Source organism: Neobacillus sp. KR4-4 (genome assembly GCF_042136325.1).
Classification (GTDB): Bacteria; Bacillota; Bacilli; order Bacillales; family Cytobacillaceae; genus Neobacillus.
Genome location: NZ_JBHHJU010000006.1, coordinates 1 through 56,344 on the forward strand (window position 1 = coordinate 1; position 56,344 = coordinate 56,344).

General features: G+C 40.4%; 67 protein-coding genes and 2 riboswitches. Of the genes, 15 read left to right on the forward strand and 52 right to left on the reverse strand.

Features of this window, described 5'->3' with window-relative positions:
* Positions 1-196: 196 nt before the first annotated feature.
* Complete coding sequence (locus tag ACE198_RS08060) at positions 197-406, reverse strand: hypothetical protein (protein WP_098572776.1); 210 nt, start codon at positions 404-406, stop codon at positions 197-199.
* A gap of 93 nt (positions 407-499) precedes the next feature.
* On the reverse strand, positions 500-1,243 hold the full coding sequence (locus tag ACE198_RS08065) for a peptidylprolyl isomerase (protein WP_098572775.1): 744 nt from the start codon (positions 1,241-1,243) through the stop codon (positions 500-502).
* A gap of 113 nt (positions 1,244-1,356) precedes the next feature.
* Between ACE198_RS08065 and kapB the strand changes: the two genes are divergently transcribed.
* Together kapB and ACE198_RS08075 are read left to right on the forward strand one after the other, a co-directional pair.
* Positions 1,357-1,737, forward strand: a complete 381-nt coding sequence (gene kapB / locus ACE198_RS08070) for a kinase-associated lipoprotein KapB (protein WP_098572774.1) — start codon at positions 1,357-1,359, stop codon at positions 1,735-1,737.
* Between the two features lie 3 nt (positions 1,738-1,740).
* Positions 1,741-1,911: a hypothetical protein gene (locus ACE198_RS08075; RefSeq protein WP_375375179.1), complete on the forward strand. Its 171-nt coding sequence runs from the start codon at positions 1,741-1,743 to the stop codon at positions 1,909-1,911.
* Between the two features lie 51 nt (positions 1,912-1,962).
* Here the strand turns inward: ACE198_RS08075 and kapD are convergent, their stop codons facing one another.
* The 9 genes from kapD to ACE198_RS08120 all read right to left on the reverse strand — a co-directional run bounded on the left by kapD (position 1,963) and on the right by ACE198_RS08120 (position 8,681).
* Positions 1,963-2,586: a 3'-5' exonuclease KapD gene (gene kapD, locus ACE198_RS08080; protein WP_098572773.1), complete on the reverse strand. Its 624-nt coding sequence runs from the start codon at positions 2,584-2,586 to the stop codon at positions 1,963-1,965.
* 177 nt (positions 2,587-2,763) lie between these two features.
* The gene (locus ACE198_RS08085; RefSeq protein ID WP_251457933.1) at positions 2,764-3,147 is read right to left on the reverse strand and encodes a hotdog fold thioesterase; all 384 of its coding nucleotides are present in this window, start codon (positions 3,145-3,147) and stop codon (positions 2,764-2,766) included.
* Positions 3,148-3,255: 108 nt separating this feature from the next.
* Complete coding sequence (locus ACE198_RS08090; protein ID WP_098572771.1) at positions 3,256-3,483, reverse strand: hypothetical protein; 228 nt, start codon at positions 3,481-3,483, stop codon at positions 3,256-3,258.
* A gap of 170 nt (positions 3,484-3,653) precedes the next feature.
* A complete protein-coding gene (locus ACE198_RS08095; protein WP_375375180.1) occupies positions 3,654-5,162 on the reverse strand; it encodes a leucyl aminopeptidase in 1,509 nt (502 codons plus the stop codon).
* A gap of 166 nt (positions 5,163-5,328) precedes the next feature.
* Positions 5,329-5,937, reverse strand: coding sequence for a 3D domain-containing protein (locus ACE198_RS08100; RefSeq protein ID WP_098572769.1), 609 nt, complete (start codon positions 5,935-5,937; stop codon positions 5,329-5,331).
* A gap of 149 nt (positions 5,938-6,086) precedes the next feature.
* Positions 6,087-6,410, reverse strand: a complete 324-nt coding sequence (locus ACE198_RS08105; RefSeq protein WP_098572768.1) for a YuiB family protein — start codon at positions 6,408-6,410, stop codon at positions 6,087-6,089.
* A gap of 140 nt (positions 6,411-6,550) precedes the next feature.
* Positions 6,551-6,676, reverse strand: coding sequence for a YuiA family protein (locus ACE198_RS08110; protein WP_180230041.1), 126 nt, complete (start codon positions 6,674-6,676; stop codon positions 6,551-6,553).
* 157 nt (positions 6,677-6,833) lie between these two features.
* Positions 6,834-7,271 (reverse strand): NUDIX domain-containing protein, encoded by a 438-nt coding sequence (locus ACE198_RS08115; RefSeq protein WP_375375297.1) that lies wholly within the window; start codon positions 7,269-7,271, stop codon positions 6,834-6,836.
* A 192-nt stretch (positions 7,272-7,463) separates the two neighbouring features.
* Complete coding sequence (locus ACE198_RS08120) at positions 7,464-8,681, reverse strand: NAD(P)/FAD-dependent oxidoreductase (protein ID WP_375375181.1); 1,218 nt, start codon at positions 8,679-8,681, stop codon at positions 7,464-7,466.
* 452 nt (positions 8,682-9,133) lie between these two features.
* Here ACE198_RS08120 and ACE198_RS08125 point away from each other — a divergent pair, with 452 nt between their 5' ends.
* On the forward strand, positions 9,134-10,132 hold the full coding sequence (locus tag ACE198_RS08125) for an NAD(P)/FAD-dependent oxidoreductase (RefSeq protein ID WP_375375182.1): 999 nt from the start codon (positions 9,134-9,136) through the stop codon (positions 10,130-10,132).
* Between the two features lie 41 nt (positions 10,133-10,173).
* On the opposite strand, the gene erpA is transcribed toward ACE198_RS08125, so the two are convergent.
* Positions 10,174-10,539, reverse strand: a complete 366-nt coding sequence (gene erpA / locus ACE198_RS08130; protein WP_375375183.1) for an iron-sulfur cluster insertion protein ErpA — start codon at positions 10,537-10,539, stop codon at positions 10,174-10,176.
* 128 nt (positions 10,540-10,667) lie between these two features.
* Entirely contained in the window at positions 10,668-10,907 is a 240-nt protein-coding gene (locus ACE198_RS08135; protein ID WP_098572395.1) for a YuzB family protein, read from the reverse strand.
* A gap of 225 nt (positions 10,908-11,132) precedes the next feature.
* On the opposite strand from ACE198_RS08135, the gene ACE198_RS08140 reads away from it, so the two are divergent.
* Positions 11,133-12,200, forward strand: coding sequence for an NAD(P)/FAD-dependent oxidoreductase (locus ACE198_RS08140; RefSeq protein ID WP_375375184.1), 1,068 nt, complete (start codon positions 11,133-11,135; stop codon positions 12,198-12,200).
* Positions 12,201-12,287: 87 nt separating this feature from the next.
* Here the strand turns inward: ACE198_RS08140 and ACE198_RS08145 are convergent, their stop codons facing one another.
* Complete coding sequence (locus ACE198_RS08145) at positions 12,288-12,614, reverse strand: YuzD family protein (RefSeq protein WP_098572393.1); 327 nt, start codon at positions 12,612-12,614, stop codon at positions 12,288-12,290.
* A 123-nt stretch (positions 12,615-12,737) separates the two neighbouring features.
* Between ACE198_RS08145 and ACE198_RS08150 the strand changes: the two genes are divergently transcribed.
* Positions 12,738-13,001 (forward strand): NifU family protein, encoded by a 264-nt coding sequence (locus ACE198_RS08150; protein ID WP_231507843.1) that lies wholly within the window; start codon positions 12,738-12,740, stop codon positions 12,999-13,001.
* A gap of 56 nt (positions 13,002-13,057) precedes the next feature.
* On the opposite strand, the gene yutH is transcribed toward ACE198_RS08150, so the two are convergent.
* On the reverse strand, positions 13,058-14,068 hold the full coding sequence (yutH, locus tag ACE198_RS08155; RefSeq protein ID WP_098572392.1) for a spore coat putative kinase YutH: 1,011 nt from the start codon (positions 14,066-14,068) through the stop codon (positions 13,058-13,060).
* A gap of 197 nt (positions 14,069-14,265) precedes the next feature.
* Between yutH and ACE198_RS08160 the strand changes: the two genes are divergently transcribed.
* A complete protein-coding gene (locus ACE198_RS08160; RefSeq protein ID WP_098572391.1) occupies positions 14,266-14,778 on the forward strand; it encodes a phosphatidylglycerophosphatase A family protein in 513 nt (170 codons plus the stop codon).
* 30 nt (positions 14,779-14,808) lie between these two features.
* Here the strand turns inward: ACE198_RS08160 and ACE198_RS08165 are convergent, their stop codons facing one another.
* Positions 14,809-15,573: a TIGR01457 family HAD-type hydrolase gene (locus tag ACE198_RS08165; RefSeq protein ID WP_375375185.1), complete on the reverse strand. Its 765-nt coding sequence runs from the start codon at positions 15,571-15,573 to the stop codon at positions 14,809-14,811.
* 67 nt (positions 15,574-15,640) lie between these two features.
* Positions 15,641-16,078 (reverse strand): DUF86 domain-containing protein, encoded by a 438-nt coding sequence (locus ACE198_RS08170; RefSeq protein ID WP_375375186.1) that lies wholly within the window; start codon positions 16,076-16,078, stop codon positions 15,641-15,643.
* A 230-nt stretch (positions 16,079-16,308) separates the two neighbouring features.
* Between ACE198_RS08170 and ACE198_RS08175 the strand changes: the two genes are divergently transcribed.
* Both ACE198_RS08175 and ACE198_RS08180 read left to right on the forward strand, forming a co-directional pair.
* Complete coding sequence (locus tag ACE198_RS08175) at positions 16,309-16,575, forward strand: DUF3055 domain-containing protein (RefSeq protein WP_375375187.1); 267 nt, start codon at positions 16,309-16,311, stop codon at positions 16,573-16,575.
* Between the two features lie 56 nt (positions 16,576-16,631).
* Positions 16,632-16,922 carry a cytosolic protein gene (locus ACE198_RS08180; protein ID WP_375375188.1) on the forward strand — a complete coding sequence of 97 codons (291 nt, stop codon included), beginning with the start codon at positions 16,632-16,634 and terminating at the stop codon, positions 16,920-16,922.
* 83 nt (positions 16,923-17,005) lie between these two features.
* On the opposite strand, the gene ACE198_RS08185 is transcribed toward ACE198_RS08180, so the two are convergent.
* Positions 17,006-17,272: a YutD family protein gene (locus ACE198_RS08185; RefSeq protein WP_373561672.1), complete on the reverse strand. Its 267-nt coding sequence runs from the start codon at positions 17,270-17,272 to the stop codon at positions 17,006-17,008.
* A gap of 124 nt (positions 17,273-17,396) precedes the next feature.
* Here ACE198_RS08185 and ACE198_RS08190 point away from each other — a divergent pair, with 124 nt between their 5' ends.
* Positions 17,397-18,017, forward strand: a complete 621-nt coding sequence (locus ACE198_RS08190; RefSeq protein ID WP_098572385.1) for a YhcN/YlaJ family sporulation lipoprotein — start codon at positions 17,397-17,399, stop codon at positions 18,015-18,017.
* A 109-nt stretch (positions 18,018-18,126) separates the two neighbouring features.
* Here the strand turns inward: ACE198_RS08190 and lipA are convergent, their stop codons facing one another.
* Entirely contained in the window at positions 18,127-19,044 is a 918-nt protein-coding gene (gene lipA / locus ACE198_RS08195; protein ID WP_251457958.1) for a lipoyl synthase, read from the reverse strand.
* 202 nt (positions 19,045-19,246) lie between these two features.
* On the opposite strand from lipA, the gene ACE198_RS08200 reads away from it, so the two are divergent.
* Positions 19,247-20,245: a M23 family metallopeptidase gene (locus tag ACE198_RS08200; protein ID WP_375375189.1), complete on the forward strand. Its 999-nt coding sequence runs from the start codon at positions 19,247-19,249 to the stop codon at positions 20,243-20,245.
* A gap of 21 nt (positions 20,246-20,266) precedes the next feature.
* On the opposite strand, the gene yunB is transcribed toward ACE198_RS08200, so the two are convergent.
* From yunB to ACE198_RS08315, 23 genes are all read right to left on the reverse strand, one after another.
* Complete coding sequence (yunB, locus tag ACE198_RS08205; RefSeq protein WP_375375190.1) at positions 20,267-21,067, reverse strand: sporulation protein YunB; 801 nt, start codon at positions 21,065-21,067, stop codon at positions 20,267-20,269.
* A 130-nt stretch (positions 21,068-21,197) separates the two neighbouring features.
* Entirely contained in the window at positions 21,198-21,500 is a 303-nt protein-coding gene (locus ACE198_RS08210; RefSeq protein ID WP_098572382.1) for a YunC family protein, read from the reverse strand.
* Between the two features lie 64 nt (positions 21,501-21,564).
* The gene (locus tag ACE198_RS08215; protein ID WP_375375191.1) at positions 21,565-22,917 is read right to left on the reverse strand and encodes a bifunctional metallophosphatase/5'-nucleotidase; all 1,353 of its coding nucleotides are present in this window, start codon (positions 22,915-22,917) and stop codon (positions 21,565-21,567) included.
* 7 nt (positions 22,918-22,924) lie between these two features.
* Complete coding sequence (locus ACE198_RS08220) at positions 22,925-23,746, reverse strand: sulfite exporter TauE/SafE family protein (protein WP_375375192.1); 822 nt, start codon at positions 23,744-23,746, stop codon at positions 22,925-22,927.
* Between the two features lie 21 nt (positions 23,747-23,767).
* Positions 23,768-24,613, reverse strand: a complete 846-nt coding sequence (locus ACE198_RS08225; RefSeq protein ID WP_375375193.1) for a DUF72 domain-containing protein — start codon at positions 24,611-24,613, stop codon at positions 23,768-23,770.
* Positions 24,614-24,924: 311 nt separating this feature from the next.
* Entirely contained in the window at positions 24,925-26,322 is a 1,398-nt protein-coding gene (gene sufB, locus ACE198_RS08230; RefSeq protein ID WP_098572378.1) for a Fe-S cluster assembly protein SufB, read from the reverse strand.
* A gap of 55 nt (positions 26,323-26,377) precedes the next feature.
* Entirely contained in the window at positions 26,378-26,815 is a 438-nt protein-coding gene (sufU, locus tag ACE198_RS08235; RefSeq protein WP_098572377.1) for a Fe-S cluster assembly sulfur transfer protein SufU, read from the reverse strand.
* A complete protein-coding gene (locus ACE198_RS08240; protein WP_375375194.1) occupies positions 26,805-28,034 on the reverse strand; it encodes a cysteine desulfurase in 1,230 nt (409 codons plus the stop codon). The genes sufU and ACE198_RS08240 overlap by 11 nt, the downstream gene beginning before the upstream one ends.
* Positions 28,034-29,344, reverse strand: a complete 1,311-nt coding sequence (gene sufD / locus ACE198_RS08245) for a Fe-S cluster assembly protein SufD (RefSeq protein WP_375375195.1) — start codon at positions 29,342-29,344, stop codon at positions 28,034-28,036. The genes ACE198_RS08240 and sufD overlap by 1 nt, the downstream gene beginning before the upstream one ends.
* 21 nt (positions 29,345-29,365) lie before the next feature.
* Positions 29,366-30,151 carry a Fe-S cluster assembly ATPase SufC gene (gene sufC, locus ACE198_RS08250; protein ID WP_026567865.1) on the reverse strand — a complete coding sequence of 262 codons (786 nt, stop codon included), beginning with the start codon at positions 30,149-30,151 and terminating at the stop codon, positions 29,366-29,368.
* 381 nt (positions 30,152-30,532) lie between these two features.
* Positions 30,533-31,378 carry a MetQ/NlpA family ABC transporter substrate-binding protein gene (locus ACE198_RS08255; RefSeq protein WP_098572374.1) on the reverse strand — a complete coding sequence of 282 codons (846 nt, stop codon included), beginning with the start codon at positions 31,376-31,378 and terminating at the stop codon, positions 30,533-30,535.
* A 13-nt stretch (positions 31,379-31,391) separates the two neighbouring features.
* The gene (locus ACE198_RS08260; protein WP_375375298.1) at positions 31,392-32,021 is read right to left on the reverse strand and encodes a methionine ABC transporter permease; all 630 of its coding nucleotides are present in this window, start codon (positions 32,019-32,021) and stop codon (positions 31,392-31,394) included.
* Positions 32,022-32,055: 34 nt separating this feature from the next.
* Complete coding sequence (locus ACE198_RS08265; protein ID WP_375375196.1) at positions 32,056-33,081, reverse strand: methionine ABC transporter ATP-binding protein; 1,026 nt, start codon at positions 33,079-33,081, stop codon at positions 32,056-32,058.
* 169 nt (positions 33,082-33,250) lie between these two features.
* Positions 33,251-33,360: riboswitch (SAM riboswitch) on the reverse strand.
* Positions 33,361-33,478: 118 nt separating this feature from the next.
* Positions 33,479-34,795 carry an O-acetylhomoserine aminocarboxypropyltransferase/cysteine synthase family protein gene (locus ACE198_RS08270; RefSeq protein ID WP_375375197.1) on the reverse strand — a complete coding sequence of 439 codons (1,317 nt, stop codon included), beginning with the start codon at positions 34,793-34,795 and terminating at the stop codon, positions 33,479-33,481.
* Between the two features lie 69 nt (positions 34,796-34,864).
* A riboswitch (SAM riboswitch) is annotated at positions 34,865-34,976 on the reverse strand.
* Positions 34,977-35,059: 83 nt separating this feature from the next.
* On the reverse strand, positions 35,060-35,419 hold the full coding sequence (locus tag ACE198_RS08275; protein ID WP_375375198.1) for a hypothetical protein: 360 nt from the start codon (positions 35,417-35,419) through the stop codon (positions 35,060-35,062).
* A gap of 215 nt (positions 35,420-35,634) precedes the next feature.
* Positions 35,635-35,943: a thioredoxin family protein gene (locus ACE198_RS08280; RefSeq protein WP_251457985.1), complete on the reverse strand. Its 309-nt coding sequence runs from the start codon at positions 35,941-35,943 to the stop codon at positions 35,635-35,637.
* 7 nt (positions 35,944-35,950) lie between these two features.
* A complete protein-coding gene (locus ACE198_RS08285; protein ID WP_026567857.1) occupies positions 35,951-36,307 on the reverse strand; it encodes a toprim domain-containing protein in 357 nt (118 codons plus the stop codon).
* Between the two features lie 142 nt (positions 36,308-36,449).
* Positions 36,450-36,689: a YusG family protein gene (locus tag ACE198_RS08290; protein ID WP_098572369.1), complete on the reverse strand. Its 240-nt coding sequence runs from the start codon at positions 36,687-36,689 to the stop codon at positions 36,450-36,452.
* Between the two features lie 107 nt (positions 36,690-36,796).
* Positions 36,797-37,180, reverse strand: a complete 384-nt coding sequence (gene gcvH, locus ACE198_RS08295) for a glycine cleavage system protein GcvH (RefSeq protein WP_026567855.1) — start codon at positions 37,178-37,180, stop codon at positions 36,797-36,799.
* Positions 37,181-37,256: 76 nt separating this feature from the next.
* Positions 37,257-37,613 carry an arsenate reductase family protein gene (locus tag ACE198_RS08300; RefSeq protein WP_098572368.1) on the reverse strand — a complete coding sequence of 119 codons (357 nt, stop codon included), beginning with the start codon at positions 37,611-37,613 and terminating at the stop codon, positions 37,257-37,259.
* Between the two features lie 183 nt (positions 37,614-37,796).
* Positions 37,797-39,581, reverse strand: coding sequence for an acyl-CoA dehydrogenase family protein (locus tag ACE198_RS08305; RefSeq protein WP_098572367.1), 1,785 nt, complete (start codon positions 39,579-39,581; stop codon positions 37,797-37,799).
* A gap of 77 nt (positions 39,582-39,658) precedes the next feature.
* The gene (locus tag ACE198_RS08310; RefSeq protein WP_375375199.1) at positions 39,659-40,834 is read right to left on the reverse strand and encodes an acetyl-CoA C-acetyltransferase; all 1,176 of its coding nucleotides are present in this window, start codon (positions 40,832-40,834) and stop codon (positions 39,659-39,661) included.
* Positions 40,835-40,944: 110 nt separating this feature from the next.
* The gene (locus ACE198_RS08315) at positions 40,945-43,317 is read right to left on the reverse strand and encodes a 3-hydroxyacyl-CoA dehydrogenase/enoyl-CoA hydratase family protein (protein WP_375375299.1); all 2,373 of its coding nucleotides are present in this window, start codon (positions 43,315-43,317) and stop codon (positions 40,945-40,947) included.
* Positions 43,318-43,535: 218 nt separating this feature from the next.
* On the opposite strand from ACE198_RS08315, the gene ACE198_RS08320 reads away from it, so the two are divergent.
* The 3 genes from ACE198_RS08320 to ACE198_RS08330 all read left to right on the forward strand — a co-directional run bounded on the left by ACE198_RS08320 (position 43,536) and on the right by ACE198_RS08330 (position 44,470).
* A complete protein-coding gene (locus tag ACE198_RS08320) occupies positions 43,536-43,667 on the forward strand; it encodes a YuzL family protein (RefSeq protein ID WP_098572409.1) in 132 nt (43 codons plus the stop codon).
* Between the two features lie 102 nt (positions 43,668-43,769).
* Entirely contained in the window at positions 43,770-44,063 is a 294-nt protein-coding gene (locus ACE198_RS08325) for a hypothetical protein (protein WP_026567850.1), read from the forward strand.
* 71 nt (positions 44,064-44,134) lie between these two features.
* A complete protein-coding gene (locus ACE198_RS08330; RefSeq protein WP_098572364.1) occupies positions 44,135-44,470 on the forward strand; it encodes a spore coat protein in 336 nt (111 codons plus the stop codon).
* Positions 44,471-44,515: 45 nt separating this feature from the next.
* Here the strand turns inward: ACE198_RS08330 and ACE198_RS08335 are convergent, their stop codons facing one another.
* From ACE198_RS08335 to ACE198_RS08355, 5 genes are read right to left on the reverse strand one after another with little or no spacing between them, the layout of a single operon-like run.
* Positions 44,516-44,767: a DUF2573 family protein gene (locus ACE198_RS08335; protein ID WP_026567848.1), complete on the reverse strand. Its 252-nt coding sequence runs from the start codon at positions 44,765-44,767 to the stop codon at positions 44,516-44,518.
* A complete protein-coding gene (locus ACE198_RS08340; RefSeq protein ID WP_375375200.1) occupies positions 44,727-45,506 on the reverse strand; it encodes an IucA/IucC family C-terminal-domain containing protein in 780 nt (259 codons plus the stop codon). The genes ACE198_RS08335 and ACE198_RS08340 overlap by 41 nt, the downstream gene beginning before the upstream one ends.
* Positions 45,499-46,317 (reverse strand): ABC transporter ATP-binding protein, encoded by an 819-nt coding sequence (locus tag ACE198_RS08345; RefSeq protein ID WP_375375300.1) that lies wholly within the window; start codon positions 46,315-46,317, stop codon positions 45,499-45,501. Before ACE198_RS08345 ends, ACE198_RS08340 begins: the two co-directional genes overlap by 8 nt.
* 16 nt (positions 46,318-46,333) lie before the next feature.
* Positions 46,334-47,389 (reverse strand): FecCD family ABC transporter permease, encoded by a 1,056-nt coding sequence (locus ACE198_RS08350; RefSeq protein ID WP_375375201.1) that lies wholly within the window; start codon positions 47,387-47,389, stop codon positions 46,334-46,336.
* Positions 47,386-48,390 carry a FecCD family ABC transporter permease gene (locus tag ACE198_RS08355; RefSeq protein ID WP_375375202.1) on the reverse strand — a complete coding sequence of 335 codons (1,005 nt, stop codon included), beginning with the start codon at positions 48,388-48,390 and terminating at the stop codon, positions 47,386-47,388. Before ACE198_RS08355 ends, ACE198_RS08350 begins: the two co-directional genes overlap by 4 nt.
* A gap of 225 nt (positions 48,391-48,615) precedes the next feature.
* On the opposite strand from ACE198_RS08355, the gene ACE198_RS08360 reads away from it, so the two are divergent.
* Positions 48,616-49,596: an ABC transporter substrate-binding protein gene (locus ACE198_RS08360; RefSeq protein WP_375375203.1), complete on the forward strand. Its 981-nt coding sequence runs from the start codon at positions 48,616-48,618 to the stop codon at positions 49,594-49,596.
* A gap of 473 nt (positions 49,597-50,069) precedes the next feature.
* On the opposite strand, the gene ACE198_RS08365 is transcribed toward ACE198_RS08360, so the two are convergent.
* Together ACE198_RS08365 and ACE198_RS08370 are read right to left on the reverse strand one after the other, a co-directional pair.
* Positions 50,070-51,239, reverse strand: coding sequence for an FtsW/RodA/SpoVE family cell cycle protein (locus tag ACE198_RS08365; protein WP_375375204.1), 1,170 nt, complete (start codon positions 51,237-51,239; stop codon positions 50,070-50,072).
* 105 nt (positions 51,240-51,344) lie between these two features.
* Positions 51,345-52,109: a DUF4931 domain-containing protein gene (locus ACE198_RS08370; protein WP_375375205.1), complete on the reverse strand. Its 765-nt coding sequence runs from the start codon at positions 52,107-52,109 to the stop codon at positions 51,345-51,347.
* Between the two features lie 205 nt (positions 52,110-52,314).
* Here ACE198_RS08370 and ACE198_RS08375 point away from each other — a divergent pair, with 205 nt between their 5' ends.
* On the forward strand, positions 52,315-53,097 hold the full coding sequence (locus tag ACE198_RS08375; protein ID WP_098572354.1) for an undecaprenyl-diphosphate phosphatase: 783 nt from the start codon (positions 52,315-52,317) through the stop codon (positions 53,095-53,097).
* A 35-nt stretch (positions 53,098-53,132) separates the two neighbouring features.
* Here the strand turns inward: ACE198_RS08375 and ACE198_RS08380 are convergent, their stop codons facing one another.
* The 3 genes from ACE198_RS08380 to ACE198_RS08390 form a co-directional block, all read right to left on the reverse strand.
* Complete coding sequence (locus ACE198_RS08380) at positions 53,133-53,795, reverse strand: FMN-dependent NADH-azoreductase (RefSeq protein WP_375375206.1); 663 nt, start codon at positions 53,793-53,795, stop codon at positions 53,133-53,135.
* 188 nt (positions 53,796-53,983) lie between these two features.
* Positions 53,984-55,357: an ATP-binding protein gene (locus ACE198_RS08385; protein WP_375375207.1), complete on the reverse strand. Its 1,374-nt coding sequence runs from the start codon at positions 55,355-55,357 to the stop codon at positions 53,984-53,986.
* Complete coding sequence (locus tag ACE198_RS08390) at positions 55,335-56,063, reverse strand: response regulator transcription factor (RefSeq protein ID WP_375375301.1); 729 nt, start codon at positions 56,061-56,063, stop codon at positions 55,335-55,337. Before ACE198_RS08390 ends, ACE198_RS08385 begins: the two co-directional genes overlap by 23 nt.
* Positions 56,064-56,344 lie beyond the last annotated feature (281 nt).

Here is a 56,344-nt window from a genome sequence, read left to right on the forward strand (position 1 = left end):
TCGCCCTTGTTAAAGGAACCTCAAACCATTGGTGTGTTTGTCAAGAGCGATTGCGGGTACCTCCACTACAAAAAAGAGAGAAGAAAAAAACTTCAGGTCACTTTTTCATAGAAGTTTTGACACTACCCTAGACAATTTGCATTTAGTATGAGCAATCCCCCGATCCTTTATCCAAACAAAAAGGAACAGTATTGGGTTAACTGTTCCTTGGAGTGTGCTCTTGATTTTGCAATTGTTTTTCTAATTCTTTTGCCTTTTTAGCCTCGCGTTTGGAGACTAAAATGATGACGCGCATCGTTAGTAAGGCTCCAATTAAGAAAATCGCAAAAGTGATTGCAGCAGGTATATATTCCGATTTATCTTCCGGAAAGTATAAAAACAATGATAGTACCGATGGATGAAACATTTTTCTTCTCCCTTTCTCTAAAGGAACTGCTCTAATAATTTATTATAGCAACAAAAAACCTTTCATACCACCTTCTTAATCTACGGTTCATCGTTACTCTGCTAACACCTTGATTTTCTTAATGATCACATCTTTCTCAGGTTTATCTTGAGCACCAACAGGAGTGTTAGCAATTTTATCCACGATATCCATTCCTTCAACTACTTGGCCAAAAACCGTATGACGATGATCAAGCCACGGTGTACCACCGTTTTTATCATAGGCTTCAATAATCTCTTTTGGATAGCCTGCTTTTTCCATTTGGTCCTTCATGGCAGAATCCAGTGACGAGCTTTGCACAATAAAGAACTGACTTCCGTTTGTGTTGCTGCCTGAATTAGCCATTGATAAAGCACCGCGGAGATTATAAAGATTTTTCGAGAATTCATCTTCAAAAGGCTGTCCGTAAATACTCTCCCCGCCAGTACCGTTACCATTCGGATCACCGCCCTGGATCATGAAATCTTTAATAACCCTATGAAAAATAAGTCCATCATAGTAACCTTCTTTACCATGTTTTACAAAGTTTTCAACTGCTTTCGGAGCATACTTAGGAAACAATTTAATTTTTATATTTCCCATTGACGTCTCCATTTCAACGAGTTGTTCATTATCAAGCACCTCTGTTGAAAGCTGAGGATAGACGGCATTTGACACAGTTTGGTCCCCTTCCTTCTGTTCCGTTTTTGGCGCGGTCTTTTTGGTGGTTGCTTCTTCTTTCTTTGTGCTTGTCCCACAAGCAGCCAAAACTAGAACAATTGTAAATAATGTTAATAAGAAATGCAGATTCTTCCTCATATATCATTCCTCCAATTTTTGACTTTAACCGAAATAAAATTATTTCACACATTGTTTTAAATTTACTATGATTCATATTAAAATAAAAGAGAAAAGTGGAAGGGGTGTTTTTTTTGTCGGAATTACAAATTGGTAAGATTGTTACAGCCATTTATAAGACTGGAAAATATATTGGAGAAATAACAGAGGTACGTCCACAGCATTATTTAGTACGAGTTCTTGCTGTGCTTAAACATCCCATGCAAGGAGATTTACATAACCCTAAAGATGCAGATGTACTTATTTTTCACGAGAGAAAAGCACTCAGCTTTCGGGAGCAGGCGAATATCCCCCTCAAAATGGTAAAGCCCTTTGAGAATGAGATTCCAGATTATAGAGAGTCGTTAAAAGAATCGCTAGCCAAAATGAAACAGGAATTAACAGAAACTAATTCAGAATGGGCTGAAATGAGTCTGAGAGCCTTGGAATCGCTTGAAAAGGATTATAAAATATAGGCTGTGTTAAAGCTCAATGTTAATTTTTGCACCCTGTTGATTGGAGTGGAAGGCGCGAAGACTCCTGCGGGAGGACGGGGCAGGGGAGACCCCACAGGCGCGCAGCGACGAGGAGGCTCCCCGGACCGCCCGCGAACCGCACGCGCCTGGAGCGGAAATCAACAGGCAAATTAACAGAGCATATAAAAACGCTAAAGGCCAAATCAGTTTGAATGATTTGGCCTTTTATGCGAATTCATTTAATAACTTTGAAAAATCAATCCGATCCCCAATCGTGGTTGGCTCTGGTTTTTCTAAATAACGTTTATCCTTTTCAACGAGTTTGAATATATTAAAGGTAGTCAGCGCATCATCCAGTGCACGATGATGTTTGCCTGTTCCTTCTTTCCCGTATTCCTGAACTGCCTTCCAAAGTCCTGTTTGATTTTGATCACCAAAGAATCGTTTATATTCCATGGAAAGATCCAACTCCACTGCGTTTAGCGGAAACGCAATCCCTGCCTTTAAACAATTATGACGAAGGACCTTCATATCCATATTTCCCCAAGTAACAATGGTTGTTTCATAATTATTCTTGTTGAACTCCTCCAATTTTTTAACAAGTTCAAAAATAGATAAACCCTTGTCTACCTGTTGCTGAGAAATATGTAAAAAGGATTTACAGCGTTCAGTTAGTTTTGGAAATTTAAGTGGAGTAACAAAGGATGAGAACTGTTCTGTTACTTGATCATCTACGACTGCAACAATTCCAACTTCGATAATTTCCGCATAAAAATCCTTCATGCGAACATTCCGTTCAGGCATTGTAAACTCAAAATCGATAAATAAATGTTGCCGCCTTGCCCGCATCAATTTCACCACCTTTACGTTTACTCTTACTACATTATATAAAGAAACATGTACAAAAAATTGTGCTTTTTTTCTATTTTTTCTTATATTATAACACGAAACTAATGTTAATTTTTTAAATTTTTAATCAATAATAATCCTAATAATCCATTCTTCTATAAACATATATTTTCGCGATTATTTTTTTAGCTTAATGACTGCCATCGTACATCTTGATACACAAATCATGCGGCCTTCTTCATCTGTAATTTTAATATCCCATACTTGAGTGGATCTCCCTTGATATAGGACAGTTGCAGTCGCTGTAACCACACCTTCCGTTTTCGGACGAACATGATTTGCATTAATCTCTAGACCCGCAACACCCTCCGTTTCTTTATCTGCCAATTCATATGCTCCTATACTGGCAACCGTTTCCGCCAAAGCAACAGATGCACCACCGTGCAGTAATCCAAATGGCTGACGAGTTCGCTCATCTACAGGCATTGTCGCCATAACCCTTCCTTTTTCAACTAGGGTAATCTCAATTCCTAAAGATTGCAGCAATGTATTTTCAATCATATTATTTCCTCCTATATGTAAACAGTTTTCATCTATATAAACTATTCGCTTTATTAACTAATTTTCCTTTTTTACATAAAAAAACAGCCCAAGAGCTGTTTTTTCATTTTAGTAATAATACGGGGCACCGAAGCCGGGATAAAAAGCCCCAGGAAAGCCTCCTGGCGGTGGAAATGGGGGTGGGGGCGGCGGATAAAATCCTGGATATCCGTAAAATGGCCGGCTAATTAACGCACCCCCTAATAAGCCTCCTAAAAAGCCTCCAAGTAATGGCAAACCGAAGCCAATAAATCTGTGGTCTTGGACCTGATGAGGGTTTCGATAATAAGGGTACATACAGCAAACCTCCTTCTTCTATACTTGCCTACACTATTTCATATGCGAATGGAAGGGGTTTTGAGTGGGCAAAAACAAAAGGCGGAAGCGCCAGGTTAGCGGCGTTTGCACTGGTGCGCTCCAATAGCACAAAAAAGCCTCCAAGATGTCTCGGAGACTTTTTCAAATCATTATTTCTCGATGGGTTCAAACCGTTCTACAAATAAGGCAAGTGTCCGGGTCATCACTCCGGTTGCACCGGCAGGTCCTAAATCATGGGATTTTGCGGTGGTAGCTGTCCCCGCGATATCTAAGTGCACCCATGGTGTTCCTTCGGCAAATTCACCAATAAAAGCCCCAGCAACCAACGCATGGCCTTCACTGCCAGGGGAATTATTTAAATCGGCGACTTTACTGTTTCTTACCCGTTCAATCTCCGTTTCAAACAATGGCAGCTGCCACATTTGCTCGCCTGCTTCGAGGGAAGCTCCCAATACTTGATCATATAATGGATCATGATTAGTCATGGCCCCCGTCGTATGAAGACCAAGTGCGGTAATTACTCCTCCTGTTAAAGTTGCGACATCTACAAGATAGTCTGCACCATGCTGTTTTGCATAGGTTACCGCATCTGCTAAAACTAGCCGTCCTTCCGCATCTGTATTTAAAACCTCGATGGTCTTACCGCTCATCGATGTAATCACGTCATCAGGCTTGAAGGCATTGCCGCTAATCATATTATCCGTAGAAGGAATAACCGCGACCACATTTTGCTCAGGCTGAATCTCACCGATGATTTCCATTGCACCAAGGACTGCTGCTGCTCCGCCCATATCAGTTTTCATCCCCACGATCCCTGATTTCGTTTTAATGGAATACCCTCCCGTATCGAAGGTTATGCCTTTTCCAATTAAGCCGATCACATCTTTCCATTCATCTTTCCCTTGATATTTAAGGACAATCATTTTAGGAGGCTCTGTTGAACCCTGATTCACGGCAAGGAATGCTCCCATTCCAAGCTTCTCTATTTCAGCTTTATCCAGGATTTCCACCTCAAAAGCATATTTACGTGCAAGTTCCCGTGCATAATTAGCCATATCTGTTGCCGTTAACATATTGCCAGGGATGTTAACGAGTGTTCGTGCCGAATTCGTTCCTTTACCAAACACATGTCCTACTGTTAACGAGGCCTGCACTTCATCCTCATCAAGGCTCTCACAATAAATCGTTAGATGAGCCAGCTTTCTCTCCGGTTCGTTCGATTTTTGCTTGTATCCTTCAAATTGATAAGTTGAGAGAGCAAATGCTTCGCTCAGCGCATGGGCAGCGTCCAAACCATCAACTTGTTCAGTTGTAAAGGAATCTAAATAAAAGGCTGCTTCTTCAAGTTTATTTGCCTTCACTTCCTTAAAGAGACTGCCGAAAGCAGATTTTAGTTTATCAAAGGTAAATTCCTTTTCCTTCCCCAGGCCAACAAACCAAATACGTTTTGAGCCGATTTTCCCTAAACTATGTACTTTATTGATTCTTTTAAACTTTGCTGAAATGTCACTTGATTTTATGAGCTCTCTTAATTGGCCATTGAATGCATCATCGAGCAATGCTAAAACTCCTGTGAATTTTTCAGGTTTATCAAAGAGTCCAATGACTAAACCTTCGTGCTCTGTTGTTAATTCTAGTTCTTTTTTAACATTAAACAAATTACTTCACCTCCAAATTATTCGTGTTTAATTATAGCGAATTACCCTATTTATTTCGAGCAACTAATTATTATAAAAATAGGCTCTGGTAAAGTTGCCTGTTTCCTTCCGCTCCAATCAACATTTAACACTGCCTAAAAGTAAAAAACAGGCCAGCAGCCTGCTTCTATCTCTTCTCAGAACTAATATACTGCCCGCGGAAGACTTGCATCGATTTATCTTCATTTAATGATTTAAGTGTTTGCTCTGTTAGTTTTCCATTCCCTTTTTGGACCACATAAATATCGAGCTTCTTTTTGCCCCACTTATTATAAACATCCTCAACCGTTTCATAATAAAGGTCTAGCTCATTCCCTTTGATAGCCCCGCCTTTATCGGCAACAACGCCATATCCATAGCCAGGGATAAAGAGGATCGTTCCAATGGGAAATACATTAAGGTCTGCTGCAATCGTAGAAAACAAATCACGTTTTACTTTTACACCGGAGTAAGTTATCCCATATTCAGGATGGCCAACACTTTTTCCTGTTGATTCTACTCCTGCTGTATATCCAGTGGCAGTAACTGTTTGTTTTGGATATTTTGACCAATCAATTTCATTTTCCAAGGACCTTTGGGTTCCTGAAACAGGTTCAGTCGACGCAAGAACAGACGCAAATTGGTTTAAAAACATTTGTGCATTTACTCCAGAGATTGATTGGAAGGTCGCAAAGACTGCCATTAAGAAGAGACAAACCATGGCCAAACGCCTACTCCAATGTATCATTTTATTCATCAAAATTTTCACTCCTCCCAAAATATTCATTCCCAAGTTAAAGGAAAATATTCAAAAAAGGACAAGTGAAATTTTGCATGTGTGATTGCAAATCATAAAAAAGACTCTTTCCAGGGGGAAAAGTCCGTCTTCTCCCCTTGGTAAGAGTCTTAAAACATTTGGTATCCATTTTTTCGTAAAAGTTTGATCGTGAAACCTGCCGCTATCGCACCAGCTAGTCCACTTATTAAAATGAGAATATCAGCAGTGGCTAATGAAGTAAACCTGTGGCCCAATTCATTAAATGCCATTTTACTATTTGTAAAATATTCACTAAAACTCACTTTATCTACAATAAAAATGGCCACAATAGGATAAACTACAGCCATAACCCATGACATACGAAGCAGCATATTGAGAATAAACCCAATTCCAAAAAATAAAACAAAGAAAAGTAAAATCGATATGATTAAGACAACAATGCTCATTTGCATCCGAGATTCCCCCTTATACATCAACATTTAGTGTACTGAATGTCGAAAAAGGAGTCAATATAAACGAATGCATTTCTTTTATTTACAAGAAAAAAGCTCCTCGAATAAGTCGAAGAAGCACTTCAATGATACGATAAACTTTATTCTTTTTTCTTGCCAGTTCCTTCGCAGCAGCTGCAGGTTTCCGATCCCCCTAGAACTAATTGAAAATAGCCCTTCCCTGCACAATAATCACACGCTTTTGAATCCACGATTTTTACTGTCATTTCTAAATCATCTCCTTAATAATTAACTTAATTTTCTGATAATATATCAAGGATTTTCTAAAAAAGAAAGGACGAAAATCTGGCAAATTCAATCGAGAAAGCGGATACATGTCAAGTTTTCTTACAATTACTTATCGTTACTTAAATTTTCTAAAAATTACAAAAATATTTTATAAGCTGTATATCCAAACTGATCTCCTGGGTTTAAATCACCAATCGCTTGTTTCAAAAAGGTAATATCATTTCTAATTAAATATTGGAGTATGACAGAAGCATCTTTTTCATGGAATAATTCTTCTATCCCCATGAATCTCGCTTCATAAAGTTCGTTATCCTGATGACTAACCACCTGGTCACTCACCGGTTCAAGTAAAAAATGGAGCAAATTATCACTAATTTCTCCGTTAATCACACCCGTTCTTAGACCAATTAGTCCCTTTACCCGGCATTGGATTCCAGTTTCCTCCAATACTTCTCTAATCACTGCCTCATCCGCTGTTTCACCCATTTCAACAAAGCCTGCGGGCAATGACCATTGGCCTTTTAATCCGCCATATCGTTTTTTTACGACGAGCCATTTCCCCTCATTTGACATTACAACCCCTGCAACAGCCAACCAAACCTTGCCTCTTTTTTCACGACTACTCACCGAACTCCCCCTTTCACGATTCATTATTTTAATCATATCAAAAAGGGACAGATTTCTCTGTCCCTTTTACTAAATTTTTTCTGTGATTGAATTTTTATAACAATCTAGCTGCAGCGCCAAGGCGCTCCGCTTTTCTATTTAAAATACGTTAAATTTTCCTTTTTTCAATACAAGACCAGCGCCGCCAATCATGTAAAGAGAGCGATTATCGACGACTTTTTTCATGAAGGACGCCTTTGCACCAGTTATTTTTTTACCAAAAACAACCCCGATTGCATCATCTTCACCAAGGGAACAAACAGTCCCTTTATTATCAAACGTGAAAGTTTCTAACTCAGATTTATTACGAACTAACGCAGCGATATTGCGTGCACAAACTTCCCCTTGCTGCATCGCAATCTGTGCAGTTGGTGGATATGGACGGTTGATCTCTTCATTAATCATCAATGAACTGTCACCGATCATGAAAACATCATCGAAACCAGGAACGCGAAGATCCGGCTGAACTTTGACCCGGCCTCTCATTGCTTCAAAGCCTGATTTTTCAACAATAGCATTCCCACGAATTCCTGCGGCCCACACTACAGTACCTGCCTTGATTTCACGTGGTTCCTCTTCACCCTTAGCAACAATGATGCCTTCTTCCGTACATTCCTTAATCGCTGTTCCGATTAAGAATTCAACACCTTTTCGTTCTAATTGTGACACGGCATAATTCACTAGTTCCGGATCAAACCCTGGGAGTACTGTTGGAGCAGCCTCTACACAGATAATTTTCACTTTATGTGAATCCACATCATACTCATGACATAATTCAGGGATTCTATTTGTTAATTCCCCAAGGAATTCAATTCCCGTAAAGCCAGCGCCACCGACAACAATAGTCAAACGATTGTCACTTTTCTCTTCTTCCATATTGTATGTGGCAAATTGGTATTCAATATGTTCACGCAATTGACGAGAAGAGTTTACATTTGAAATTCCAAAAGCATATTCTTTTAATCCTTTGATCCCAAATGTTTCTGGTTCACCACCAAGGGCGATAACAAGGTAGTCATAGTTGACTTCCCCTTTTTCCAAAATAACCTTCTTGTCTTCTTTGTTAATTTCTACGACAGTATCTTGAACAAAATCCACTTTACTGCGGTCGATTACATCACGGATATCATACCGGACGCGGTCATGATGCAATGTGCCTGCAGACGCCTCATGCAGCCATGTGGTTTCATAATGATAGTCATTTTTATTTACTAAAACAATGTCCGCTTCATTCACGCCGATTAACTTCTGTAAGCGAACTGTTGTCATTAGTCCACCGTAACCAGCACCGAGAATAACAATTTTAGGCTTTCTCAAAGTGATCACTTCCACCCTTTATTTTTTAGATAATCCCTTTTTTCTTAGTTTCCACTGCTTTGACCATTTTTATTTTGTATAATAAAAAAATGTATGTGATATAATTCACGAATAAAGTTAAAAAAAATCAATTTCCCGAAGATGTATAGGTCAAGCAAGGTAATTGCTAAGAATGCTATATTTTACTACTTGACATAAAATCGTGCTATTTATGTCACAAAAAATTAACAATCTATCCTCAATTCATCTTATGCTACTTTCACCCGATTATCAAGCGATTTTTATAAATTTTTATCTTAAGTTTTGAGGAAAATTGAATATGATATATGTTGAGAAAAGTATTTTAAAAATTGTCTCAGTTGTGAATATTCCCACATAAGAATGTGAGAATATTTCGTTTTATGATATATTATAATGAGGGAGTTTGTTACTACAGGTTGGGGGGATACGGAGTGGAAGAAAATCAAAAAGTTTACGACATTACCATTATTGGCGGAGGTCCTACCGGTTTATTTACTGCTTTTTATGGAGGCATGAGACAAACTTCAGTGAAAATTATCGAGAGCTTGCCACAACTAGGCGGCCAATTGTCTGCGCTTTATCCGGAAAAATATATTTATGATGTAGCTGGTTTTCCAAAAATCCGTGCACAAGAGTTAATAAATAATCTGAAAGAACAAATGAAGAAATTCCAACCTACGGTTGCACTAGAGCAATCGGTTGAAAAGCTAGAGAAGCAAGAAGATGGTACATTTAAATTAACAACGAACAAAGAAATCCATTATTCTAAAACGATTATTATTACAGCCGGAAATGGCGCCTTCCAACCACGTCGTTTAGAACTCGAAAGTGCTGCTCAATATGAGCGGAAAAATCTTTACTACTTTATTGAGGATTTAAATCAGTTTGCAGGTCAAAAAGTAGTTGTTTTTGGCGGCGGTGATTCTGCAGTCGACTGGGCCTTAATGCTTGAGCCGATCGCTGAGGAAGTTTCAATTGTCCATCGCAGAGATAAATTCCGTGCCCACGAGCATAGTGTAGAAAACTTATATAATTCAAAAGTAAATGTGAAAACACCCTATGTTCCTGCAGAATTAGTTGGGGATGAAAGTGGAATTAAACAGGTTGTTCTTGAAACCGTTAATGGGAAAGAGAAGGTTACAGTAGATGTCGATGCTGTCATTTGTAACTATGGTTTTGTTTCTTCACTTGGACCAATTAAGGAATGGGGCTTAGACATCCAAAAGAATTCGATTGTCGTTAATTCAAAAATGGAAACCAACATCCCTGGAATTTATGCAGCTGGAGACATTTGTACCTATGAAGGAAAAGTGAAATTAATTGCCTGTGGCTTTGGTGAAGCACCTACGGCTGTTAACAATGCAAAGGCCTTCATTGATCCAAAGGCAAAAATTCAACCAATACACAGTTCTTCGATGTTCAATAAATAAGAAAAAGCGTCCCTTTGTAAGGACGCTTTTTCTTATTTACCTTAGCATTCTTCCGGAGTACCAGTAGCAGTAGCTGTTCTAAACGATGACCCACATCCGCATGATGCGATTGCATTCGGATTGTCAATAGTAAAGCCGCCGCCCATCATTGATTCTTTATAATCAATCTTGGTTCCTTGTAAAATCGCTGCACTCTCTTTATCGACTATGATTTGAATTCCATGTTGTTCAAGTTTCAAATCATCTTCATTTACTGTATGTTCAAAGCCCATCCCATAGGATAAACCGCTGCATCCACCACCTTTTACGCTAACGCGTAGCAAAGCGCCTTCTTCTTCGTTATGCTTCATCATTTCTTTAATATGGAGCGATGCCGCTTCTGTTAAAATAACCACATTATTACTCAATATGATACCCTCCCTTAATGAGGCTTTTAATTTATTATATACACGTATTGTTAACTACTCAAATTATACGATTCCTTCGTACTATCATATGAAATATATATAAATAGGGAGCGGCGACGCTCCCTATTTTAAAACATTGGATTCTCTTCCAAATATTGATAAATATTATCGACCAATTCGTCAGGTGTTTTTCCTGTGACTACTTCCCCATTTACGAGAGCATATAACGAAGTCGCACATTTACCGCAATATCCAAGACATCCATATTCAATAATATCCAAATTGGGATCTTTTTCTAATTTCTCTAGTGCCTTTTGTGCACCATTCGCAAGATTGCTTATACAAAATTCGATGATGGGTTGAATCATTGCTTTCACCTCTCCACAACTAATTATCCTACTCCATTTCATCCACTCCGTCAAATACCATGTATACTATAACGATGTCAAGAAAATCATGAAAATTGTTGTTATTTTGTCATAATTCCGCTATACTCGTATGTGTTAAAGGAACGGATTTATTATTCTACTATTTTTTTTTGACATTTTAGGCAATTTTAAATATGAAACGGGCTATTCAAAGGGGTAATAAAAATGAAAAACCTTGTAATTCTTGGTGGCGGTTACGGCGGAATGAAGATTCTAAATGAACTTCTCCCTAACCATTTACCAGAGGACGTGACCATTACACTAGTGGACCGTGTACCTTACCACTGTTTAAAAACGGAGTATTACGCATTAGCGGCAGGAACAATTTCTGACAAAGAAGTAAGAGTTGCTTTTCCGGAGCACCCACGATTAGAAGTAGTTTATGGTGAAGTAATCGGAATTCAAACAACTGAAAAAAAGATTACATTAAAGGATGCGGAGCCTCTCGACTATGATGACCTCATCATTGGTCTGGGCTGTGAGGACAAGTATCATGATGTTCCGGGAGCTGATCAGTTTACTTACAGTATCCAGTCTATTGAAAAATCTCGACTTACCTACTCTGTCTTAAATAATCTGGGACCGGGCTCAGTTGTTGGTATCGTAGGCGCTGGTCTTAGCGGCGTGGAATTAGCAAGTGAATTAAGCGAAAGTCGTGAAGACCTAAACATCAAATTATTTGATCGGGGAAAACATATTCTCTCTGCATTCCCTGAACGTTTAAGCAAATATGTTGAAAATTGGTTTGTAAAAAACAATGTCGAAATTATTAATAACTCGAATATTACCAAAGTGGAAGAAAATGTATTATACAATCACGACCAGGCGATCCATTGTGATGTAATCGTATGGACCGCGGGAATTCAAGCCAATAAAATTGTCCGCGCTATGGACGGGGAAAAAGATGGAATGGGAAGACTAGTTATAAGCCCGCTTCACCACCTGCCCACTGATGAACATGTTTTTATTCTTGGTGATTGCGCAAGTCTTCCCCATGCTCCTAGTGCTCAATTAGCGGAAGGTCAGGCGGAACAAATTGTTGAAGTATTAAAGAGACGTTGGAAAGGTGAAGAACCTCCAACATCATTCCCACAAATAAAATTAAAAGGGATCCTTGGTTCCCTTGGGAAAAAGCACGGATTTGGGATGATGGCAGACCGCGCCATTACTGGACGTGTCGCCCGCTTGCTTAAATCCGGGATTCTGTGGATGTATAAGTTTCATAACGGGTAATATAAAAAGCTCCAGCGCCATGAACAGGGGGCGCTGGAGCTTGATTCAAAGAAGAAGCATTCCGTTTTGGTGGAATGCTTCTTCCAATTATATAGCTGTATATCCGTGTTTCTCTAGTTCAGAAAAAATGGTTTTTAAACGCGGGTTCCCTTCTCCAACGATTTTGTCTTTGATGACAACCACTGGATAAAACATATCCTCTTCGACCACTTTTTCTGCAAACGCGATTTTTTCACTCTCCCCAGTGGGCTGATAGATATCCACATAGGTCATTTTAAACGGTTGGTCTGGAAATTTTCTCGCTATCGCTGCCTCCAGCCATTCAAACGTTTCTTTGGAAGATGGTAAATTGACACAACTCGGGCACAACTGCTCTGCACCGTAAACAACAATTTCTACTTCTGTACTATTCATCTACTCATTCCCGCCTTTTTATTTCAGGTTAACTCATTTTTGCGATATAACCAAGAAAATGACTATAAATGTGTGTTTTCCTAATTTCTGATAATGGATTTTTCACGATGATGACATTATAATATAAGTATAGGAAGGGAGTCGATTAATTTGGCAGAACAAGAAATCTTTGAACAAGTTCAAGAAGTATTAGATAAATTACGTCCATTTCTTCTTCGCGACGGCGGAGATTGTGAATTAGTAGATGTTGAAGAAGGCATTGTCAAACTTCGCCTGTTAGGTGCATGCGGCAGCTGCCCAAGCTCAACCATCACACTGAAAGCTGGTATTGAAAGAGCTCTTTTAGAAGAAGTACCAGGAATTGTGGAAGTAGAACAGGTATTTTAATAATCAAAAAAGTGATTGCCATCCATAGGCAATCACTTTTTTAATGAAAACATGTTTTAGTAAAGCCATTCCAATAAAGGCAGGTTTAAACGCTTAATTGGAGCGTCAGTAAGTTGATAAAAACCCGCCAAAAATTGTTCATATTCTCCGGACTGGCGTAAAATTCTCATTAACTTTTCTTCTAATACCTTTTTGTCCTGTTCGGATGTGGTAATATAATAACTCTCTATACATTCAAAGTAATGGAGCGGGAAAATTAACCGGGAATACAATAATCGCCAGGAAAATGGCGACAAAGGTGCAATACTTTGATACTCTTCAAAAAAGCGCTTTAATTCCACGTCATAGGTTTGGGAATTATGAAGATATCTTTCCCTTGTCCATTCACCGATGTCCCGGCTGCGATGGTCAAATACCCAGTCAAACGGATTTTTGATCATATAATTATTGTGCGGCCCCCAAGTCTTTTGCGTAAACCGTTCATGACAAACCGTTCCGCTATCCGTTTCAAGCGGTTCATCATCAATCTCGGTATCCACTAGATATTGAATAGCGTTTTCCGTTAACCCCAAATAATAGGGGAAGGAATCAATAAACATCCGCTGAAATTCATCTTCAGGTGTTTGAAAAAGAAGACCATTCCACACCTTTTCCATCTGCTCGAGCCGTTTTTCCCATAAGGTCTTCCATTGTCCGATCCTGCTCGACCTCTCTATTTGAAAGGGGACTCTCCTGCCGCGCTCATGGAATTTTGCCAATTTCCTGCCCAATTTAACTTTTTTCTGTTCTTTCAGTTGTCGATTTGCAAGGACACAATATTTATTTTTTTCCCATTCTGTAATTAAATGCCCTTCTTTAGACGGTAAAATGGCGGGAACATTTTGATCACCATAATTGCGTAAATGCTCCGCGATTTTCTCAAGTTCGGCAATATCTTCTTCTTCCTTGCCCGCTGGTTTAGAGATTAAGTAGAGCCAGCCATTTCCTCTTAACGCATCAAACCGATCCAGTTTTACATATTCCTCGACCGTAATGCCATATTGATTTTCCAGCATTTTTTGAAGCATTTATAGTCCACCTCATTTCTTTCCCTTTTCTTACTTCATATATATGTTTTAGCTTAAGAAAACTTGTTCCTGAATAGCTTAGAAAAATGAAGGAGAATATAAGGTTTTAACCATGCTTTTTTTTAAGTTTCTTTTGCATAAGTTAGAATAATACAGTATATATATAGTGAAAATCCATAGAAAAGGTGATCAGAGGAATGGCAGACGACAAAAACGTAAATCTAACCGAAGTAACTGCACGTAGATGGCTGAATGACAGAGGCGTCAAAGTACAGGATATCGCTGATTTAGTTTTCTTTTTGCAGGAAAAATATCATGAGAACTTGAAAATGGAAGACTGTTTAGCAAATGTGGAACGCGTTCTTGCCAAACGTGAGGTTCAAAACGCAATTTTAACAGGAATACAGCTGGATGTCCTTGCTGAAAAAGGAATGCTTGAGGAGCCTCTCCAATCAATAATTGGAACAGATGAAAGTCTTTATGGTGTCGATGAAATTCTTGCCTTTTCGATTGTAAATGTATATGGTTCAATTGGTTTTACCAATTACGGATATATCGATAAATTAAAACCTGGAATATTAGCGCATTTAAATGATAAATCAACAGGCGAATGCCATACTTTTTTAGATGATATCGTCGGGGCTATTGCAGCTGCCGCATCGAGCCGACTCGCACACCGGGCTGCTAGGGCTGAGAGTGAAAAGAAATAAGCAGAAAAAGGATGGGGCTTCCCATCCTTTTTAAATCTTCCATTGATCTAAGGAATCAACGGTGTAGGTTGGCATCCGGTCGTAGCCGGAAAGCAGTTCTTTGGTCGTTACTCCTGTATGTACTAGTAATGTATCTATCCCGGCATTCATGCCTGCTAAAATATCTGTATCATAATAATCTCCGACCATCAATGTCTCTTCTTTCGGCGTTCCCAGTACCTTTAAAGCCTGTTCCATGATGATTGCTTCTGGTTTGCCAATAAAAATCGGTTTGGTTTGTGTAGAAACAGTAATAACAGATGTTAGTGAACCATTCCCTGGAACCAAGCCTCTTTCTGTAGGGATGGCGATATCTCCATTAGTGGAAATGAACGTTGCGCCATTGCGGACCGCCAAACAGGCAACCGTCAATTTTTCATAACTGATCTCCCGGTCGATTCCTACCACGACGAACTCAGCATCTTCTCCGGCAAATCGGAACCCCTTTTCTTCTATTGCTGTCCGTAACCCCTCTTCCCCAATCACGTAAATGCGGGCATCATTCTTTCGTTCATAAATATAATTGGCCGTCGCTTGGCTTGTTGTGAACACTTGCTTTTCTTCCGCCGGGATGTCAAACTGGGTCAGCTTTGCAGCAACCTGTGCAGGTGTCCTTGAGGAATTGTTTGTAACAAAAAGATAGGGTATCTGTTGATCCCGGAGTTTCTTGACAAAGTCAGATGCAGCTTCAATCCGTTCTGATCCCTTATACATTGTTCCATCTAAATCAATTAAATAACCTTTGTAATTTTTCATATGTTACACTCCCAAAAGTTTTTTCCATATAGAACAAAAAAGACCGCGCAACGGTCTTAATATATTATTATTTTTTAAACGCTGAAACCGGTCCTAACTCGGTGACAAGATATTCGCGAACATTGGCCGCAAAATTCACCAACTCATGTAAATGCTTTGTAAACGTCACTTGAAGTTCTTGATGATTGACATCTGTATAAGATTGGACAAGAATTTTCCGGTATTGAATCAGCACTTTCAAACTATTTCCCGTTTCAGATGATATCACTTTTTCATCCATTAAAATATCAATGATGTCATCGTAACTGCCTGGGTCACGCATAATAAACCCATCAATCATTGCATTTCCGACGTCCAAAACAGACTCGATCATCATATGGTTTACACGCTCTAGCGCTGCCTTTTCAAGTGGGTTGGACCACTCTTTTTGACTTAGGAACAGTTGAATTTGCATTTCTAAAAATTTCAGTATCTCTTCAATTTTTTCTTGATCAACAAAATACATATGAGCACCTTCTCCATTTTTCTAAGTTGTTATCTTTGCAAGCGCAGACAGTCTGACATAGAACTTTCGAGAGTTCAAATTTATTGTAACATAATTTGACAGCCTTCGCGTTTTGAATCGTAAAAACTTATAAAAAATGGTGTAAAAATCTTTACTCCCCTTGATTGGTTTTATTTGTTACTATATAGAAGACGTCTAAAAATATCTAGTTTATTAAAGGAGACCATTAAATGAAAGAACGCTTTTTCTTATACGATGATACAGAAGATACAAAAACAAGATTTGTCAGCTTCGTTGGTGAACATCAACGCTTTGATTTAGCGATTGTTCAAAGTGACCGTCATTATGGAAAGCATCTTGTTCTTGATATGCAGGGAAGCCGTTTTGCGATTATCGGCTTAGACGATTTACAAGAGGAAGGGTATTTAGAATTCGCTTTTCAATTAAAAGAGGAAGATGCGGAAGAATTAAGATCCTTTTTAATGGAATTAGTGTAAGGTTGGTCATGAATTATGCTCCCTTTGAAAATAATAGTGCTAAAGGGGGCGTAAGCATGACAGAACATAAAGAAGAAAAGTATACGGATTTATCCAATGTTGAAAAACAAAGGAACTTTCTTACAGCAGAAGAATTCCCAGAAGGTCCTTTTGGGTCTGCCATTCGTCAAGACGAACCAGTTGAGAACAAAAGCACACCATGGGAAGAAGGGCAACGGACTTACAGTGCCTTTAATTATGAAAATAAATCCCTTCATCAAAATCTTCCTCGGCAAATGGACGGGGCCCATCCAACCCATGATGACCCCGAAGCAGATCAACAGCCGCCGTATAGTGAATCCACATAGAAAAAGCGGAAGCGCTGTTGCTGGACAGTTTTCTAAGTTCAAAACCTAAACATAAAGAAGGGCCAGAAAGTTCAGCCCTTCTTTTATTTTTTCACTTTTTTCAAGACAAAATAGGCACAGCCAAAATTACAGTATTCATACAGATATTCACTTAGTGTGCTAATTTTTGTATCGAATGTAGCTTTTGGGTTTTGGTCATCGAAAAACCCCTTTAATCGGAGTTGTCCATACCCCCAATCACCCACTACATAATCATATCTTGTTAAAATATCACTAAATCTCGCTTTAAGGGCTTCTTCATTAAATCCGTTTCGGTGTTCTTGGACGATTTCATAAACGGTGTTGTTCATTATTATCAAGATATTTCACCTCTTTTACCAGCTAATTCCTACTACCCATTATAACCGATTCCCCATCAATTACTAAGAAAAAAAATCACCTTATTGGCTATTCTAAGAAAAGGAGGTGTTTACATTGAAAAAATTAGTCATCATCTTGGGATTATGCACGGTAACGGCCCTAACAGGCTGTACTAAGGATATGAGCAACCGAGATGTCTATGAAGAAAGCGGTAATACCATTAATGTCAACAATAAAAGGCATGACCTTTACAATGAAGGTGCAAGCCGTGGAATCCGTAATGTTAGTAATAACTACGGTTTTGTCCGTCATCAAAAAAGTCCACTAATGAACGATAATACGGCTAATGACCATTATTCTGCATTAGATCGTGAACAGGCAGCCAATATTATTAGTAAATTAAGTGCCGATATTCCCAATGTACATGATGTATCCACACTTGTCACTGACCAGGAAGTGTTAATTGCTTATACTACCGATTCAAAAGATCGCAATTTAACTGCCGATCAAGTGAAAAAAACAGCGATGTCCGTCGTTCCAAGGTATTACCATGTCTACGTTACTGACAATAAAGTGTTAAGGAGAGACGTAGAAAATTTGGCTAATGTTGATTCCACAAGCCGAAATGCCCGGAATCTGGTCAATGGGCTAATCACACAGATGAAAAAATCACCACAAGGACAGCGGATAAATGCAAGTGAGGACGAAAATGGCCGAACCGCTGATGATAAATAGAAAAGCAGATGCGCCTTGTTCAGGACAGATTGGCTTTTGCTCCTGAGCCCTAGGTGCTGAAGCTGACATCAAAACAAAGAGTTCAGTCAACTTGACTGAACTCTTTGTTTTAGGCTTCTTGAGCTTTTTCTTCCCCAAGCATTTGCTTGTGTTTTGCTGCTGCGTTCACTTGCTCATCAGCATGATAGGAGGACCGGACTAGCGGGCCAGCTTCACAATGACTAAAGCCTTTACTTAATGCAATTTGCTGTAATTCTTTAAATTCATCTGGGCTATAATATTTTTCAACTTTAAGATGACTTTTGGTCGGCTGTAGATATTGACCAATGGTCATAATATCGACGTGATTTGCTCTTAAATCATCCATCACTTCAAGAATTTCTTCCTTTGTCTCTCCTAGTCCAACCATTAGACTCGATTTTGTTGGAATATTTGGCTGCATTTCTTTGGCACGACGAAGGAATTCAAGGGAACGATCGTATTTCGCCCTGGCTCTTACTCTAGGGGTCATTCGTTTAACCGTTTCGATGTTATGATTTAAGATATCAGGTTTTGCGTCCATTAACAGACGTAAATTTTCTTCTTTCCCACCCATGTCAGACGGAAGAACTTCAATGCTTGTAAATGGATTTTTGCGGCGAATAGCGCGGACTGTTTCAGCAAAAACAGCTGCCCCTCCATCCCTAAGATCATCGCGGGCTACGGCGGTGACTACGACATGTTTTAAGTTCATCAATTGAACGGAGTCTGCCACTCTTTCTGGTTCTTGCCAATCCAACTCGGTTGGCAAACCAGTTTTAACGGCACAGAAACGGCATGCACGTGTGCATGTATCACCAAGAATCATGAAGGTTGCCGTACGTCTTTCTGCCCAGCATTCATGAATATTAGGGCAGCGGGCTTCTTCACAAACTGTGTGAAGATTTTTTTCACGCATCATTTTCTTTAAGCCCGTATAAGACTCATTTGTGTTTAATTTTATTTTTAACCAATCCGGTTTTCGTAAAATCTCTTCTTTCTTACTCATTAATGAATACACCCCTTGAAGCTAGAAATAGATCCTCCTTGTCACTTTAACATACGGAAAAAATAACGACAAGCATATCGGATAATATTAACTTGATGAACCGCTTTCATCAGCCCCTAAAAAGTTTACCATTTATTAACCATTATGAAATGGTTTAGAAAACATAAACTAACCTTGTACATTAATTGGAAGGAGGATTCTTGTGCGGGCTGTTCTATTATTGGGAACTTTTCTTTTTTTCCTTAGCACTTCATTGGCTGTTACGGATGTTCATGCCGCTGCAAATGAACCGAATCCATACCAAGAACGAATGAAGCTGTATAAGAAGGTAGAAACGGTTACACAAATTCCTTGGTACTATTTAGCGGCCATTGATCAATACGAAAGAAGCATCCGCCAGGTCCGCAGAGACTTACCTAAACCAGATAGTGTGATTGGCATTTATTTTCGTCCAGAAGAATGGTCTGGATTAACCAATCCAAATCCTTTGGAAGAAAACCCAGCCACAATTCAATTTTTTGATGGGAAAGGGGTAGATGGGGATGGCGATGGAAAGGCAAGTGCTAAAAATGATGAGGATGTCCTCTATGCGTTTGCAAAATATCTCCTATCCTACGGTGTCGATCATGATAATATAAAAATCGGCTTATGGAATTACTATCATCGCGATAAAACCGTAAGTATCATTGCTGGAAAAGCAAAAATATATCGGCATTTCGGCCGAATTGATTTGGATACTCAAGTCTTCCCCGTTCCTATCCGCAGCAATCACAGTTACAGGAGCACGTGGGGGTCGGCCCGTGGGTGGGGCGGCCGCAGGATACACGAAGGCACCGATATCTTTGCTGGCTACGGCGTTCCTGTTCGAGCAACTAACTATGGTATTGTTGAAATGAAAGGCTGGAATAAATTTGGCGGCTGGAGAATCGGGATTCGCGATATTAATAATACGTATCATTACTTCGCCCACTTAAGCGGTTTTGCTAAGGATTTAAAAATCGGTCAAGTGGTAGAGCCGGGAATGGTCATTGGCGGTGTAGGAAGTTCCGGGTACGGCCCTCCAGGTACCTCAGGAAAATTTCCTCCCCATTTACATTACGGGATGTACAAAGACAACGGTGTCACCGAATGGTCTTTTGATCCATACCCGCATTTAGCGAAATGGAAGCGGATGGAACGGATGAATGCACGCAAAAAATAGGACTTTCCACCGTGGATCGTCCTATTTTTTCGTATCTGATTTCTTCGTGTCTGTCTGTTTATCAGGAAGTTGAATCGATGGGGTAATACCGCCGCCGCCATTATAGAATTGCGGAACATCTCCTTGGATGAGCGATCCATCAACAGGGATACTTTGCGTCAGCTTTGTGATCTTCGTAGCAAAGGGAGTGATGATTTGGACGGAGACTACAATATGAATGGAAACATCGACCCAGGTATTATTAATCCCCACTTCTTTCGTTTCAATTTTTACATCTGGCTCCACTTCACCAATGGCATGAAACTTGACTGGAATTTTTGGCCCAATATTTCCTAATAATGAAATATTCGTTGCTTGACCAAGCGGGACATACCAAATAATTCCGTCTTCCTTATTCGAATTTTGCGTTTCTATTTCTACATCGGTTAACTGCTCCAGTGAGGACAGATCCCCTTTTTTGGCTGCTTTCAGGTTCTTTTGAATTTGTGCGGTCGTTTCCGCTAAGACCCTGTTTATATAAACGGTATTAAGTTTAACATTTGAAGCTTTTCCATTTTCACTGGGCAATATCACAATGACCTCATTGTCTTCCCCCGTATCAGTTGTCCGCTTTGTGATTGCCTTATTAATGACTAATGAAGCAATATTTCGGGTTTCAGAAGTAGCAATCCTCATCAAAGTAGGTTCAATCCCCTTATTTACAAGCCATAATCCAGTCGCGGTAGAGAATAGAAAAAAAATAAACGTCAATAGCATGACATAACGGAAAGGCAACGGTCCCTTTTTAGGTCGCCGTCTGCGAAACTTCGTCAAGAAAATCACCCCTTCAAGCTATATGTATGCTCTAAAAAGAGGAACTAGCCTAAAAAAGTGGCTAAAAATATTCTTAATGAATTGAGAGTTATGTCCATCCGCATTCATAGAAAAAAGCTTGCTGTCTGTAGCAAGCTTTTTAGATCATTTTTAATAATGCGTCTCTGCCAATCATGCCAGGGTGAATGCCTAATTCTTCAGCCTCGGCAGTAACAGACTCTAAGGGGGCATTCAGAAGCTGTTCAATGGTCCTTACTCCGACGGCACGGCCGGCAATTATTTTGCGATCCTTTAGTTTATCGTTTAACAACCCTACGTCTAAAGCGCCGCACATGATATACCCTTTATCATTTGAGATCGATAGCAAAGTGGTTTTCGGAAGTAAAACTGAAACACCGATAAACATATGGCCATTTATATTAATGGGTAATAGATCAACCACAGATTCCCCACACTCCTTTCCTCACTATCACATTATGATTAGAAAGGAAAAAGCGTGTTTAGGGCTATGATTGGCTTTGTAATTTCCACTTTAAAATATCGCGAAGAAATTCCGGTAAGAAATATTTCTTTTCCTTATGTGGCAGTACCTCTTTGAAAAAGTGACCAAACGTGAACATGTCAGGAAGAGCCAAACTGTAATTACGTTCAGGCTCCAAATGCATCCCATTTACGAGGATGATTTCATCCTGGAAGCTAATTTGATCATAGACAAATACCCCTAATAGGGTCCCTCTGAATCCAAGACCTTTAATCTCTCTAGTGAATAATGCTTCATTTTTTGTTTCCCGCAGGACCTTTTCTAATTCCAAACCGGTCAGTTCCACTACACAGGGATTTATAGGATGCGGACAGATTTTTAACAAATCGTATACCGTTACATCATCCTCTAAAGAGCCTAAGAGGAGTCCCGCATTAATCATCGCACAATCGGTTTGACACCATTCCCTTAATGCTCTGCAAAGCAGGCGAGAAAACTCCGTTTCCTGAAACAATTCGGATTTTAGGGGAGTTTTTAAGGTGGTTACTTTTTGATTTAATAAGGATTTTCCTTTTGAAAAATATCCATCAATTAGATCCTGCTCATTGCGAACCATTGGCAGATCCTTCCAGTCATAAAGAAGAGCTTCCTTACTTATCATCGTTTTTTCTTCGTTCAGATTGAGTGTAACTTGCCCGACATAATGCCCGTACTTTCCTGCTGCACCAAGGAGGGTATTACCTACAAACTTTCCTTTTTCAAGAAAGTGATGTGTGTGTGAGCCTAAGATGACATCAATATCAGGAAATGCAGCTGCGATTGCTTCATCCTCCTGTAGTCCGAGATGGGAAAGTAAAATGATGATGTCCGATTCAGCTTTTAATCGTTCCATCCATTTTTTTAGTTCGCTGATTGGTTCAGTTACTTTCCATCCTAATAATCCATATAGATGGAAAAAGTATGCGGTAAGACCGATGACGCCTACCCTTGTTCCCTTTTTCGTTTGATATACCTTATATGGCTTTACCCAGGCAGGGCAGCCATCATTTGTCTGGTAAAGGTTTGCTAATAGTACATCAAACTGTGCATGTTCATAAAGCGTATTTAAGTCGTCGTAAGGAAGGTTAACACCTTCATTGTTGCCGATTGTTACCGCTGTATAATGGCTTTCATTTAAAAGGTCGATGTTACCCTTTCCCTTGGTAGCCTCTGTGAAGGGATGCCAGCGGTCAATAAAATCACCAATGTCAAAGAGAAACATGTCCTCATCCTTTTTCTGATGGTCTTCATGTTTATTTGATAAGAATTGCTTAATTCGCGGCCAATTTTCTATGTGACTGTGGACATCATTTGTATGATAAATATGTATGGTTTCCATTCTGTACCTACCCTAGAATTCCTTGATAAATTAAACGAATCCCAACAACGATGAGAATCGTTCGTAAAATTAAGACAATCGTTTTACTCGTAAGCTTAGTGTTTAAATAAACACCAATTTGGGCTCCAATCCACGCCCCAGGGACTAATGCCAGGGCGTATATCCAGTCAACATTTCCTAAGGTAATATGCGTAATCGAACTTAGTATTGAAGTTGGCAAAATCATAAACATCGATGTAGCCGTCGCCACATGGGGCGGAAAAAAGAAAATCAAAATCATCGTTGGAACCAGTAAGGAGCCGCCGCCCACCCCGAAAATCCCTGAGATAAAACCTACAACAAAGGAAATCAAAATGGCGATCACTGGATTATATCCATATTCTGAGGTATTCCCTCGATTATCGATAAACGTGCGGACGATTCCCCGGTCCTTCTTATATGGCAATGGCTTTAATTTATCCTTTAATAATAAAATTATCGAAACAAAAATAATAAATAACCCGAAAAAGATATTGAAGGTCTTCATTTGTAACCCTTCTGTTACCCACGCACCTAAAATACTCCCAGGACCGCTGCCAATCAGAAAAATCAAGCCGCTTTTATAATCAATGGTCTTGTGTTTCATATACGCTAAGGTGGAGGAAAGTCCTGTGAAAATCATCGTAAAAAGGGAGGTTCCGACCGCAACCTGAGGGGTTATATGCCCAAATGCTGGCAGGGTTGATAAATAAAGTAATGAGGGAACAACTACAATCCCGCCTCCTAAACCAATGAGCGAGCCTAAAGAGCTTCCGATTATACCGATACATACGATTATGATCCATTCCATGTTATTTCTTCTCCTAACTTTTTATAGTAGGTCCAACTGGCGTGGAGCAAGCCCCTTGTATTCGAGATGCAAAAGTTTGATCATTTCCTTTGCATTATCAGCAGCATCTCCGCCAGAGTTGTTGTTAAAAAGGAGATAGATATCTTTCGAGTCTTTAGCTAATTCTTGAATGGAGTTTGCCCATTCTTCTAACTCTTGTTGGTTATAGCGGTAAAGATAACGAACCTCGCGCCAATCCACTCCGATTCGTTTTTGCCAGCCATGAAAATTACGGCCATGGAAACGGACGAGGACCTTCTCAGGAGTGGTTGACTGCAATACCATTGGGATGGACCCTTCTCCTGATTGCGGCTCATCGCAAATGCTATGGATCCATTTTAGTTCTCTCATAAACTCAATGGTTTTTTGACGATACTGGGGGACAAACCAGGATTGATGTCTGAATTCTAATGCAGATGGAATATCCCCCATTTCCTGCTTGCACCATCTTAGGTATTGGACATTTTCTCTCGAACATGTAAACCAGGGTGGAAATTGAAAGAGGGTCATGGCTAATTTATTGGTTTCTATGTAAGGCTCGAGCGATTCTTTGAAAGCACTAAACATCGCTTGTTTGTTTTCAAAAGGAATTTCCCCGCGCATATGTCCGGTCATTCCTTGGTAGGCTTTGACGATAAACTGGAAGCCGGCCGGTGTTTCATTGACCCACTTTTCAGCATTTCTTTTCGGCTGAATCGCATAAAAGGCCGAATCTACTTCAACGATAGGAAAATGTCCCGCATAGGCTTTTAGCTTGTCCCGTGAGGATATCTGACCTGGATATAAGCTGTCATGATCGCCCCAGCCTGTTACGCCGATATAGATCAAAAAACTCACCTCCAACTATTAATAATAGCATAACCATTTTTGGAAGGTGGTAATTTTTGAAAAGGTGGTTGTCGCCAGTAATGGGGTGGTATCCGCCAGTATCGGGGTGGTATCCGCCAGTATTGGGGTGGTATCCGCCAGTAAAGCGGTTCTATCCGCCAGTGTTTGTGGCTATTGAGAGTATTCCAACCCTATCCGAGAGTATTCCATACCCATCCGAGAGTATCCCATACCCATCCGAGAGTATCCCCAATCTCCAGCACAAAAAACCCGCCTGCCATCCTCGGCAAGCGGGTTTTTTTATAAAACGATTATCCGATAGAACCTTCCATCTCAAACTTAATGAGACGGTTCATTTCAACGGCATATTCCATTGGTAATTCTTTTGTAAACGGCTCGATAAAGCCCATTACGATCATTTCAGTAGCTTCTTGTTCTGAGATCCCACGGCTCATCAAGTAGAAGAGCTGCTCTTCAGATACCTTCGAAACTTTCGCTTCATGCTCAAGTGAAATGTTATCGTTTAAGATTTCATTGTAAGGAATCGTATCTGATGTCGACTTGTTATCCATGATTAAGGTATCACATTCGATATTAGAACGGGCTCCGTCAGCCTTACGACCGAAGTGAACGATACCGCGGTAAGTTACTTTCCCGCCATGCTTAGAAATGGACTTCGAAACAATCGTTGATGATGTATTTGGTGCTAAATGAATCATTTTTGCACCAGCATCTTGGTGCTGACCTTTACCAGCAATTGCGATAGAAAGTGTCATACCACGTGCGCCTTCACCTTTTAAAATAACGGCTGGATACTTCATCGTTAATTTCGAACCGATGTTACCATCAATCCATTCCATTGTCGCGTTTGCTTCACAAACCGCACGCTTAGTAACAAGGTTAAAGACGTTGTTCGCCCAGTTTTGAATCGTTGTATAACGGCAGTAAGCATCCTTTTTAATCACAATCTCAACGACAGCACTGTGCAGGGAGTTCGTTGTATAAACTGGTGCTGTACAGCCCTCAACATAATGCACATGCGCGCCTTCATCAACAATGATTAATGTACGTTCAAATTGACCCATATTTTCGGAGTTGATGCGGAAATATGCCTGTAATGGCGTATCCACTTTCACACCCGGTGGTACATAGATGAACGAGCCGCCAGACCAAACAGCCGAGTTAAGGGCTGCAAATTTGTTATCTGTTGGCGGGATAACTTTTGCCCAGTGTTCGCGGAAAATATCTTCATTTTCCCGTAAAGCAGAATCCGTATCTTTAAAGACAATTCCTAGATCTTCAAGTTCTTCCTTCATGTTGTGGTAAACTACCTCAGATTCATACTGTGCAGATACCCCAGCAAGGTACTTTTGCTCCGCTTCAGGAATTCCCAGTTTATCGAACGTAGCCTTGATTTCTTCAGGTACTTCATCCCAAGACTTCTCGGATTTCTCAGATGGTTTTACATAGTAAGTAATTTCATCAAAGTTTAATGCGTTTAGATCGCCGCCCCATTGTGGCATTGGCATTTTGTAAAAATGCTCAAGCGACTTCAAACGGAAGTCTAACATCCATTGTGGTTCATTCTTCAATTTAGAAATTTCTTCTACAATTTCAGATGTTAAACCACGCTTAGATCGGAATATGGAAACGTCTTTATCGGCAAAACCATATTTATAATCACCGATTTCCGGCATTTTTTTCGCCATCGTCGTGTTCCTCCATTTCTTAAACGAATAAGGCCTAAAAATGCCCTATTTCATCCTATTCTTTTTCCTCTTCTTTCAATCCTTTTTCCATTGCTTTCCAAGCTAATGTCGCACATTTAATGCGGGCTGGGAATTTAGCTACCCCTTGAAGTGCCTCGATATCACCTAAATCGATATCTTCGTCATACTCTTTGCCTTGCATCATGTCAGAAAAGATTGTTGAAAGTTTTAACGCTTCTTCAATCGTTTTCCCTTTAATCGCCTGGGTCATCATTGAAGCGGATGACATGGAAATCGAACAGCCTTCGCCTTCTTGCTTTGCGTCAACCACGATTCCATCAACCACTTTAAGGGTCAATTGAATCCGGTCCCCACATGTGGGGTTATTCATATTAATCGTCAGACTGCCATCCTCTAAAACGCCACGATTACGTGGATTTTTATAATGGTCCATAATCACCCGACGGTAAAGATTATCTAAATTAGAAGACATCGCTGAAATACTCCTTTGTTTTAACAAGTCCTTCAACAAGTTTATCTATATCATCTTCTGTGTTGTATAGGTAAAAGCTTGCACGTGCTGTTGCGGAGGCTTTTAGCCATCTCATTAGCGGCTGGGCACAATGATGTCCAGCACGAACCGCAATTCCTTCTGCATCTAGAACAGTTGCCACATCATGTGGATGAACATCACTGATATTAAAGGTGACTAGTCCTGCCCGCTTCGCTGGGTCAAGAGGACCATAAATAGTCATACCTTCTACAGTTGCCATTTTTTCTAACGCATAAGCTGCAAGTTTATGTTCATGTTCGGCAATTTGGTCTAAGCCCACTTCATTTAAAAAGTCGATGGCAGCGCCAAGACCAACGGCCCCAGCAATGATTGGTGTACCGCCTTCGAACTTCCATGGCAGTTCTTTCCATGTTGATTCATACAATTGCACGAAATCAATCATTTCACCGCCGAACTCGATGGGTTCCATGTTTTCGAGCAGATGTTTTTTTCCATAAAGGACACCAATGCCGGTCGGACCGCACATTTTATGTCCAGAAAAAGCAAGAAAATCACAATCTAAATCTTGAACATCAATCTTCATATGCGGTGCACTTTGAGCCCCGTCGACAACCATAATTGCTCCGTTTTCATGAGCAATTTGCGCTATCTCTTTGACTGGATTAATGACGCCAAGGACATTGGATACTTGCATAACAGAAACGACTTTCGTGTTTGAAGTAATCGTTGCACGAACGTCATCAAGTGAAATGGTTCCATCTTCTTGTAATGGAATGTATTTCAACTGAGCACCGGTCCGTCTTGCCACTTGCTGCCACGGAATAATATTGCTGTGATGCTCCATATACGTAATGACGATTTCATCGCCTGCTTTTAAATTCGCCGCCGCATAGCTTGCAGCTACGGTATTAAGAGAGGTTGTTGTTCCTCTTGTAAAAATCACTTCTTGAGTAGACTTGGCATTGATAAACTTACGGACCTTTTCCCTTGCCCCTTCGTAAGCATCCGTTGCTCTTGTTCCTAGTGTATGCACACCACGATGGACATTGGAATTAATTTCACGATAATATTTTTCAACCGCCTCGATTACTTGGATGGGTTTTTGAGATGTTGCCGAACTATCCAAGTATACTAATGGCTTCCCATTGACTTCTTGATCTAAGATTGGAAATTGTGCGCGAATATCCCTGATATTCATTAGCGTACTTTCCTTTCAATTACTTCAGTTAACTGTTTCTTTACTCCTTCAATCGGTAACTGGTTAACGACAGGGGCTAAGAATCCATGAATGACTAAGCGTTCTGCTTCTTCTTTACGAATTCCGCGGCTCATTAAGTAGTAAAGTTGAACAGGATCCACACGACCTACAGATGCTGCGTGGCCAGCTACGACATCATCTTCATCAATTAAAAGAATCGGGTTAGCGTCGCCGCGTGCTTTTTCACTTAGCATCAGAACACGGGAAGTTTGCTCTGCATCTGATTTAGATGCACCATGCTCAATTTTACCAATTCCATTAAAAATCGATGTAGCACTATCCTTAGCAACACCATGATTCAAGATATTTCCGACGGTATGTTTTCCGAAGTGTACAACCTTTGTGGTAAAGTTCTGTGTTTGGTCACCACGTCCGACAACAACCGTTTTTGTATCGCCTGACGAACCGTCGCCAAGAAGGTTCGTTGTATTTTCTGAAATGGTATTTCCTTCATTCATTAAACCAAGGGCCCATTCAATTTTAGAATCTCTGCCAACAACGCCGCGGCGATTTACATATGTCGTAATACCTTTAGCCAAGGTATCAACAGCACCGTAACGTACGCTTGCGTTAACATTCGCAATGACTTCCGTCAAAATATTAACTAATGCATTAGAAGTTTCCACGGTGGAAATGTAGTTTTCAACATATGTCACCGCACTATTATCCTCAGCCACAACGATTACATGGTTAAACAAATTCGCCTCGGCATCATCCTGCACAAACACGGCCTGAATCGGTTCAGAAACTTCTACATTTTTCGGAATGTATAAGAAAACTCCTCCGTTAACCAGTGCCGCATTCAGGGCAGTTAAGCGATGTTCATCGGCATTGATGGCCTGAGTAAGATAATACTTTTTCAGGACGTCACCATGTTCCTTCGCAGCGGTAAAGATATCTGTAAAAATAACACCTTGGCTTTTTAGCTCTTCAGATAAAGATAAAAAAGCTGGAGTTTGATTTCGTTGAATATATAAATTTTTATTTTCGGCTTCCATATCAATTAATGCTTTTACCTCTTCTGGTAATTCAGCAAGAGAAGTGATGGGAGCACTTGATACTGTATGTTGAGTGAACTGGGTGAAGTTCCATTTATCAATCTTTGTTTTATCAGGTCTTGGCATTGGAAGCTGCTCAAAATCAGCTAATGCTTTAAGACGGAGCTCCTCGAACCAAGCCGGCTCGCTCGTTTCTTTTGAAAAAGAGCGGACATTTTCCTGATCAAATGATAATTTGATTTCTGTTGTCATTGTAATCCTCCTAACCCTCTCTTACGCTTCTTGCCCAACTGTTTCATCTTCAATTCCAAGTTCTTGTTTGATCCAGTCATATCCTTCAGCTTCTAAGCGTTGTGCTAGTTCAGGTCCGCCGGATTTTACAACACGGCCCTGCATCATTACATGCACATGGTCTGGAGTGATATAGTTTAAAAGACGTTGATAGTGTGTAATCACTAAGCAGCCGAAATCCTCGCCGCGCATTTCATTGATTCCTTTTGATACTACCTTTAGGGCATCGATATCTAGTCCGGAGTCAATTTCATCTAGGATTGCAATTTTTGGTTCTAACATCATTAATTGCAAGATTTCGTTACGTTTTTTCTCACCGCCGGAGAAGCCTTCGTTTAAATAACGTTGTGCCATATCAAGGTCCATTTCAAGGAATTCCATTTGCTTATCCATTTTACGGATAAACTTCATTAATGAAATTTCATTTCCTTCACCAAGACGGCTATTTAGTGCTGAACGTAAAAAATCGGCATTTGTTACGCCGTTAATTTCACTTGGATATTGCATTGCTAGGAATAGCCCAGCCCGTGCACGCTCATCTACTTCCATTTCAAGAACATTTTGTCCATCTAGAGTGATAGATCCGCTTGTTACTTCATATTTTGGATGGCCCATAATGGCAGAAGATAAAGTGGATTTACCTGTTCCATTTGGTCCCATGATTGCGTGGATTTCTCCACCCTTTATTTCAAGGTTTACACCTTTTAATATTTCTTTCCCATCAATTGCTACATGTAAATCTTTGATCGTTAACGTTGATCCAGCCATATCTATACCTCCAAAGAGAAAGTGTTGTATCATGTAATCGGGTCGTTTGATAACCCTATTCTCATTTTATTCTCATTCCAATCTTATAACAAATGAAATGTATTAGCAACTCTTAAACAGTAAAAACATAGCACCTATTTTCATTAAGCTAGTATCAAATGAGAATGAAAGGGTATTTTTAATGAAAATTCTGATTAATCCTAAATAAGGAAAATGCACTCGAGTAAAATCATACCTCATTTTATTACTTTTTGCCAATGGAATTCGGGTCTAATGGTCTTCCTATTTTTACCCAATGAAACTGTTTAAATGTATACCGTTTTAGGCATCGGCATAGAAAAAGCCAGTGTTTAACACACTGACTTTCTTCCTATTTATAAGTTACTCAGAAACCGGTACAACGGCACCTTTGTATTTTTCAAGAATGAAGTCTTGAATTTCTTTTGAATGTAGAACTTCCACTAATGTTTTGATGCTGTCTTTATTTTCGTCACCGCTGCGGACAGCAATCACGTTTACATAAGGTGATTCTTTGTCTTCAATGGCGATGGAATCTTCAACTGGGTTTAAGCCTGCATCAATCGCATAGTTAGAATTGATTAGGACCGCGTCACCTTCGCCATTATTATAGATTTTTGGAAGTAATGCTGCTTCATAGTTGGTATCAAACTTTAGGTTTTTAGGATTTTCAACAACATCTTTTAATTCTGCTTTCGTTTTATCAATGCCTTCTTTTAATTTGATAACTCCCTCTTTTTCAAGTAAAGAAAGAAGACGGCCATGGTCAGCTACAGAGTTGCTCATGATTAAATGTGCACCTTTTGGAAGATCACTTAACTTTTTATATTTCTTTGAATAAACACCGATTGGCTCAATATGGATACCGCCAGCATTAACAAAGCCATAACCATTTTCTTTATTTTGAGAATTTAAGTAAGGAATGTGCTGGAAATAGTTTGCATCAAGTTCTTTTGATGCCAATGCTTTGTTTGGTAATACATAATCTTGGAATGTTTTGATTTCTAAGTCAATGCCTTTTTCTTTTAAAAGCGGTTTTGCTTTTTCAAGGATTTCTGCATGGGGAACGTTAGATGCTCCAACCACTAATTTTGTAGTTTCTGCTTCTTTGCCACCAGTAGTTCCTTCTGATTTTTCCTCTGACTTGCCGCAAGCTGCGACAACAAATACGATAGACAATGCTAACAATAAACTTAATATTTTTTTCATTTTGACCTCTCCTTTATCTTTTATCTAATTTTGAAGTGATAAAATCACCGATAAACTGAATGATAAACACAATAATTAAAATAATGATGGTTGCGACTAAAGTTACATCGTTTTGATTTCGTTGAAAGCCTTGAAGATAGGCAAGATTTCCTAAACCACCTGCTCCAATGACTCCTGCCATTGCTGTATAACCAACAAGAGCAATCGCGGTTACGGTTATTCCAGAGACCAGCGCTGGCATCGATTCTGGTAAAAGAACCTTCCAAATGATCGTACTTGTTGTTGCACCCATTGACTTTGCTGCTTCAATCACGCCTTTATCAATTTCCCTGAGGCCAATTTCCACCATCCTAGCATAAAATGGTGCGGCACCAATAATCAATGCTGGCAATGCGGCATTTTCACCAATCATGGTTCGGAAAAGTATCGTTGTAAACGGGATTAATAAGACAATTAAAATAATAAAAGGAATGGACCGGAATATATTTACCACGCCGCTAATGACCACATTAATGGGTTTATTACTCCAGAGACTTCCTTTTGAAGTAAGAAATAACAACAATCCAAGCAGGATACCAAGAATAAATGTAGCCACAACGGAAATCCCTGTCATATAAAGAGTTTGTCTCGTTGCTTCCCACATTGCCGGCCAATCAAAATCTTCGAAATACGGTTTACTATTCACTTGTAACCACCTCCACTCCTACTTGCTGTGAACGAATATAGTCGACTGCCTTATTGACTTCTGCTTCGTCCCCATCAATATGAATGAATAAGGTTCCATAGGACCCGCTTTGGGTTTGTGAAATCTTCCCTTGCAAGATATTAACGGTCACGTTATTATGGCGAATGACATTTGTAATGATCGGCTGTTCAACAGACTCCCCAATAAAAGTTAGTTGAACAATTTGACCGGAACGATAACGTTCAATTAAATGTTCAGCAGTTTCTTTCGTTTCTTCTGGTTCGGTTACCTGCTGGACAAATCGTTTCGTAATCGACTGCTGTGGATTTTTGAATACATCTAATACTTGTCCAAGTTCGACGACCCTTCCACTTTCCATGACGGCAACCCGGTGACAAATCTTGCGGATTACATGCATTTCATGGGTAATAAGAACAATAGTCAGACCGAGCCTTTTATTTATATCAACTAACAATTCCAAAATAGAATCGGTCGTTTGTGGGTCGAGGGCAGAAGTAGCTTCATCACAAAGAAGTACTTTCGGATTGTTGGCAAGCGCCCTTGCAATCCCAACACGTTGCTTTTGTCCGCCGCTTAACTGGGATGGATAAGCATTCTCTCTACCTTCCAGGCCGACTAATTTAATTAGTTCACTTACTCTTTTTTGGCGCTCAGGACCTTTGATGCCTGCAATTTCTAAGGGAAAAGCAATATTTTCACTAACGGTTCTTGACCACAATAAGTTAAAATGCTGAAAAATCATACTGATCTCTTGCCGGGCTTTTCGAAGTTCAGCCCCTTTGATTTTTGAAACCACGCGGCCAGCAACGGTTACGGTCCCACTGGTCGGCAGTTCCAAACCATTTAACATTCTAATCAATGTACTTTTACCAGCACCACTGTATCCAATTACCCCGAAAATTTCACCATCTTGAATTTCTAGGTTTACATCATCAACGGCTCTAAGCTGACCCTGCTTGGAGGGAAAAATTTTCTGAACACTTTTTATAGAAATCATTGTATCACCTGCTTTTTATCCAATTTACCTTAAAATTCTGAAAGATTTTTTTTGTAATATACCGTTTAATCTAATATAGGGTTTGACTTTTTTTACGAAAAGATTCTATGTTATCAAAATAAAAAGCCTTTCTGCGCAGGCAGAAAGGCATCATAAATAATAATCCTTTCTCCCATCTTCCAAAGCAAACGCTTTGTGTGAATTGGCACCATTTCAATAATAAATATTGACGGTTGCCGGGCTTCATCGGGCACATCCCTCCACCTCTCTTGATAAGAGTATCAATTCCTATATTTAATTCAAACGTGAATTTGTTTAAGTAACTATATTACAAAAGTATCGTATCACGGATAAAAAGGGGTGTCAATGAAATAGTTTCTTATTCAATAAAATAAGTTTAGGCATTAATGTTTAATGAAGTTAAACCAGTTGCCGAAACAATAGCCGACTCTAGGTCTTCAATCAGATCTTCTACATTCTCGATCCCGATGGATAGGCGAATTAAATCCTCTGTTACACCTGCAGCGATCAGGCCTTGGGCATCTAATTGCTGGTGAGTGGTGCTGGCCGGATGAATAATTAAACTTTTTGCATCACCAACATTGGCCACATGTGCCCAAAGTGTGATGGAATCAATTAATTTAGCCCCTGCTTCTTTTCCGCCTTTAATTCCGAATACCACCATCGAACCGGCACCTTTTGGTAGATACTTTTTAGCTAGTTCATAATCAGGATGGGATGGATGACCAGGATAGGAAACCCATTCTACGGCAGGATGGTTAGTTAAGTAATCGACGACTTCTTTAGTATTTGCGACATGCTCCTTCATCCGGACATGCAGAGTTTCAAGTCCAAGGACAAACTGGAAGGAATTTTGCGGACTTAATGCCGGCCCTAGATCACGAAGCAATTGGACACGTGCTTTGATAATATAAGCCACCGCGCCTAAGGCTTCTGCATAAACCAAATCATGGTAGCTTGCATCTGGTGTTGTAAAGCCTGGGAATCTTGGAGAATTCCAATCGAATTTACCGCCATCAACAATAATTCCGCCCGTTGTCGTTCCGTTCCCTAATAACCACTTAGTAGCGGAATGAATGACAATATCTGCTCCATGTTCAATTGGGCGGCAAAGGTATGGAGTGGCAAAAGTATTGTCAACGATTAGTGGTACACCTGCTTCATGGGCAATTTCAGCCACTTTTTCAATATCGAGGATGCGCAGGCTTGGATTACCAATTGTTTCCGCAAAGACTGCTTTTGTTTTGGCAGTGATCGCTTGGCGGAAGTTTTCTGGATTTTCTGGATCTACAAATTTCACGTTAATTCCATATTTCGGAAGGGTCACTGCAAATAAATTATAGGTGCCTCCATAGAGATTGGAAGCCGAAACAATTTCATCGCCAGCCTCAGCAATATTTAAAATGGCAAGAGTAATGGCGGCCATTCCGCTCGCCACTGCTAAGGCACCAACACCGCCTTCTAATAAAGCGACTCTTTCTTCAAATACAGTGGTCGTTGGGTTGTGTATTCGTGTGTATATGTATCCAGATTCTGCTAAGCTAAATAAGTTTGCAGCATGCTCAGTATTCTTAAATTGATATGCATTGTTTTGGTAAATCGGAACAGCGCGGGCCCCTGTTACCGGATCTGGAGTTAAGCCGCCATGGACACTTAATGTTTCAAAACGATATTTCTTTTGATTTTCACTCATCTTGCTTCCTCCTTTTTTTGATAACTCACCATACAAAAACCCCTGCTTCAGAGAAGAGGGGCTTCACACTTCTCATCTTCCAGAGCTGATTGCTCTGCTGGATTTAGCACCGTGTTATTATGTGTAGTAAACCGGTTGCTGGGCATCAAAGGGCCAATCCCTCCGCCGCTCTCGATAAGAATGTATTGATGAAATTGTAATAATTAGCTAAATATTCTATATTATAATGTTATCTAAATTTTAATTCCGAGTCAATAGGTTTGATTAAAAATTTGTAATTTTCGCGATATGTTCCTGCGTTTTAGTTAAATAGAAGATAGACTCTAGTAATAAGGTTGTGCGGATAGGAGCAGAAATACTTAATTGACCGTTTCGTTCAAGAGTCCGCAACCTTTCCTCCCCTGTAAGCAGCTGTCTCATCGCATAAAGATCCCCACGAATCTCAGGTATTGTTTGAGTCTCTTTGCTATCATGGAGGATGAAGATTTCCCTATCCTTCATGAAGATTTGATAGGTATTTTGTTCACAAATTAAATTCACTCTTGTATGGATATGCTCAAGTAATGGCAGTAAATGCCCTTGCTGCTTGATTGCTAATTGAAAGGTTTTCAATACCTCTATCATCTTCCATCACTCCGGTCTATGCTCTTATATTTACTATACAAGACATAGGCCAGAAATCCTCTTTAAATTGGTCGACAATTATCTACTTAGCAGGGCAGTGGCGAGAGAATTTCCTGAGAAATATGTCGGATATCGGAATTTTCATGGTTTTTCAACGAGGTTTGTCCGTAAGGTTGGGATTCATAAAAAAAACAGATGCACATGTACATCTGCTCTTATAATATCTGTTGTTTTATTTTATCAAGTAAAAAAGGTACGGAGTGGAAGGCGTAGAGTGTTTCTTTTACTTCTCCAGCCTCGACCAATAACAAGCAAGGAACACTTTCAATTTCATATTCCCTAGCAAGGTCTGGATAGAAGTTTAGGTTCATTTTACCCATATCTACCTTTACTAGTTCCTCGATGACCTGGAGCATTTTTGAAGCTACCTGACAGGTCCCGCACATTGGTGTATAGAAATACACTAATCCAGTTGCCTTCCCTTCAATAAAGGAAGATAATTCTATTCGATTCCATTCGTTCATTTATCGTTTAACCCATTTCTAAAAATTCAGTATGCACATCAATATTTGCACCTAATAGTACGGTGGCTAAGTGGTGAACTGGTGCGGTCGCTACCTCACGATACATTCGGTCGATATATAAATGTTCGGCTTGGGGTAACTCGCGTTTTAATTGCTTGCGAAGTTTCTCACCGGAGAAGTCAGCATCGACAAGAATATAGACATCCTTATCTTCAAGGAAATCAATCAATTCATCTAATTTTGTAATACTGATGGTCCCATTTGTACAAATGATTTCAACTGGTTCCTTCACGATTTTTTTTACCTTATTTTTATCCGACTTTCCTTCGACAATAAGAACTTTGTCAACATACGAATCATTCATCATCCATCACCTGTATTAGAAGTTGTTTTATGTTAACATATTCTAAAATATTGATTACGTGTGCCTTCTTCTGACTATGTTAACCATATCATTATTGTCTTTTGAAAAAATAGGCTTGTGACTATAGACCCAAGTTACTCAGCTAGCACCAGCCGCCCTCATCACAATCAGTATACTTAGCATCCGACCCTTCAGTTGTCGTCAGGTGTTGATAAATCTTCTGCTGTTCCACTTCAAAATGATGCTCTAATTCCACCTGCATGTGATCTGTCAATTTCATTTTTCCAATTGGCGTATTATCAAGAAACAATTCCATTTCTCCATTTTTCATTTTGCCAATAACCCGATCGGTTACGTCTATCCTTTGCTGCTTTAATGCCACGCTCCCACCCTCTTCAATATATTTATTATAGGTTTCCCAAAAATAGTAGAAGAAAAAGTGGGAATTTAAGAGAAAAAGCACCTTGACAAGGTGCCTTTTCCTATTTTTTAGTCTTCTTTGATCATTTCTTCATATTGTTCAGCAGTCATAAGCTTATCAAGTTCGCTGCTGTCAGATAGTTCAATCACAATCATCCATGCCTTTTCGTATGGTGATTCGTTAACAAATTCAGGGCTGTCGCTTAAATCTTCATTCACTTCCACGACTTTACCGCTGACAGGTGCATAAAGCTCAGATACAGTTTTTACAGACTCTACGCTACCAAATGGTTCGTCGGCAGTTACTTCATCGCCCACTTCTGGAAGCTCAACAAAAACGATATCTCCTAGTTCATGCTGTGCAAACGCAGTAATCCCGACACGAACTTTTTCTCCTTCAACCTTAACCCATTCATGTTCCTCTGAATAACGTAATTCTTTTGGTGTACTCATCGCTAAATCCCTCCATTGTTTTTTCTAAAAATCTATCATCGAAATAAATCGATTCCCATTGTGATGAAGAGCCGGCTTATCGCCACATTTTTTCAAACTCTTCTTCTTTAAAGCCTACGGTGACACGTTCGCCATCCGTTAAAATTGGGCGTTTGATTAACATGCCATCGGAAGCAAGTAATTCTAGCAGTTCTTCCTCTGTTGCAGACTTCATTTTATCCTTTATACCTAATTCACGGTATTTCATACCACTTGTATTAAAGAATTTCTTTAATTCCAGTCCACTTTTTTGATAAAGATCCTGCAACACCTCACGACTTGGAGGATGTTCCACAATATGTACTTCTTCATAGGAAAGATGATGGGCATCCAGCCATTTCTTCGCGTTTCGACAGGTGCCGCATTTCGGATACCAATAAAAAGTCAGTGACATTCATTTCACCGCCCTTTCCCGTAAAAATCTTAACGTCACTTGAATATTATCATAACGTTTTTCAAAATCCTAATGCAAAAAATATGTACTAATTTAAAAAATTCGACTAATTTTTCAAAATTCCTTCCTATTCTACTATAAAAATTTAGGCTCCCTTTCTAATCGAAAGGGAGCCTATTTTCATTAAACGATATAGCGCTCGGCTTCAATGATAACATCGGCTGCTTCACGTTTTTTCGCTATCACATTAATCGGGGTATGACGCGTAAATTTACGAAGCGACGATAACATCATCCGTAGTGTATCACCTTGTTCAACTGCAACTAATGTTTCTTTTGCAATCGCTTCAAGTTGATTGAAAGCTTCTTGGCAATAGATTTGTGTATACAGAAGCTTTTGCTTGTTCTTCTCTAATCCCGTTTTCGCAATTGCCTTCTCAGTTCGTAACACAACAGATTCCATGGCATACACGTTAGAAATAAGGTCAGCGATATTGGCTAACACTTCTTGCTCTTTTTCAAGTGCTTTGCCGAATTTTTGGGCCGCTAAACCGGCTGCTAATAGAGCGATTTTCTTTGCATTTCTCACTAGATATTTTTCTTGTGCAAGCGGCTCGTCACCAGGCTCTTCTGGCATTAGCATCATTAATTCCTCTTGCAGAGCCATCGCTTTTTGGAATAATGGCAGCTCACCCTTAAAGGCTTTTTTCAATAAGGTGCCTGGCACCAGCAAGCGGTTAATTTCATTGGTGCCTTCAAAAATACGCTGGATCCGTGCATCACGATAGGCTCTTTCAATTGGATATTCCTGCATGAAGCCATACCCACCATGTATTTGAACGCCTTCATCTGTTACATGGGCTAATACTTCACTGGCGAAGAATTTATTCAGTGAACATTCAATCGCATATTCGGCAATCGAATTCGCCACTAATTTAATGTCCTTTTCTTGCTCAGTTGTCAGCTTGCCTTGATTATCTTCGTACAGGCCAATCGTACGATAAACAGAGCTTTCGGCCGCATAAATTTCAGAGGCTAGCGTACCGAACTTTTCTTTTGTTAAATTGAATTGGGAAATCGGTGTTTTGAATTGCTGACGGCCATTTGCATACTTAACGGTGAGTTCGAATGCTTTTTTAGAGCCGCCAACACTTCCGACCGCTAGCTTATATCGGCCAATATTTAGGATATTAAAAGCAATGACGTGACCTTTACCAATTTCACCTAATAAGTTTTCAACAGGAACAGGCACATCTTCTAAAATAAGTGTTCGAGTAGAAGAACTCTTGATCCCCATCTTTTTCTCTTCTGCCCCAGTAGAAACACCTGGGAGATCTCTATCAACGATAAAAGCAGTAAATTGCTCGCCATCGATTTTGGCATACACGACGAATACATCGGCAAAGCCAGCATTGGTAATCCATTGTTTTTCCCCGTTTAGGATATAATGTGTACCTGCAGCATTTAATTTCGCTGTTGTTCTGGCGCCAAGGGCATCCGAACCTGAACCTGGTTCTGTTAGGGCATAAGCTGCAAGTTTTTCTCCTGATGCAAGTGCAGGTAAATATCTGCGTTTTTGGTCCTCGTTTCCGAATAACACGATTGGCAGCGAGCCAATTCCGACGTGTGCACCGTGTGAAAGGGAGAATCCGCCGCCTCCAGCCATTTTCTCGGTCAAAAGAGAAGAGGTAATCTTATCTAAGGCTAATCCGTCATATTCCTCAGGTACATCTACCGCTAAAAGGCCCAATTCGCCTGCTTTTTTAAGGAGCTTTACCGTACGATCAAACTCATGATTTTCTAAATGTTCCAACTGCGGCACCACTTCTTTTTCCACAAAGTCTTCTGCCGTTTTCGCAATCATTAAATGTTCGTCGGTAAAGTCCTCTGGTGTAAAAAGTCGGTCATATGAAATATCCTCTATTAAAAAGCTACCGCCTTTAATGACTTTTTCTGTTTGGTTTGTCATTGTTTATTCCTCCTAAACTTTTATTAGAAAGGAGCTGCCTAGCAGACTCTTTCTAAAAATTTATATGCTCGGGACAATTACAGTAATTCAAATACTCCAGCCGCACCCATTCCGCCGCCGATACACATTGTTACCACACCAAATTGTTGGTTGCGGCGTTTTAATTCGTGAATCAATGTGAGCGTTAATTTAGCACCTGTACATCCGAGTGGATGTCCTAAGGCAATCGCACCGCCATTGACGTTGACAATTTCTTCGTTCAGACCGAGTTCACGAATGACTTGCAGTGATTGTGACGCAAACGCTTCGTTCAGTTCGAATAAATTAATATCCGATAATTCAAGACCAGCTAGTTTGACAGCCTTTGGAATCGCGACAACCGGCCCAACACCCATAATTTCAGGCGGAACACCGCCAACGGCAAACGATCGGAATTTCGCCAACGGCTTAAGGCCCAGTGATTCAGCCTTTTCCCGATCCATCACCATCAAAGCGGCCGCCCCGTCACTAGTTTGTGAGGCATTCCCGGCTGTTACGGTGCCTGACACCGAGAAGGCTGGGCGGAGTGTACCTAAAGTTTCTAGGTTCGTATCAGGACGAACACCTTCATCCATTGAAAATTGAATTGTTTTTTCAATGAGTTTGTTGTCTTTGCCAACAGTCCGGATTGTCGCGTCCACTGGTACGATTTCATCGACGAATTTTCCTTCAGCAATTGCCTTCGCGGCTTTTTGATGGCTTCTTACGGCAAAGGCGTCTTGATCCTCACGTGAAATGCCATATTTCATGGCTACTTGCTCGGCTGTATGACCCATGCCCATATAATATTGAGGAGCTGACTCAGCTAGTTTAATATTAGGACGGACAACATGACCCATCATCGGGATCATACTCATCGATTCCGCGCCGCCAGCGATCGCTGTATCAGTGTGGCCAAGCATGATTCCTTGTGCGGCATAAGCAATCGCCTGTAATCCTGAAGAACAGAATCGATTGACGGTGATGGCAGGAACAGTATAGGGAAGTCCAGCTAAAGCTCCGATATTCCGAGCCATATTGTTGCCTTGCTCTGCCTCAGGCATAGCACAGCCTATGATTAAATCATCAATATTTCCTTCATAATTTCCCGCACGCTTTAATGTTTCCTTTACCACTAATGCCCCTAAATCATCGGGGCGAACTTGGGCAAGCGATCCTTTCTTTGCTTTTCCGACCGGGGTCCTTGCTCCGGCAACGATTACCGCTTCTCTCATGTAAGTTCCCTCGCTTTCTTTCAAACTAGAAAATTAGTATCTTAGGGTCTGAACCCTTATTCAAAACTGGCTATAATAAAGCCTTTGGCAGAAGGGCCAGACCCTTTGTTTTAATTTCTTAAAGGTTTACCTTTCACAAGCATATGCTGCATCCGCTGCTGCGATTTTGGCTCCGCAATGAGGCTTAAGAACGCTTGCCGTTCGAGATCCAATAAATATTGCTCATCTACTTCTGTACCAAACGGCACCCTGCCGCCAGCGATTACATAGGCAATTTTCTTAGCAATTTTCAGATCATGCTCTGAAATATACCCAGATAGGCGCATTGCTTCAGCACCAAGTAACAAGGTCGCATAACCTGTTTCACCGACAACCGGAACTTTACGGCGAACTTTTGCTTTATAGCCTTTTTCGTGTAGGGCAAGGACTGCCTGCTTTGCATCATAGATCAGATGGTCACTATTGAAACTGATTCCATCCGACTTACTTAAGAAATTATTTTCACGGGCTTCTTCCGCAGATGTAGAAACTTTTGCAGTGGCAATCGTTTCAAACACTTTATTGGCGATCGTTTGCAGGTCAAACGGAACCCCGTTTGGCAGGTTCTCTAAGTGCTTCATATATAGCTCTTTGTTTCCGCCACCGCCTGGAAGTAAACCAACGCCCGCTTCAACTAGACCCATATACGTTTCAGCTAAAGCTTGAATATGGGCTGCTGGCAAACAAACCTCTGCCCCGCCTCCGAGTGTCATACCAAATGGGGCTGCGACCACTGGCTTAGAACTGTACTTAACTTTCAGCAAGGCACTGTGGAGGTGACGGACAATCAGATCGAGTTCATAAATATTGTCATCCTGTACTTCCATGAGCATCATCGCCAAATTGGCACCCACACAGAAGTTCTTCCCTTGGTTCCCGATGACAAGACCCTTATAATTCTTTTCTACTTCTTCAACTGCGTAGTTAATCATTTGTACGATATCAAGACCAATCGCATTGTTAGGTGAATGGAATTCTAACAGCGCAACCCCATCACCGATATCAATCAAACTTGCTCCGCTATTCTTTTTAATGACACCCTTTTGCTTCTTGATCTTCTCAAGATCGAGGGCCTTCGAATTGAATTCCACTAATCGATATTGACCGTTATCATAGTAGAACTTTTCACCGTTTTCTTCTAAATAGAAAGATGAATGTCCTTTTTCCAGCATTTCTGTGACCCATGCTAGGATTTCAATGCCGGCTTCCTTCATTTTCGCAACTGACTTTTCAACGCCGATTGCATCCCATGTTTCAAACGGGCCTGTTTCCCAGCCAAAGCCCCATTTCATCGCTCGGTCGATGGAAACAATATCATCAGCAATCTCACCTAATAGCTGTGCGGAATATATAAGTGACTGTGCCAGCGTATTCCATAAGAATTGTCCGGCCTGGTCATTTGCGTATACAAGCGCTTTCATTTTATTGGCAGTGCCTTTTTCCTGCTTCGCCAATTCAACTGCAGGTGTGGACAGCTTTTTACGCGGTCCATATTCTAATGTATTTGGATCAAGCTCAAGTATTTCTTTGCCTTTTTTCAAAAAGAAGCCTTGACCTGATTTGCTTCCAAGCCAGCCTTTTTCCACCATCTCTTTCAAAAAGGCAGGGATTTCGAAAACTTCCTTTTCTTTGCCTTCGACTTTTTCATAAACGTTATTAGCGACATGATAGAAAGTATCTAAGCCTACTACATCAAGTGTCCGGAAGGTAGCACTTTTTGCGCGGCCAATCAATGGTCCGGTGATTGAATCGACTTCGCCGACACTAAGGCCCGCCTTCAACATTTCCTGAACAGTTACGAGAAGTCCGTAAGTTCCAATCCGGTTCGCAATAAAGTTTGGTGTATCCTTTGCAACCACCACACCTTTTCCTAAAACATCTTCACCAAAAGTTTTCATGAATGAAAGGACTTCTGGAGACGTATATTGAGTAGGAATCACTTCAAGCAATTTCAAATAGCGCGGCGGGTTAAAAAAGTGGGTACCAAGGAAATGCTTTTGGAAATCTTCGGAACGGCCCTCGACCATTGCTTCTACTGAAATTCCTGAGGTATTCGAGCTAATAATACTGCCTGGTTTCCGGTATTGATCAACTTTTTCAAATACCTGTTTCTTGACGTTAAGGTTTTCAACGACCACTTCAATGACCCAGTCAACGTCCTTCAGTTTAAATAGATCATCTTCAAGATTGCCCGCTTCAATTAAGGCTATATTCTTTTTCACTGCCAGTGGGGCAGGCTTTTGTTTCAATAATTTTTGGATGGAAGTTGCACTTATTCGATTACGCACTTGTTTATCTTGCAGGGTCAGTCCTTTTGCTTCTTCTGCTTTGGTAAGTTCACGTGGCACAATATCTAATAATAGTGTTGGGATGCCGATATTCGCGAGATGAGCAGCAATTCCCGACCCCATCACACCAGATCCTATGACAGCTGCTTTTTTCATTACATGGTTCAACATTGTCTCCCCCTTCAAATCTTGAATGAATACTCATTCATTTTTTAGTCAAAAAAAATTCACATTTGAATGAGTCTTGTTACTATTTACTATAGAATATTTCGAAAATTTGTGCAATCATTAAAAGCGGAAATTTGGATTTTTTTTGAAAAAAATTTTTTAAATATTTTCAACTAAAAGGGCAACCTATTTCTGAGGTGATAACGATGGCAAAAATGAAAAAAGACCCTTCCAAAGCTGGAGTAAGTGCGGCAAGTGTGAAGGGCAATGGCGGGCCAGGCAATGAAGAGGCTCATCTTGATAAAAAAAACAGCCAGAATAATCAATATAAGCGCTAAGGAAAGCAGGCTGATTGTTTCAGCCTGTTTCTCTTTTTGCATAAATGTGTCCGTTTGAGAGACCATATAGGCGTAAAGATTATATGAATTAGGAGGGTTATTATGCAGCAACAAAATATGAATATGCCCAATATGAATATGCAAAATCAACAAGCAACCATGCAACAGCCTCCCGGAGTCGTGTCAACAAAGGATGCTCTTTATTTAACCGATATGATGTCTTGGAACTTATTGTCCGCGAAGAAAGCTCACTTTTTTGCCGGTCAGTGTCAGGACCCTGAAATTAAAGCGGAAGCAGAAAAAGTAGCCCAAATGCACCAGCGCCACTATCAACAGATTCTAGGCCACTTAGGCCAGCATGCCAGCCAGCAGCAACCATTAAATAATATGCAATAAAGAAAAGCGGAAGCGACCGTTTAGCGGCGTATGGCCTGGAGCTAGACCATTTATAAGGAGGTAAGTTTATAATGAACCAACAACAGAAGATTCAAAACCCTGAAACTCAAGTACCAAAGACCCCGCAAATGAATGACCGTGATTTTATTAATGATTTACTAGCAACAGAAAAATATATGACTACTTCGTACAGCATGGCCCTGCATGAAGCAAGCCACGAAGGCTTGTATCAGGACATTATGAAAATTTTCTCTGAAACACAAAACTGTCAGCGTGAACTTTATAATCTCATGTTTAAAAAAGGCTGGTACGCGATCGAAGCAGCGGACCAGCAAAAACTTCAGCAATCCTATCAGCAATTTCAAGGATATACGAACCAGCTTCCAACTGGCGGTACCCTTCAATAATAGCAAAAACCGGAGGCATCAAATGCTTCCGGTTTTTGTATGTATTTATTTTTGAGAAGAGGAGCGATGCTGTTCATTCATGACTTTAATTTCATTGATGATCTGCTTCATTTCTTCTTTCGCATCCGGGTAAAGGCCATTCCAATGCTTAGCCAAAGCTGGCATCGACTTGGCGATATGGGTGTACAACGCCCACATCTTCACCTTCTCCTTTGTTTCCTCCGTGGATTCCCCCACCATTAGTTCACTATACTTTTCAAGCAAAGCTTCGAACTGCTTCACAAATGTTTTCTCCATCATGACACCTTCTGTCCTTAAGCATTTGGGTACATGGGCAAGTTTTGCAGCGCTTACCTGCTGGCAGTTGGTAGGTTAAACAACAGGTCTTTCTTACTCTTACCTCTGTATCCCATTCTTCCAAATACGTCTTTTCAGAAAAGTACTTTGGGAGTGGATTTAGGTTATATCTACCAAACAATTTCCCTTCCGCTTCAGAAATTAAGTAACGGAAATCCTCAGCAGCCTGATGATCATCTTTTAGCTCGGTTTCATAGAGCCAAAATAAGTAGACTGCAATATTTTCCCACAGGATTAACTTTGATATTCCGACGGTTTTTTCCAATTGAGAGATAAGTCGATAAATATTATTCGCAAACAAATCTCTCAAAACTCTTGAACGCCATTCCGTGCGGTTGTTTCCATCCCAGTCCTGTAGGTCCGCATCCTTTAATGAAATCCCCGGCAGCCAATCTTTCCCCTGTACAGCTGCTTCCATTTTTATATTATCCAACGATACATTGAGCTTTTTATTTAAAGCCGTCATTGAATATAAGGTCATCACGGCCAAAAAGGCATAGCGCTTGATAAAAATGGAAGCAGCTATTTTTTCAGAAGGGGCTCCAATCGCAACGGATAAATTTTCCAAAAAATCTTTGAGGTACGTTTCATCTAAGAGATCAGCCACATTGAAAGTGTCCTCTAAGCCGGATTTGAATCTGTATTTTTCTAATTGATTCACCGTGAATAATTTATCCATTCATCGCTACCGCCTTATCGAGGATACATCTGCCCTTTCCATAGGGAATGCAGAGCGGAGTCCCAAATAATGGATCCACCGTTACTTCACAGTCCATGCCAAACACATTTTTAACAAGGCTGCGGTTAATGACGTATTCTGGTTTCCCTTGGTCATATACCTTTTGATTTTTAATAGCAACCACGTTATGTGCATAACGGCAAGCTAGATTAAGATCATGAAGAACCATAACAACCGTCCGTTTTTTCGTTTCATTTAGTTCAAACAGCAAATCGAGGATTTCGATTTGGTGGGTCATATCTAGGTATGTTGTTGGTTCGTCAAGGAGGATAATATCCGTATCTTGAGCCAGCGTCATCGCAATCCAAGCACGCTGTCTTTGCCCGCCTGAAAGTGAATCAACGGTTCTTTCTTTTAAGTCCTCTAATCGGGTCGCCTTAAGGGCATCATTAACTTTTTTCTCATCTTCTTCAGACCACTGTTTTAACCACGTTTGGTGCGGATAGCGCCCTTGTTTAACAAGCTGAAGGACCGTTAACCCTTCCGGTGCTGAGGGCGACTGAGGTAGAATCGCCATTTTTTTAGCAATGTCCTTTGTGGATAGCTTGGCAATCGCTTTCCCTTCAAGCAAAACAGAACCAGATTTGGGCTTCAAAAGACGAGCGATTGAACGAAGCAGCGTTGATTTTCCGCAGCCATTTCCGCCAATAAACACGGTGATTTCACCCTTAGGAATCTTCAAATCTAATTCTTTAATAATGAGTGTATCCCCATAGGAAAGTGATAAATTCTTCGTTTCAATCGCATTCATCATCTGACAGCTCCTTTTATGAATTTCTTGTTTTAAATAGCAGGTAAATAAAGTACGGTGCTCCGATACCAGCAGTGAACACGCCCGCTGGCACTTCTAAAGGTGAAAACAGGGTTCTGCCAATTAAATCGGCGACCATGACAAGAATGCCGCCAATTAATGCACTCGCAGGAAGCAATGCTCCAAACGAGGAACCAACTAATCTTCTCGCCATATGCGGGGCCATTAAGCCAACAAACCCAATCCCGCCTGCAAAGGCAACCGAACCACCAATTAAGGCGGTACTTATCATTAATAAGAGAAATCGTTGTTTTTGCACCTTGCCGCCTAAACCCGTTGCCACCTCATCACCGAGCTCTTGGATATTAATGGTTCGGGCTAATGCCAAGGCAATAATCACAAAGATTACCGTCCATGGGACAAGAATCGCAACATTTTTCCAATTGGATCCGTACACGGTTCCAGTAATCCAAATATTCGCTTGACTCGCTTGATAAATCGGGCCCATGACCATTGTTAAGGTGGTGATTGCCTGCGTTAATGCGGAAATCCCAATCCCAATCAACACGAGCCTGATTTGTGACACCCCATTTTTCCAAGCAAGGAAATAAACTAAAAAACCTACCACTGTTGCCCCGATAAAAGCAGCTAAGGGCAGCCAAGCAATACTGACGGTTAAGGAATGATTTTTATCACTAAACATTGCTAAAAAACTGACCACGGCTGCTGCTGCTCCACCGGTAATCCCTAATACATCTGGAGAAGCAAGTGGATTGCGAATCATCCCTTGTAGGATGCCGCCTGCAACCGCTAAAGAGATTCCGACCATTAAAGCAACAATAATTCTAGGGAGGCGAAAGGATGTAATAATGAGCTTTTCCATCTCAGGACCGCCGCCGAATAATACACTTACAACAGTAAGCGGGTTAATTTTCATTTCACCGCTTCCCGTGCTTACTACAAAAACAAGGAAAGCAATGATGAGAAGAATGCTGAAAGTTACGGTTGCTTTTCGATCCATTAAAAAGGACAGTTTTCCATTTAGGATGCGAAAATTTTTATATTTACTCATCGTCCATTGAACCCCCTTCTTGCGATGTAAATAAAGAATGGAGTCCCGATGATAGCTGTCATAACACCAACAGGCACCTCAGACGGCATGAACATGTATCTGGCGGCAATATCAGCAGCGATTAAGAGGATCGCCCCTATCACACCTGAAAATGGGATGACCCAACGATGATTGATTCCTACAATCGATCGGGTAATGTGGGGAACCACAATTCCAACAAAACCAATTGGACCAGCGACAGCGACAGATCCGCCTGCTAATAAAATCACAATCACGCCAATCGCGATTTTGAGAAGTCCGGTGTTTAAACCAAGCCCCTTGGCCACATCTTCCCCCATGGACAAGATATTCATTTTTCCAGCAATTAACACGGCACCAATCCAGCCTATTCCAATATAAGGTAAAACAGAAACAAGTGTCTCTAATTTTCTCCCCTGGACAGAGCCAGCCAGCCAAAATAATACCTGATCAAGCATGACTTCATCTAACACTAGTAATCCTTGTGTAAATGAGGCAAACATTGCTGACATCGCAGCCCCTGCTAAAGTAAGTTTCATTGGTGTTAGACCTTCACGGCCAGCTGAACCAATTGTATAAACACATATGGCTGCAAAGGCAGCTCCGATAAAAGCAAGAACACTAAAAGCTTGTAAACTATTGACGGAAAACACTGTCATCGCAACGACAACCGCAAACCCTCCGCCTGCATTGATCCCAAATATTCCAGGGGATGCCAGTGGATTCTTGGTTAAAGTTTGCATAAGGACACCGGCAATGGCCAGGCTAGCCCCGATCGCGGAAGCGATTAACGCTCTCGGCAGCCTTACGGTTTGAATAATGATATGTTCATTGGATCCGTTATTATTGGTAAAAGCATCAACTGCTGTTTGCCAACTGGTATCGGTGTACCCAAAAACGATACTGGCACACATGGCTGCCACCATCACTACGACGGCAATCAGCAATCCAATCCATTTTGATGCAGTACTTTTTAAGAGCATCTCTGGTAACCTTTCTACCTTATTATTTATTTTAAGTCTATCTCCAATTGATAATGATTGTCAATGACTTTGAAAATCATTTTCATTTAAATAATCCATGTGTTCACAAAATTTTGAAAATCATTTTCAATTAAAGCGTTGACATATTGGTACTTCTCATTTTATGATTAAGTTGCCATTGAAAATGATTATCATTAACAATTAGCTAAGGGGGATACATAAACAATGAAGGCAATCAAGACCATACTTACTCTTTTCTCTGTCATGACCCTACTCTTATTAGCGGCGTGCGGCAGCAATGAGGAAAAAACGAGTGACGAAACGAAAACTACTGCAGAAAAATCATATACAGTAGAGCATGCAATGGGATCGACTACCATAAAAGGTACTCCGAAAAAAGTCGTTATTCTTACCAATGAAGGAACAGAAGCGCTGCTTGCTTTAGGTGTAAAGCCTGTTGGTGCTGTTCAGTCTTGGCTTGGAGATCCATGGTACGATCATATTAAAAACGAAATGGACGGCGTTGAAGTTGTTGGGGTTGAAAGTGAAGTGAACGTAGAGAAGGTTGCTTCATTGAAACCTGATTTAATTATCGGTAACAAGCTGCGTCATGAAAAGATCTATGACCAGTTGAGCGCTATTGCACCGACCGTTTTTTCCGAAACACTCAGAGGCGATTGGCAAGATAACTTTAAATTATACGCAAAAGCTTTGAACCTTGAAGAAAAGGGTAACCAAGTTTTAAGTGATTTTGATAAACACATTGCGGATTTAAAAGGTAAGCTCGGTGATCGAGTGAATCAACAAGTTTCAGTTGTGCGCTTTATGGCTGGAAAATCCCGTATTTACTACACAGATTCTTTTTCAGGTGTGATTTTTGATAAATTAGGCTTTAAACGTGCTGCCCAGCAGGAAGCACTATTTACTCCAGATAATAAGCTAGGTTTACTGGCTGTAGAGGTTGGCAAAGAAGTTATTCCTAAGATGGATGGAGACCTTCTCTTCTACTTCACTTATGCGCCACAAGGAGACCAAGCAGCTTTAGATACGGCAAAAGAATGGACAAATGATCCACTATGGAAAAATTTAAATGCAGTGAAGAGCGGTCATGTGTATGAAGTCAGCGATGCAACATGGAACACTGCCGGCGGCGTTCTAGCAGCCAATATTATGCTCGATGACCTTGAGAAAATCTTAGTTAAGTAATTTTTATAAAAAACCTCCCTGTTTTTTATAGTAGAAAAGAGCGCGGCTTGCCATGGCCTCGCTCTTTTTGTTTTTTAGATTTGGGTTGCAGGGGGGATTTCGCCGAATTTATTGGTTATTTCGCCGAACTGGGTGGGGATTTCGCCGATCTTCTAGTTTATTTCGCAGAACTGGACTGGAATCTCGCCAACTCTCCAATTTATTTCGCCAAACCTGATTTGGAACCATTCAAATTCTGTTCAAGATCACTATCTAGGTGGGATTTCGCTGACTTTCTGTTTTTTACACCGAACTGAATTGGGATTTCGCCGATGTTCTGGTTTATTTCGCAGAACTGGACTGGAATCTCGCCAACTCTCTGACTTATTTCGCCAAACGAGACCACAATTTCGTCGAAACCCCGATTTATTCCGCCAACCACCACTTTCAAGAACAAAAAAAGAGCAGCAATACGCCGCTCTTTTCCCAAACTTCTATGCAGAGGTTGAAAACATGTATTTCTTATAATGATAACGGATGGAAAAGATTAAGCCGAGCCCGAACATGTTCCCCATCAACGCACTACCACCATAGCTGATAAACGGTAACGGGATACCTGTAATCGGCAGCACGCCAATCGTCATCCCAATATTCTGGAAGACGTGGAAGGTAATCATGCTGATGACTCCGACACAAATATACGTATAAAAATTATTCTTTGTTTCCATTCCGACCTTGGTTATATGATAAACCAATAAGAAAAACAAACTGATCAAAACACTTGCACCAATAAACCCATATTCCTCGCCGACGACACTGAAAATAAAGTCGGTTTGGCTTTCTGGTAAATAGACTTCGCGGTTTCCAAAGCCTTTACCACCCGTCTGCCCTGAGCCAATTGCTAACAGGGATTTGGTCAATTGATAGGCGTCCGATCCTTGGTAGCTATAGGGATCAAGCCAGGAGTAAATCCTTCGAAGCTGGTATTCTCCTACCCCAAGGTATTTTTCAAGTAAATCCGGTTTCCATAGAACAAAATAAAAAATCGTCCCGACAAGTGCAATCCCGGCTGAAAATAGTGGAGCAAGCAGCTTCCACGAAATCCCTGAAATAAAGATCATTCCGAGCATGATTGCTAGAAACACAAGCGCTGTCCCTAAGTCCTGCTTGATAATAAGTCCTAATGGGACCATGGTGACAATCCCTATCTTCACTAGCAGCCAGAAATCAGTTTGCATCGTTTTCATCTGGTTCTTTTGGTGATGATCCTCAATTACGCGTGCAAGACCCAGAATAATGAAGATTTTTACAAACTCGGATGGCTGGATCGTTCCCACTCCAGGTATTTTAAACCAGTTTTTCGCCCCATTGATGACAGGGGCAATACTCTCCGGCGCTACAATTAAAAATCCAAGCATCAAAAGGCCAAATCCATAAGCATACCAGGTTAACTTTCGTAATTGATCGGAATCAAGGGTCATCACACCGGTGATAATCCCACTGCCCACCGCATACCAAAAGATCTGCTTGATTAAGAAATTCTCCTTGTACTGCCCGCTCGCCTGGGCACTATAAATCGCTAAACAACTGGCAAGAAAAAGTAATATTAAGATAAAAACAAGATTATAATCCAGTTTTGAAGTTTTATTCGTGTTTGAAGTCATATAGGTTCCACCTTACTAAGAAATACTACATTCCTTCATTATATTTTTAATAACACCAAATCACAACTTCTAAACTATGAATGGATTAAATTACATAAGAAAGTCCTATTCTTTAAAATAAATCCGCTGCAGCTCCCTTGCCATCCATTCAAGATTACTTGGCACCTGAGGAATTCCATAGCCAATATAAAGCGGGGTGGTCACAAAGCGCGATACCACCTTGGCATAGATTTTATTTTCGATATGATGAAAAAACAGGTTATAGCTCGTGGCTTTAAATGGAAAGTTGTTCAGGATATAATGAACCGACGTTTGCAGGTAATCAGAAAACCTCTCCTGGTAGCCGGAATCATCCATTTCAATATTAAATTCGTAAAAGCCCACACGCGGTTTAGTTGACAAGGTAAAACGGACCCCTTCCTCCTCGGCGATGACAATCCCTTCAAACATGTCATGGGTTACCTTTTCTTTATAATCAATTTCATCGAGTCCGATAATTTGCATATGAGGATGGGAGAGCGTTCCTCCTGACAATGGTCCATGATTTTTGAAAAAAATCACCGATTGATAGCGGCCGGTTGCCTCCATTTCTAACCAATGTTTGATTCCAAACCTCATCAATTTATGTAAATGCTCTTTTGAGTAGGTGGATAATTCACCATGACAATCATCTGTTTCAATTAATACCGTTTGAAAGGTATGTTCTAATACGGGATATTTATTTTTCAAAAGAATAATCGGTTCGTCTACAGCGATGAAGTTGGTCAGTTGATCTCTTTCGCAAAATGGACAGGCCTGGTCTTTGTTTCGAATATTCTCAGGTTTTTGAACACCAATCGACGTATTAAAATGTAGATGTGAATTTTCCAAATGCGTTTCTCCTCTCGAACGAGTATACTTCTATTTTATGGGAGAACGCCTTCTAATTGCACTTATTTTGATTAATCCACCAATATTTTCATTGACCTAATTGGTAATTAAATCCTAAAATAGAGGAGAATTTCATGAAATAGGTAATGTAAGCATATCTATAAACGGTACAGGCTTATCATTTCTTTAGATTGTGAGGGTATTTATGTTAACAAAATTAGAAGCATTCATTCTTGGAATCATTCAAGGGTTAACGGAATTCTTACCGATTAGCAGTACTGGACATCTTTATTTAGGAAGAAATTTATTCGGACTTCAGGAAGCTGGGCTCATGCTTGATACCATGCTTCATGTCGGAACATTGCTGGCTGTATTTGTTTTTTATAAGGCGGAATTTATTAAAATCATTAAAAATCCGTTTAGCAAGTTAACCTTTTTATTGATTGTTGGGACAATCCCAGCGGTAATCTTTGGACTTGCGTTTAAAGATTACATCGACGAAATTTCGAAAACCGGGGTGACGATTGGCTGGGAGTTTTTAATTACAGGTATTTTCTTGTGGCTGGCTGATTCCGTGAAAAATGGATATAAAAAAATGGATGATATTAGTTATAAGGATGCCCTTATCATCGGTACTTTTCAGGCCGTCGCAATTATGCCAGCGATCTCTCGCTCAGGGATGACAATCGTTGCGGCACTTTGGCGAAAATTAGACCGTGAAACGGCTGCGTATTTTTCCTTCTTATTATCCACTCCTGCGATTGTAGGGGCGATTGTCTTGCAAACGAAGGATTTACTTGAGGGTCAAGGGGAAGAAATATCCCTATCGGCATTGCTCGTTGGGATTGCCGCCTCTGCCGTGTTTGGATATGTTGCGGTTAAGTGGATGATTGGCTATCTAAAGAATCACTCTTTAAAACCATTTGCCATTTATGTTTGGGCATTAGGGGTCCTTGTACTATTTTTCCAATTTACAGGTAAATTTTAAAAAAAGCGGCTCGATCCACTCGAGTCGCTCTATTTTTACAATGAAACAGGCAATTTCGCCATTTCTCTTGCTGCAACTGCTGCTTGTTCTTTTGCTTTTGCCATAATTTCAGGAATTTGTTTTGGAAAATGATCCATTCCTTCTGCAAATATGGTTTCCATTAAATCGAAACCTAGGAATTCAAGGGCTTTGCTCAAATAACGATCGCCCATTTCAAAATCGGCCATTTTTCCTATCGAATAAATTCCTCCACGCGTTTGAATGTGAATCGCCTTTCTTCCAGTAAGGAGACCTTCCGCCCCATGTTCCGAGTAAGTAAAAGTTTTCCCGGCAATAAATAAACAATCCATGAAGGATTTCAAAATGGCTGGTGCTCCAAGGTTCCAGATTGGGGTGACGAACACATAGTAATCTGCATCGATAAACCGGTCAGCAAGGGCATGCATTTTATCAAGTTTGGTCCGCTCCTCCTCGGAAAGCTGCTCTTTTGTATAGCCCATAAAGGATAATTTGGCACGTGCGTATAATAAATCCATGTCAATCTCAGGGATATCCATGCTATATAAGTGCATATGTTCAATTTCCACATCTGGCTGTTCCTTTTTAAATTCCTCTAAAAAGACTTCCCCAATTTGCATCCCTTTTGAAAGTTTTATATCATTCTTTGGATTTGCGGTAATATATAGAAGTTTTGACATATAGATCCCCTTTCCTTACTCACAATATTTTCTTCTGTTTCTATAGTACAATAAACTTCTTTGCTCACGAATGAACAATCCGTGAAATTTATGAACTTAATGTGAAAACTTCATTCTTAGGTGTTTCTACAAAAATTGAGAATTCCACAAAAATCCCCTGCACACGGAGGAGGCCTAATAATTTTGAGCTAATCTTCCTGTGGAAACCACAAAGTAACGATCGTTCCCTTATTCAGCCTGCTTTTTACTTTAATGACTCCTTTATGCGCATCCATTAAAGCTTTGACGATTGAGAGCCCGATTCCTACTCCCCCGGTTTTACGATCACGCGATTTATCCCCGCGATAGAAACGTTCGAAGATATGCGGAATATCATCCTCAGCCATTCCCGAGCCTTCATCCTGGATGCTGAATCCGACATAGCCGTCCATTTCCGTTTTTACTGAAAGGGTGACATTTTTTCCTGCCGGTGTATACTTTAGGGCATTATTTAGGATGTTAGATAAGATTTGCATTAAGCGATCCTTGTCTGCTTCAAATAATTCAGCCTCGGCAGGTTCGATAATCTGAAGATGAACGTCCTTTTCTTTAAACAAGGGCAAGAACATCTCATATAAAGCGGCCAGTACACTGCCTGCATCTAGTTGAATTTTCTCCAGTCTCATCTGCGGATTTTCGGCTGCAAGCAGTTTTTCTAATTCATTCACCAGCCTAACTAAGCGCATCAACTCTTCATGTGTGGTCTGCAACCGCTGCGGCGTCGGCTCCCAAATCCCATCCTGAAAGGCTTCGATTTGACTTCTCAAGGTCGCAAGCGGTGTCCGGAGTTCATGAGCCAAATCACCGGTAAAATGCTTACGCAGGTTTTCTTCTTTTGCTAACGACACCGCTAGATTATTAAAGGAGATCGCAATATCCTTTACCTCGGTTGGCAATCCCGATAAGGGAATCCGAATCTCAAGATTATGATTCTGCAGTTCATTTGCCGCAAACGATAGTTTTTGTAACCCTGAGGTGAGCTTTTTTGAAAACAGCATACTAAAAATAATCGCTAGTACAATCGTCAAACAAACGGCTGCATAAATGTATAATTGAATCGTTTGGATAAACGTATTTTCATCATCAATTAAGCCCTTCGGATAGATGGCGACAAGTTTTCCAATGACCTGATTATCTACCCTCAGTGTATAGGTCTTGGAATGCCACTCTTCTCCATTAGGAGCAGGTTCGGTTAACCCGAAGCTGTTAAGCATGCCTCGGATGTTGGAAGAATCCATTTGTAGTTGACCTAACCGGTCATAAAGTTGGAAATACAGCTGCTCAGTCATAGCATGCTCGTGCAAGAGGCCAAATACCGGATCACTTGTAAAGTGGCCATTTTTTTTATAATCCTTTTCAACTTCCGTAATAATTCGATCAATCTTTTTTTCCCGATTTCGATCCAGGTAGTTGTTAAAACTCTCTTCAAATCCATATTGGATAAAAAAACTCACAATGATGATCGCAATCATCGAGATGAGCAGTAGATAAAAAAGTATCTTAGACCGGAGCGTTTGCAGCATCTAATACCCCTCCAAATTTATAACCCATACCGAAAACCGTTACGATAAAATCTGGCTGTCGTGAATCCCGTTCAATTTTCTTCCGGAGGTTTTTGATATGGGTATCGACACTGCGTTCATAGCCTTCATAATACATGCCTTCATCCTGTATTTTTTCAAGCAAATCCATCCGGCTATACACCCGGCCTGGATTTACCGCCATATTGGTTAATAGCTTGTATTCAATTGGTGTTAAAGTAATCAAATCTCCGTTTGCGGACACTTCTTTTTTCATTAAGTCGATGACCAGCCTTTTGCGATTGAATTCAAGTCGTTCCACTTTCTCTGTCTTTTTTACACGTCTTAAAATCGCTTGAACGCGGACGACGACTTCGCGCGGGCTAAACGGTTTGGTTAAGTAATCATCGGCACCCATCACAATTCCGTTAATCCGGTCATCTTCAGCTGACTTGGCCGTCAACATGAGAATAGGCACGTCTGACTCTTTCCGCACGAGACGGCAGACTTCTTCACCAGAAATGTCTGGAAGCATTAAATCTAGTATAATTAAGTCGGGGGTTACTGTTTTTACTTTTTTCAACGCATCTATTCCATTATCGGCGCTATGAATTTCATAGCCTTCTCTTACTAAATAGGCTTCAAGAACTTCTATGATTCTACGTTCATCGTCTACTAATAATATTTTCACTACTATCACTCCCCACATATTAAATATATCATTTAGCGTCTGTGATGTTTGTAACTTCACAAATTCACCACAAGTTCTTCATAACATCTTCAATTTTTCCGGGTAAGATGGGGGTGTAGTTAGGAAGAGTCGATCACTAGAAGGACTCCCAAGTTTGTAGTGATCGACTCTTTGATGAAGTACATGGTTTTAAGCCATCTTACTCATCCCAAATTCAACCTCTCTTTTTCATATATTTCGGGCGTTCCAAAGTGGGACGCCCCCTTTTTTATTTTATAAATTTGCTACAATATGAAGCT

Excerpts from the sequence above, each read along its gene's own strand:
- ACE198_RS08060 (WP_098572776.1), bottom strand. The coding sequence starts at position 406 with ATGTTTCATCCATCGGTACTATCATTGTTTTTATACTTTCCGGAAGAT.
- ACE198_RS08065 (WP_098572775.1), bottom strand. The coding sequence starts at position 1,243 with ATGAGGAAGAATCTGCATTTCTTATTAACATTATTTACAATTGTTCTA.
- kapD (WP_098572773.1), bottom strand. The coding sequence starts at position 2,586 with ATGCGGGCAAGGCGGCAACATTTATTTATCGATTTTGAGTTTACAATG.
- ACE198_RS08085 (WP_251457933.1), bottom strand. The coding sequence starts at position 3,147 with ATGATTGAAAATACATTGCTGCAATCTTTAGGAATTGAGATTACCCTA.
- ACE198_RS08090 (WP_098572771.1), bottom strand. The coding sequence starts at position 3,483 with ATGTACCCTTATTATCGAAACCCTCATCAGGTCCAAGACCACAGATTT.
- ACE198_RS08100 (WP_098572769.1), bottom strand. The coding sequence starts at position 5,937 with ATGAATAAAATGATACATTGGAGTAGGCGTTTGGCCATGGTTTGTCTC.
- ACE198_RS08105 (WP_098572768.1), bottom strand. The coding sequence starts at position 6,410 with ATGCAAATGAGCATTGTTGTCTTAATCATATCGATTTTACTTTTCTTT.
- ACE198_RS08110 (WP_180230041.1), bottom strand. The coding sequence starts at position 6,676 with ATGACAGTAAAAATCGTGGATTCAAAAGCGTGTGATTATTGTGCAGGG.
- ACE198_RS08115 (WP_375375297.1), bottom strand. The coding sequence starts at position 7,271 with ATGTCAAATGAGGGGAAATGGCTCGTCGTAAAAAAACGATATGGCGGA.
- ACE198_RS08135 (WP_098572395.1), bottom strand. The coding sequence starts at position 10,907 with ATGATTCAACCCATCATCGAATTTTGTATAAGCAATCTTGCGAATGGT.
- ACE198_RS08140 (WP_375375184.1), top strand. The coding sequence starts at position 11,133 with ATGAAAAACCTTGTAATTCTTGGTGGCGGTTACGGCGGAATGAAGATT.
- ACE198_RS08145 (WP_098572393.1), bottom strand. The coding sequence starts at position 12,614 with ATGAATAGTACAGAAGTAGAAATTGTTGTTTACGGTGCAGAGCAGTTG.
- yutH (WP_098572392.1), bottom strand. The coding sequence starts at position 14,068 with ATGCTTCAAAAAATGCTGGAAAATCAATATGGCATTACGGTCGAGGAA.
- ACE198_RS08160 (WP_098572391.1), top strand. The coding sequence starts at position 14,266 with ATGGCAGACGACAAAAACGTAAATCTAACCGAAGTAACTGCACGTAGA.
- ACE198_RS08165 (WP_375375185.1), bottom strand. The coding sequence starts at position 15,573 with ATGAAAAATTACAAAGGTTATTTAATTGATTTAGATGGAACAATGTAT.
- ACE198_RS08170 (WP_375375186.1), bottom strand. The coding sequence starts at position 16,078 with ATGTATTTTGTTGATCAAGAAAAAATTGAAGAGATACTGAAATTTTTA.
- ACE198_RS08175 (WP_375375187.1), top strand. The coding sequence starts at position 16,309 with ATGAAAGAACGCTTTTTCTTATACGATGATACAGAAGATACAAAAACA.
- ACE198_RS08180 (WP_375375188.1), top strand. The coding sequence starts at position 16,632 with ATGACAGAACATAAAGAAGAAAAGTATACGGATTTATCCAATGTTGAA.
- ACE198_RS08185 (WP_373561672.1), bottom strand. The coding sequence starts at position 17,272 with ATGAACAACACCGTTTATGAAATCGTCCAAGAACACCGAAACGGATTT.
- lipA (WP_251457958.1), bottom strand. The coding sequence starts at position 19,044 with ATGAGTAAGAAAGAAGAGATTTTACGAAAACCGGATTGGTTAAAAATA.
- ACE198_RS08215 (WP_375375191.1), bottom strand. The coding sequence starts at position 22,917 with ATGGAAACCATACATATTTATCATACAAATGATGTCCACAGTCACATA.
- ACE198_RS08220 (WP_375375192.1), bottom strand. The coding sequence starts at position 23,746 with ATGGAATGGATCATAATCGTATGTATCGGTATAATCGGAAGCTCTTTA.
- sufB (WP_098572378.1), bottom strand. The coding sequence starts at position 26,322 with ATGGCGAAAAAAATGCCGGAAATCGGTGATTATAAATATGGTTTTGCC.
- sufU (WP_098572377.1), bottom strand. The coding sequence starts at position 26,815 with ATGTCTTCTAATTTAGATAATCTTTACCGTCGGGTGATTATGGACCAT.
- ACE198_RS08240 (WP_375375194.1), bottom strand. The coding sequence starts at position 28,034 with ATGAATATCAGGGATATTCGCGCACAATTTCCAATCTTAGATCAAGAA.
- sufD (WP_375375195.1), bottom strand. The coding sequence starts at position 29,344 with ATGACAACAGAAATCAAATTATCATTTGATCAGGAAAATGTCCGCTCT.
- sufC (WP_026567865.1), bottom strand. The coding sequence starts at position 30,151 with ATGGCTGGATCAACGTTAACGATCAAAGATTTACATGTAGCAATTGAT.
- ACE198_RS08255 (WP_098572374.1), bottom strand. The coding sequence starts at position 31,378 with ATGAAAAAAATATTAAGTTTATTGTTAGCATTGTCTATCGTATTTGTT.
- ACE198_RS08260 (WP_375375298.1), bottom strand. The coding sequence starts at position 32,021 with ATGTGGGAAGCAACGAGACAAACTCTTTATATGACAGGGATTTCCGTT.
- ACE198_RS08265 (WP_375375196.1), bottom strand. The coding sequence starts at position 33,081 with ATGATTTCTATAAAAAGTGTTCAGAAAATTTTTCCCTCCAAGCAGGGT.
- ACE198_RS08270 (WP_375375197.1), bottom strand. The coding sequence starts at position 34,795 with ATGAGTGAAAATCAAAAGAAATATCGTTTTGAAACATTAAGTGTCCAT.
- ACE198_RS08275 (WP_375375198.1), bottom strand. The coding sequence starts at position 35,419 with ATGATAGAGGTATTGAAAACCTTTCAATTAGCAATCAAGCAGCAAGGG.
- ACE198_RS08280 (WP_251457985.1), bottom strand. The coding sequence starts at position 35,943 with ATGAACGAATGGAATCGAATAGAATTATCTTCCTTTATTGAAGGGAAG.
- ACE198_RS08285 (WP_026567857.1), bottom strand. The coding sequence starts at position 36,307 with ATGAATGATTCGTATGTTGACAAAGTTCTTATTGTCGAAGGAAAGTCG.
- gcvH (WP_026567855.1), bottom strand. The coding sequence starts at position 37,180 with ATGAGTACACCAAAAGAATTACGTTATTCAGAGGAACATGAATGGGTT.
- ACE198_RS08300 (WP_098572368.1), bottom strand. The coding sequence starts at position 37,613 with ATGTCACTGACTTTTTATTGGTATCCGAAATGCGGCACCTGTCGAAAC.
- ACE198_RS08305 (WP_098572367.1), bottom strand. The coding sequence starts at position 39,581 with ATGACAAACCAAACAGAAAAAGTCATTAAAGGCGGTAGCTTTTTAATA.
- ACE198_RS08310 (WP_375375199.1), bottom strand. The coding sequence starts at position 40,834 with ATGAGAGAAGCGGTAATCGTTGCCGGAGCAAGGACCCCGGTCGGAAAA.
- ACE198_RS08315 (WP_375375299.1), bottom strand. The coding sequence starts at position 43,317 with ATGAAAAAAGCAGCTGTCATAGGATCTGGTGTGATGGGGTCGGGAATT.
- ACE198_RS08320 (WP_098572409.1), top strand. The coding sequence starts at position 43,536 with ATGGCAAAAATGAAAAAAGACCCTTCCAAAGCTGGAGTAAGTGCGGCA.
- ACE198_RS08325 (WP_026567850.1), top strand. The coding sequence starts at position 43,770 with ATGCAGCAACAAAATATGAATATGCCCAATATGAATATGCAAAATCAA.
- ACE198_RS08330 (WP_098572364.1), top strand. The coding sequence starts at position 44,135 with ATGAACCAACAACAGAAGATTCAAAACCCTGAAACTCAAGTACCAAAG.
- ACE198_RS08335 (WP_026567848.1), bottom strand. The coding sequence starts at position 44,767 with ATGGAGAAAACATTTGTGAAGCAGTTCGAAGCTTTGCTTGAAAAGTAT.
- ACE198_RS08340 (WP_375375200.1), bottom strand. The coding sequence starts at position 45,506 with ATGGATAAATTATTCACGGTGAATCAATTAGAAAAATACAGATTCAAA.
- ACE198_RS08345 (WP_375375300.1), bottom strand. The coding sequence starts at position 46,317 with ATGAATGCGATTGAAACGAAGAATTTATCACTTTCCTATGGGGATACA.
- ACE198_RS08350 (WP_375375201.1), bottom strand. The coding sequence starts at position 47,389 with ATGAGTAAATATAAAAATTTTCGCATCCTAAATGGAAAACTGTCCTTT.
- ACE198_RS08355 (WP_375375202.1), bottom strand. The coding sequence starts at position 48,390 with ATGCTCTTAAAAAGTACTGCATCAAAATGGATTGGATTGCTGATTGCC.
- ACE198_RS08360 (WP_375375203.1), top strand. The coding sequence starts at position 48,616 with ATGAAGGCAATCAAGACCATACTTACTCTTTTCTCTGTCATGACCCTA.
- ACE198_RS08365 (WP_375375204.1), bottom strand. The coding sequence starts at position 51,239 with ATGACTTCAAACACGAATAAAACTTCAAAACTGGATTATAATCTTGTT.
- ACE198_RS08375 (WP_098572354.1), top strand. The coding sequence starts at position 52,315 with ATGTTAACAAAATTAGAAGCATTCATTCTTGGAATCATTCAAGGGTTA.
- ACE198_RS08380 (WP_375375206.1), bottom strand. The coding sequence starts at position 53,795 with ATGTCAAAACTTCTATATATTACCGCAAATCCAAAGAATGATATAAAA.
- ACE198_RS08385 (WP_375375207.1), bottom strand. The coding sequence starts at position 55,357 with ATGCTGCAAACGCTCCGGTCTAAGATACTTTTTTATCTACTGCTCATC.
- ACE198_RS08390 (WP_375375301.1), bottom strand. The coding sequence starts at position 56,063 with ATGTGGGGAGTGATAGTAGTGAAAATATTATTAGTAGACGATGAACGT.